We start from the raw sequence: 54,266 nt of genomic DNA, 5'->3' as shown, positions 1-54,266 counted from the left end.
GGCCGTCTACCGCAACTGGCTGGGCCTGATGAAGGGCGACCTGGCCGAGCGCGTGCGCAAGGGTGGCCAGACCCTCACCCGCACCCTGAACCCCGACCGCACCTACCACGGCCGCGATGGCGCGCCACTGACCCTGCCGGGGCGCTCGCTGCTGTTCGTGCGCAACGTCGGCCACTTGATGAGCACCCCGACCATTCTCGACGAGCAAGGTCAGGAGATTCCCGAAGGCATCCTCGATGCGGTGGTCACCAGCCTGGCCGCCCTCCACGACCTGCGCCGGCGCGGCAACTCGCGCAACGGCAGCGTCTACATCGTCAAGCCGAAGATGCACGGCCCGGCCGAAGTCGCCTTTGCCGATACGTTGTTCGGCCGTGTCGAAGACCTGCTCGGCCTGGCCCGCCACACCTTGAAGATGGGCATCATGGACGAGGAACGGCGCACCAGCGTCAACCTCAAGACGTGCATCGCCGAGGCGGCCAGCCGCGTGGTGTTCATCAACACCGGGTTCCTCGACCGCACGGGCGACGAGATGCACTCGGCCATGGAAGCCGGCGCCATGCTGCGCAAGGGCGACATGAAGTCCACCCCGTGGATCCAGGCCTACGAACGCAACAACGTGCTGGTGGGGCTGGACTGCGGCCTGCGCGGCCGTGCACAGATCGGCAAGGGCATGTGGGCCATGCCGGACCTGATGGCGGCCATGCTCGAACAGAAGATCGCCCACCCCAAGGCCGGCGCCACTACCGCCTGGGTGCCCTCGCCCACCGCCGCCACCCTGCATGCCCTGCACTACCACCAGGTAGACGTGCGCCAGGTGCAGCGGGAGCTCGAACGCATCGACCTGCACAGCCAGCGCGAAAGCCTGCTGCGTGACCTGCTCAGCGTGCCGGTCAGCCCCACGCGCGACTGGAGCACCGCCGAGATCCAGGCGGAACTGGACAATAACTGCCAGGGCATCCTCGGCTACGTGGTGCGCTGGGTCGAACAGGGGGTCGGTTGCTCCAAGGTGCCGGACATCCACGACGTCGGCCTGATGGAAGACCGCGCCACCCTGCGCATCTCCGCCCAGCACATCGCCAACTGGCTGCACCACGGCGTGGTCAGCGCCGACCAGGTTCGCGCGACGCTGGAGCGCATGGCGCGGGTGGTCGACGAGCAGAACGCCGGCGACCCCGCGTACCGGTCGATGGCATCGGATTTCGAGAGCTCGTATGCCTTCCGCGCAGCCAGCGACCTGGTGTTCAAGGGGCGTGAGCAGCCCAGCGGGTATACCGAGCCGCTGCTGCATGCCTGGCGGCTGCGTTTCAAGCAGGCGCGCTGAATCTGTACCGGGCTGCCTTGCAGCCCATCGCCGGCAAGCCGGCTCTCAGGGCCAAGTCGATCACCAATGGTGTGACTTGCAAGGCCCTGTGGGAGCGGGCTTGCCCACGAACAGGCCCGAACAGACACCACCTGACCACTGACCCACCCGGAGACCTCATCCCCGTCGACACGCCCACCCCCTGACAAGCTACCAACAATAAGAAGAGGCTTTTGACATGCAAACCTGGCAACAGATGTACACCCCGCTCGGCAGCCTAGGCCTGTCGGCGCTGGTCGCGCTGATCCCGATCATCTTTTTCTTCGTCGCCCTCGCCGTCTTTCGCATGAAAGGCTACCTGGCCGGCACCCTCACCCTGGTGCTGTCGATCCTCGTCGCCACCCTGGCCTACGGCATGCCCCTGGACATGGCCTTCGCCGCCGCCGGCTACGGCTTCGCCTACGGCCTGTGGCCGATCGCCTGGATCATCGTCGCGGCGGTGTTCCTCTACAAGCTCACGGTCAAGAGCGGCCAGTTCGAGGTGATCCGCAGTTCGGTACTGTCGATCACCGACGACCAGCGCCTGCAGGTGCTGCTGATCGGCTTCTCCTTCGGCGCCTTCCTCGAAGGCGCGGCAGGTTTCGGTGCGCCTGTGGCAATCACCGGTGCCCTGCTCGTGGGCCTGGGCTTCAACCCGCTGTATGCCGCCGGCCTGTGCCTGATCGCCAACACCGCCCCGGTGGCCTTCGGTGCCCTGGGCGTGCCGATCATCGTCGCCGGGCAGGTGACCGGCATCGACGCCTTCAAGATCGGCGCCATGGCCGGGCGCCAGTTGCCTCTGTTGTCGGTCATCGTGCCGTTCTGGCTGGTGGCGATCATGGATGGCTGGCGCGGCGTCAAGGAGACCTGGCCCGCCGCCCTGGTGGCCGGTAGCAGTTTCGCCATCACCCAGTACCTGACCTCCAACTACATCGGCCCGGAGTTGCCGGACATCACGTCGGCGCTGGTCAGCATCGTGTCGCTGACGTTGTTCCTCAAGGTCTGGCAACCGACCCGCGCTGCGGATCGCGAGGTCGTCGGCATGTCTGGCGGCGCCGCCGTGATGGGCGGCTTCTCCGGCGCCCGCAGCGCCACGCCCTCGCCCTACGCCTTCGGGCAGATCCTCAAGGCCTGGTCGCCGTTCCTGATCCTCACCGTGCTGGTGACCATCTGGACGCTCAAGCCGTTCAAGGCCCTGTTCGCTCCGGGCGGAGCGTTGGAGCAACTGGTACTGGTGCTCGCCATCCCGCACCTGGACCAGTTGGTGATGAAGGCCGCGCCCATCGTCGCCGAGCCCACTCCCATGGCGGCGGTGTACAAGTTCGACCTGGTGTCGGCGGGCGGTAGCGCGATCCTGCTGTCGGCGCTGTTGTCGATGTTCGTCCTGCGCATCGACTGGAAGACAGGCCTTGCCAGCTTCAAGGAGACCCTGGTCGAACTGAAGCTGCCGATCCTGTCCATCGGCATGGTGCTGGCCTTCGCCTTCGTCACCAACTACTCGGGCATGTCCACCACCCTGGCGCTGGTGCTGGCCGGCACTGGCGCGGCGTTCCCGTTCTTCTCGCCGTTCCTCGGCTGGCTGGGCGTGTTCCTGACTGGCTCCGACACCTCGTCCAACGCGCTGTTCGGCTCGCTGCAGGCCACCACCGCGCACCAGATCGGCGTCAGCGACACCCTGCTGGTGGCTGCCAATACCAGTGGCGGCGTGACCGGCAAGATGATCTCGCCACAGTCGATCGCCGTGGCCTGCGCCGCCACCAGCATCGTTGGCAAGGAGTCGGACCTGTTCCGCTTTACCCTCAAGCACAGCCTGATCTTCGCCGCCATCATCGGTTTGATCACGTTGTCGCAGGCGTATGTGTTCACCGGTATGTTGGTGCATTGATACCCATTGGGCGCAGGGAGAGAGCAGCGGGCTGCTCTCTCCCTGCTGCCAGCGCACCTTCACCTGGCCGCTTGATGAACGCTTGTCCCTTTATGGGGACATGGGCGGCAAAACATCGCGATTAGGATTGCCTTCGATTTCAGTGGTCTCTGCCCACAAACACAAGAACATCGGAGAGCATTCAGCATGCACTGCCCATCGGTCGAGCCACGACGCTCGCTTTATTTCGATTACCAGGTCTATCCCGCCTTTACCGCGGCCGTGGGTGCCGTCTCCCGCCATCGTGAGGCGGTCGTGGTGGTCGGCGCCGGCCCCATTGGCCTGACGGCGGCATTGGAGCTTGCGCGATATGGCATCCCCAGCGTGGTGCTGGAGGCCGAGCAGCAGGTCAGCGAGGGCAGCCGTGCCATCGTCTTCACGCGTCGTTCGCTGGAGATCCTGCAGCAGGTGGGTGTCGCTGATCGAGTCACCCAGGCCGGGCTTGCCTGGCGCTTCGGCAATTCGTTCTACCGCAACCAGCTGGTGTACCGCATGGAAGTGCCCCACGATGACGACGACCGCTTCCCGCCCATGACCAACCTGCAGCAGCCATGCCTGGAGCATGAACTGGTACAGGCCGCCCAGGCCAACCCGCTGATCGAGCTGCGCTGGGGCAACAAGGTTGTCGAGGTACGCCAGCACGATGATCACGCATGCCTGGAGGTGGATACGCCAGCCGGCCTGTACTCACTGGAAAGCAGCTGGGTCATCGCGGCCGACGGTGCACGCTCGGCCCTGCGTAGCCTCCTTGGCCTGAAACTGGAAGGGGCAGCCTATGAAGGCCGCTTCGTGATTGCCGATATCCGTATCAAGATCGACCTGCCCACCGAACGGCTGGCCTACTTCGACCCACCCTGGAACCCGGGGAACACGGTATTGATGCACCGTGAGCCGGACGATATCTGGCGTATCGACTACCAGTTGCCGGCTGACGAAACGCCCGAGCAGGCGCTGTCGCCCGAGTCGTTGCGCGCGCGTATCGACGCGCAGCTGGCCTTGGTGGGTGTGCAGGATCGTCGCTGGGCGTTGGACTGGAGCTCGGTGTATTCGGCACGTGCGTTGACACTGCCCGAGTACATCCAAGGGCGGGTTGTGTTCGCGGGAGATGCCGCCCACTTGCTGCCGATTTTCGGCGTGCGCGGGGCGAATACCGGGTTTCAGGACGTCAGCGACCTGTGCTGGAAACTGGCCCTGCAGATCAAAGGCCTGGCTGGCCCTGAACTGTTGCCCTCCTATAGCCATGAACGGGTGGGCGCGGCTCGCGAGATCATCCAGGAGGCGGGAAAGAGCACGCGCTTCATGACACCACCCAGCACGGCGCAGCGCTTGCTGCGCGATGCGGTGCTGTCCTTGTCGCTGAGCCAGGCGTTCGTTCGGCCGCTGTACCACTGGCGCACCTCCAGGCCGCATGACTATTGCGACTCGCCGCTCAATTGCCGGGACGACGATGACCACCTGTTCACCCAGGGGCCACGGGTAGGCGCTACGCTGCTGAACCTGCGCCTGGGCGACGACGACTTCCTCTTCGATCACCTTGGGGCGGCGTTTCATCTGCTCTGGTTCAGCGATGCCGCAGAACTGCCACAGGACGTTCAGGCCCAGGTTTCGAGCTTGCAGGCGCAAGGAGTACCGCTTCGGGTGATCGCCGTGGGTGCCCAGGTCAAGGGCGCGGACTTGTCCCTGGATGATCGCAGTGGCCGCCTGCGCCAACGCTATGGGGCACCGCTGGGCGGTGCCTACCTGGCCCGTCCGGACCAACACGTATGCGCGCGTTGGCAAACCCTGAGCGCAGCTGCGCTGGCGGCCGGCATCCATAGCGCCCTGGGCAATCACTGAGGAGAGCATCATGTCGACCCTGACCATCGCCGATCTGGAAACCCTCTACGACCACCTGGCCGACAGCCTGGACCGCACGCCCGAAGGCAAGCGGGAGCTGATGTTGGTCAAACTGGCCCTGCTGGCGGCCGAAGCGCTGGGCGATGCCGAGCGTTTCGCCCAACTGGTCGAGATCGCCTCGCGCGATCTTTAGCTGGCCTGTCCCCGTCGCCCGGCGCCCGCCGGGCAATGGACTTCCCAATAATAACAATCAGGTGGTCCCCATGACCCACGCTGTCGCCGAGGCCGCGCCTGCCTGCGCATCCAGTGACTATCACCGTGTCGGGCGCAAAGTTGCCCGTCGGTTGATCCCCTTCTTGTTCCTGTGCTTCGTGCTGTCGTTCCTGGACCGGATCAACATCGGCTTCGCCGGCCTGACGATGATGGCCGACCTGCAGTTGAGCAGTACCCAGTTCGGCCTCGCCACGACGCTGTTCTATGTCGCCTATATCGCCTGCGGTATCCCCAGTAACCTGGCCTTGGCCCGTATTGGCGCCCGACGCTGGATCGGTTGCTTGATGATTGCCTGGGGGCTGGCCTCGACCGCGACGTTGTTCGCCACTGGCCCACTGTCCCTGTACCTGCTGCGGATCGTGGTGGGCATTACCGAAGCCGGATTCCTGCCCGGCGTGCTGCTGTACCTCACCCTGTGGTTCCCGAGCGCCTACCGCGCCAGGGCCAATGCGCTGTTCATGATCGCCATGCCGTTCACGGCGGGTTTCAGCTCGGCATTGTCGGGGCTGATCCTCGGGCTCGACGGCACCTGGGGTTTGAAAGGATGGCAATGGCTGTTCCTGCTCGAGGGGTTGCCCTCGGTGCTGGTCGGGTTCGTGGTGTTCCGTTACCTGGATGACAGCCCGCGCCAGGCCAACTGGCTCGATGCCAAGGAGCAAGCATTGCTGCTCGCTGCGCTGGACGCCGAGCGCAAGGGCCCCGGCAAGCCGGCAGCAGCGCCACGCAGCGTGCTGATGGAGCTGGCCTCGCCGCGCATCCTGTTGTTCGGCATGGTGTATTTCTGCCTGGTCAACACGCTGGCGATGATTGCGGTATGGACACCCTTGATCGTCAAGAGCTTCAACAGTACCGGGAGCCACCAGGCGATCGGCCTGCTTGCCGCCGTCCCCCAGGTCGTGACCATCGTCTCGATGGTCGTCTGGGGACTGCATTCGGATCGCACCGCCGAACGCCGCTGGCATTTGGTGCTGCCCATGTTGCTGGCGGCGATCGGCTGGTTGCTGGCGCTGCCCGGCGGTGGCGCGACGCTGCAGTTGACCGGTGTATGCCTGGCCGCGGCCGGCTCCTACACGGCGATGTCGATTTTCTGGACCACGCCCGACCAGTGCTTGAGCATCGAAGCCCGGGCGCTGGGCATTGCCCTGATCAATGCCCTCGGCAACCTGGGCTCGGCCCTGAACCCACTGCTGGTGGGCTGGCTCAAGGACCTGACCCAAGGCTTCACGGCCGGGTTCATCTACGCAGGCGTGCTCATGCTGGTCGGGGCGCTGTTGGCCTTGTGTCTGCCGCTGTCGGCTAACCGAACCACCGCCTGATAGACTGGCGTACAGTGCTCGAAGTCGACGCCCTAGTGAGGAAACGGATATGCAATTCTGGCCGCTGCGCACGATCGAGCCGGAGCGCTGCCTGAACATCGGGCAGGCAGCCGCCTTGCTGGGCCGGGTTGGAGAGAACCATCGACGGCAACTGGCCGGCGACCTGCTGCAGTTGATTGGCAGCGGCATTCCCCTGGCGCAGTGCACAGTGTTCGCCTACGCGCCACGCCGCAACCCCCAGGTGTTCACCTTCGCCGACCGGGCCCGCGAAGTGTCGCTGTTGCAGATTTCCAGCCGTTATGCCGAGCGCTTCTACAGCCAGGACGGCAACCAGCACGCCATGGCCTGCAGCAATGGCGGCGAGCGAATCGTGGTGCAGCGCCAACGTATCGACGACATCGGCCATGCTGAATACCGGCGCATCTGCTACGAGCAACCGAAGATCGCCGAGCGGCTCGCACTGCTGGCCAGCTGTGACAAGGGGCGCTGGCTGTCGGTGAACTTCTACCGAGGGCGTGAACACGGCAGCTTTTCTGCCCAGGAGCTGGACTTCATGGAGGCCTCGGCGCCGCTGTTGATGCAGATCGTGCGGATGCATTACCTGGCTTACCTGCAAGCCAATGAACTGCCGCTGTTGCTGACCGAGCGGCTGGCTGGCCTGTATCCGGAGTTGACGTTGCGTGACCGGGAGCTGCTGCGCTTGCTGCTGAGCGGTATCGACAACGATGAAATCGCTGTGAGCCTGGGGGTACGCCCTTCCAGTGCGGCCACCTATATCAAGCGTCTTTATCGCAAGCTGGGCACCAGTGGGTTGCGGGAGCTGATTGGGTTGGCGACTCAGGCAGGGCGTTGGCGGTGATGCTTTGCGGGTCCAAAGGGTGAGGTAGTGGGAGCGGTTTTGAGTTTAAAAGAGTTCGACCGGCAAACTCACAATCAACCGGTTCTCAGTAAAATCGCTTACCCCAAAATCCCGCCCCACCTCAGCGTTGACCCAACGAACGCTGAGCCCCTGAAGGCTGCGAAACTGAAAGGTATACGTCAGCCCCACATCACGCGCCCACTCCCGCCCCTTGGAGGTCTCGGCGCTATGGATATGGTCGCCGTGGGCGTAGCGCACCAACAGCGTCAACCCCGGTATGCCCAGCGCGGCGAAGTTGTAGTCGTAACGCAGTTGCCAGGACCGCTCGTTGGCGTACACGAAGGTGTTGGCGAACATGTCGTTGGCCAAGGTGCTGCCCAGCGAGCGGTCGATCGTGACCCAACCGTCCTCCCCGTACATTCGCTGCCACCCCATGTAGAACCGGTGACCACCATGGGCGGCAGACAGCAGCAGTGAAGCCGCCTGGTTGTCCAGCGCGCCTGCCAGCGAACGGCCTGTGTCGCGGGTGTCGAACGCTCCCAGCACACCGCCGACCGTCCAACCGCCAACCGGTTGATAGTGCGTGAGGCTGTAGTAGTTCTGCCGGTAGACGTTGTCCAGCTCCGCCGTCCACAGCCCTAGCGCCGAATCCTTGCCCAGGCGGTACTCGCCGCCGGCGTAGGTGAATCGGTCAGAGGTCGCGGTTGCAACGGTACGGCCGCCGACCGAGGGGTAAAGGTCTTCGCTGTCTGCGGCGCTGCGCGGGCTGAAGGCGTGGATCTGGCCGACATGCAGGGCAAGGCGATCGATCTCCCTGGAAGTCAGCATGGCGCCTTGAAAGGTCTGCGGCAGCAACCGACCGTCATTGAAACGCAGGATGGGCACGTCTGGCATCAGTTCCCCCAGGCGCAGTTCGGTGCGCGACAGGCGCACCTTGGCGGTCAGCCCCAAACGGCCATAGCTGGCCGGCGCACGGCCATCGTCATGGTCATAGGGTAGCAGTTCGGTGCCAGTGCGGTCCGGGCTGCTGTCCAGTTTGACGCCCACCAGGCCCAGGACATCCAGGCCCACGCCCACAGCGCCCGGGGTGTAGCCGGAAGTGCCTTTGATGATGAAGCCCTGGGCCCACTCCTGGCGCTGGCTTTGCACCGCACCGGTGTCACTGTAGTCGCGGTCGAAGTAGTAATTGCGCAGCAATACCGTGGCCTTGCTGTCATCGATCAAGCCTGCATCCGCCATGGCGGACCAGGCAGACGTGCACAACAGAGCCGCCCGGGTAATCGGGTTGTTCAAGGCAAACATGACGAATTCCTTTTTTGTACTTGTTGTGGAATGCGATGGGGGGGTGCTTATTGCACCAGCAGAAGCGCCCCGGAGACGAAGGCGAAGATGAGTACGAAGCGGCGCAGGCGCGTCTCGTTGATCAGGTGGCGGGCCCAGTGGCTGGCGACCACACCCAGCGCCAAAGGCACGCACAGGGCCAGCACCGGAGAGACCTGCTCGGTGTGCAAATGCCCGCCCACAGCCAGCGCCACCAGCGAAATCACCTCCCCCACCAGGAAGCACAGGGCCACAGAGCCCCGCAAGGTAGCCACCGGCGAGTGCTGGTACACCAGGGCGAGCGGCGGGCCGCCCACACCGGTGGCGGTTTCGGTGATGCCGGTGATCACGCCGGTTGAGATCAGCGCCCGGCGCCCGGGCACAAAAGACGGCGCCAACCAGGTGGCCAGGCACGCGGCGATCGTCGACAGCCCGATCAGCAGGTTGAGCTGCGAAAGCGGCAGCAAGAGCAGGATCCAAAGACCGCCAAACGTGCCGGCAAAACGCCCCAGGGTAATCCACGAGCTGCCTCTGAAATCGATGGCGCTACGCTCGCGCCAGGCAACGGCGGCATTGAGCGGCAACATCAATATCAGCAGGCTGATGGGCAAGGACTCCGGCGCCAGCAATCCCATTACCGGTGCCACGATCAGTGCGAAGCCCATGCCCGTCGTACCCTGGATAAGCGCACCGCACGCGACGGCGACAGCAATGATGTACAGGGGGTCGAAGGGTAGATTCATCGTTCTTTCGTTCCTGTCAGTCAAGCCACGCTCGGCAAGGGGTGCACTTTATGGATGGGGGCCTGGTCGACGACGCTTCTGGCCAGCGCATCGACCCGGCGCATCAGGTCGCGTGCATCCCAGTCAGTGGGCCAGCCTTGCCACAGGCGTACCTTGCCCTGCACCACCACGGCCTGGATCTGGTCGCGGTTGGCGAGCCTGACCAGGTCCCAGGGCAGGTTCCAGGACGGCAGCAACTCGGGGACCGCCAGGTCCACCAGCAGGAAATCCGCCGCCTTACCCGACGCGATGCGCCCGGTCACCTTGCCCAGCCCCAGCACGTCAGCGGCGTTACCGGTGCCCATGTCCAGCCACAACTGGCCGCTGCCACACACCGAGTCGCCAACCGGCAACCCATGGGCAAAGCGCTGCGCAGCTTCGGCGTAATCGAGCAGGCGGAAACCGTCACCACGGGTGCCGTCGGTGCCCAGGCCAACGGGAATTCCCAGGCAGTGCATCAGGTGCGCCTGGGCAACGGCGTTGCCTTTCCAGGCGCTGGCCACCGGGTTGTAGCTCACGGCTGCGCCGCTATCGCGCAGCAGGCAGAGCTCGTTCGAGGTCAGCAGTGTCGCGTGGGCCAGCAATGCCCCCGGCCCCAACGCGCCCGCCCGGTGCAGTTGCTCGAGGGGCCTTACCCTGTAACGCTCAAGGGAACGCTCGACTGCAACCAGGTGTTCGTTGACATGGCTCTGGAACACCCTGCCCGCCTCATGGCACAGGCGGTACGCAGCGCCCAGGGTGGGGTCGGTGGCAATCTCGGGGATGGGGATTGCCAGCGACGGAGTGATCAGCGAGTCGTTGTCCCACGCGGCCAGGTGCTGCTCAGCCACCGAGAGCACCTGGTGGGCATCGAGTACACGCTCGCCTTCCAGGTCGTTGCAGGTTTTGGCCAGTACGCAGCGTATGCCCACTTCATGGACCGCCTGGGCAATTGCCTCCACCCCCTCCTTGGAGCGGGTACCGGCATCGCACACCGTGGTGAAACCGCCACGCAACGACTCGAAGGCGGCCAGTTTGCTGGTCAGGTACAGCAGGTCGGTATCCAGCGAGCCCTCAAGGGGAATCCACACGCGACGAAAGATCTCCGACGGCTCGCCAAACACCAGGCCTTTGCCGAAGCTCTGGCTGAGGTGGTGATGGGTATCGATGAAGCCCGGCATCAACAGCTGGCTTTCAAGACGCAGGACGGCATGGTCGGGATAGCGGCCTTGCAGCAGCGCCAGCGGGCCGACATCGGCGAAGTGGCCATCGACCACGCGCACGGCGTGATCTCGGCGCGGCCCTTCCGGCAGCAACAGCCAGTCGGGGGCCAGCAGTTGGCCGGGCGCGACAAGGTGCTCTGGCGAAACCGCCAGGTGATGGGTAAAGGAGCAGTTCATATAAAAACCTTAGTGTGCAGGTCAGGAGTTGATCAGCTTTGCCTTGGCGTCCGCGGCGGTGTGCGGGCGGCCAATGCAATGGAAAAGGAAGTTCATGACGGCCGCGGTCAGCGCGCCCATGGCAACGCCATTGCCGAGCAGCCCCGCGATGCCGTTGGGGAACTGGCTGTAGACGCCAGGCACAAGAATCGGTAGTAGCCCGACGGCCAGGGCGATGGACACCACATACATGTTGCCGTGGTTGCGCAGGTCCACTTTGCGCAGCATGTCGATGCCCATGGTGCCGACGATGGCAAACACAATCAGGCTGGTACCGCCGACCACGGCTTCAGGTACGCCTTCGATCAACCGTGCCAGCGGGGCAAGCAAGGCGAAGACCAGCAACAACACGCCGGAAACTGCAGTCACATAGCGTGAACGTACATGGGTGGCGCGGATGACGCCGATGTTTTCGCCGCTGGTGATGATCAGCGAAGTGCCCATGAAACCACCGAAGATCGAGGTCAGCGCATCGCCACGGATCGTCCGCACCACGTCTTTATGTACGTCCAGGGGTTTGTCTACCGCTTCACTGATGGCCACGGTCTGGCCGGTGGCCTCTACCATCGAAACCAGGCAAAAGAGCATCAGCGGGATCGAGGCGAACACATCGAAGTGCGGCACGCCGAACGGCATGAAGGTCGGCAGGCTCAACAAGGGGTAGGCACCAAGGCCTGCGCGGTCGAATGCGCCGATGGCCACTGCAAGCAAACTGCCGCCCAGCAAGCCCAGCAAGATCGACAACTGGCCCAGCGTGCCGCGCAACAGCCGCGCGCAGAGCACGGTGATGGCGATGGTGGCAAAGGCCAGCAGCAGTTGCTGGGGCGCGGCGAAATGCGCGCTGCCGGGCTGGCCGACAATCAACTGGCCCGACAGCTTGACCAGGTTGACCGCGACCAGCAGCAACATGGTGCCCACGACCACCGAAGGGAAAAACCGTAGCAGGCGCCGAAACACCGGCAACACCAGAAAGTAGAAAATGCCCGTCAGGATCACCGCGCCCGATGCCGTCGCCACACCGTTCTGCTGGGCGATCAGGATGAACAACATGATCGGTGCGCCGCCAGGCAGCATGATGAACGGCAGGCGTGCGCCACAGCCCCGCAAGCCCAGCGACTGCAACAACGTGCCCAGGCCACAGACCAGAAAGGTGGCGCTGAGCAGCTGTAGCGTCAGCTCACTGGAAAAGCCGAGGGCCGTGGCCATCAGAAACACCGACGCGATCGGCGATGCCGCCATCACCAGCACATGCTGGGCACCAAACATCAGCAACTGGCGCCAGGGCAGGCGCTCATCAACAGGGCTAACAGGGTTCTTCTCGATATCCGGCATATCCCACCTCGACCTGAGCCGCCAGCGACGGCCCATTGAATTATTGTTATTTGGATCTGGACGAGCCTTGGCAGGAAAAATGCTGTCATCTCCCCTACCAAATCGATTTGTTTGTTTACCCAAATCGATTTGGGTGAAATGTATCCCTGTCCACATCGACTGTCAACGCATCCATCACCCCGGCGCGCCTCAGTAGCTGATAGCCTTCAGGCAGCGTATAACTGCCGCCATCGCTTCAAAGAGCCCACCTGTCTATGCCCAACAGCACCTCTCGCCGCCTCACCATTGCCGATGTCGCCAACGCCGCCGGGGTGTCGCGCACCACCGTGTCCCACGCGCTGAATGATCGCGGGCAAGTCGATCCGGCGACCCGGGCACTGGTGAAGGAAGTCGCTGAACGCCTGGGTTACAGCCCCAACCTGCGTGCCCAGCGCCTGCGCACCGGCCGTGCCAACGCCATTGCCCTGCTCTCCTCCATGCCCTTTGCCGTGGCCGGTGGGTCGTCGCGCTTGGGCTTCTTGATGGAAATCGCCGCCACCGCTACAGAGGCGGCGCTGCGTCGAGGCGTGGCGCTGGTGCTGGTGCCGCCCATGGATGAGGCCCAGGACCTGCTTGATAGCCTGGATATCGACGGTGCGGTGATCATCGAACCGGTCGCCAACGACCCGAACGTTGCGCGCTTGCGCAAACGCGGCGTGAAGCTGGTGTCCATCGGGCGCCAACCCGAGGCACAGGCCTTGCCGTACATCGACATGCATGGCGAAGCCACCGGGACACTGCTGCTCGACCACCTGCACCAACAGGGCGCCCGGCACATCGGCCTGGTGATCGGGGCGCAATCCCGGCACTCCTACCTGGACATGGAGCAGGCCTACCGGGCGTACTGCACCGTCAACGGCCAGGTACCGGCGATCGTTCGGGCAGATGAAGGGGGGGGCGAAGCAGCCGGTGCGGCCGCGTGCCTTGACCTGTTGCAAGCGCATCCAGACATCGACGGCCTGTGCGTGCCGGTCGATGCCTTTGCCACCGGCGCCGTGCGGGCGTTGCGGGACAAAGGGCTCAAGATCCCCCAGGACGTGAAGGTGGTGACGCGCTACGACGGCTTGCGGGCACGCGAAAGTACACCGCCACTGACGGCGTTGGACATGCATCTTGAAGACGTGGCTGCCCTGGCCATCGAGCTGCTCTTCGAGCAAATCAATGATACTGGCGAGCGTCAGCGTATTGATGCTCCGATGGCTACGCTGGTTGCGCGTGAGTCGAGCCTAGGCTCTGTATGAAACCTTTGGAGGTCTGATTTTTCGTTTGCTCAGGCGCAGCATGGCAGGACATGGGTGCTCAAGTGCCTGGTAAACGATGCTGCAAGCCGGTAGGGATGGCATTGCTGTCACGCTCCAGTTGCTGGATCGACTTGGCCGACTGCTCGATCTCCTGGCTCAGGCGGTCTACGCTCTGCACCGCTGCGTCAATCTGCTGCTGACCTTCGCGGACCTGCTGCTGGCTAATGATGCCGCTCAACCGGTAGCCGCTTTCAGGCCTCACCGCGCAGAGGGGCCGTCATCCTTTGACCTACACGCAAAAGTCATTGTCCTGCCCGCCGCTTTTTCTCGCCCTTGCCCCCGCCCAGAATCCGGGCCTGACATCACTTCCCGATCAGGAGATTCCGGATGAACCACTTCAAGCCCCTGCTGCTCGCCGCCGCCCTGGCCACCAGCGCCCAAGCCACCCTGGCCGCCGACTGGCAGGATTCACCCTACGGCAAGCAGGACGAAATCGGCGCCGCCAACCTGCTCACCCCCGAGGTGGTCAAGCAGGCCGTCGGCCTGGTCAAGACCGGCAAAACCTACCCCCTCGCCGTGCCGGTGAGCAAGGACCTGCCGGCCTTCCGCCACCGCAGCTTCCACCTCTACAACATCCAGCCCGGCGAACAGGCCGGCCGGACCCTGGGCAAGAACAAGTTCAGCTTCAACGACGAGCTGGTCAACGGCTGGACCGGCGTCGGCACCCAGCTCAACGGCATCGGCCACATCGGTATCGACAACGTCTACTACAACGGCAACAAGGCCGCCGACTTCGTCACCGTCGAAGGCGTGACCAAGCTTGGGGTCGAGAAGGTACCGCCGATGGTCACCCGTGGCGTGGTGCTGGACATGACCACCTACTACGGCAAGGCCATCGTGCCGGGCGGCACGTCGTTCACCGTGAACGACATCAAGGCCGTGCTGAAGAAACAAGGCATCACCTTGCGCAAGGGCGATGTGGTGCTGTTCAACACCGGTTGGCTGGAGCTGATCGGCAAGGACAACCAGCAGTTCCTCGCCACCGAGCCCGGCATCGACCTGCCAGCGGCTCGATGGCTGGCCGACCAGGGCATCGTCGCCTTCGGCGGCGACACCTGGGCCTCGGAGGTCTACCCCAACCCGACGGGCGAAGAGTTCCCGGTCAACCAGTTCATGCTGGCCAAGCGCGGCATCTACAACCTGGAACTGATCGACACCCGCGCCCTGGTGCGCGACAAAGCCTTCGAGTTCCTGTTCGTGTTGGGCCAGCCGCTGTACAAGGGCTCGACCCAAGTCAACATCAACCCGGTGGCCATCCACTGATCGTACATCATTGATGCCTCTTGCCCGTGCGCCGCGATGGGCAAGTGCATCTCTATTAATGACTCCCTGCCAAAGGTTTGAAACCGGACACCCCCTGCTCGCCCCGGCCATCGGGGGCCTTTGGTATCGGCACCACCGAATTACCCCTATGGGACTGCTGCCGGTGCATGCTGCTGGTATGGTTGGGCGGACGCGGCAAGGTCGCTGCCAGCGCCGTGGGCGAGACGGTAGTTCGCCCGCCAGGGAGGCTAGCCAAGGCAGAGCTGTCCTAGTAAAACTCCGGACAGTTCCCTTGGAGGTCTCATGCAAGATCTACGTCAGTTGCGCTACTTCGTCGCCGTCGCCGAATGCGAGAACGTTGGACGCGCGGCCGAGCAGCTTCACATCTCCCAATCCCCCACTACGGAGTGACCAAGGCCGCCAACCTCGCCGTATCCCATGGCCTGGCCAAGCGCCTGGCAGGCACTGGCGTCACCGTCAACGCGGTACTGCCCGGCCCGACGCTCACCGACGGCGTTGCCACCCTGGTGGCTGAAGCAGCCAAGGTGTCCGGCCGCAGTCTTCGCGAAGAAGCGGACAACTTCGTGCGCACCGCTCGCCCGAGCTCGATCATCCAACGCGCCGCCGAGGTCGATGAAGTCGCCCACCTGGTGGTGTACCTCGCTTCCCCTTACTCCTCCGCCACCACCGGTGCGGCCCTGCGGGTCGACGGTGGTGTGGTCGACAGCCTCGCTATCTGAATTCAACTGGAGAACCCATCATGGCCAACGCCTACGCATCCCTGAAAACCCACCACAGCCCTGATCACGTCTGGGCCCTGATCGGCGGCTTCGACAGCCTGCCCGACTGGCTGCCGTTCATCCCTGAAAGTATCTCCAGCGAAGGCGGCCGCGTGCGCTCGCTGAAAGACCCGGATGGCAACACCATCATCGAGCGCCTGATGGCCTTCGATGAACAACAGCGCAGCTACAGTTACTCGATCCTCACCAGCCCGTTCCCGGTGACCGGCTATCTGTCGACCCTGCGGGTCAAAGCCGACGGCCAGGGCAGCCTGGTGGAATGGCTCGGCGAGTTCACCCCGGTTGGCGTGAGCGACGATGAAGCCATCGCACTGTTCACCGGCATCTACGACGGTGGTCTGCAAGCCCTGGCCAAGACCCTGGGCTGAAATGAACACAAGGGGCCGCCGCACAGCGGCCCCTCGTCATTGTTGCCCCTCGATCAACACGCCTTTGCGCCAGTGCAGCTGTTTCCCTCCGCTACACCTCGCTACCCTTCCCCTTCTTCTCTCAAGAGGATTCCCCATGTCCACCACGCATCGCGCCTGGGGTTGGACCCCGGGCGCCGGCCTGGACGGCCTTGAGCTCATCGACAAACCCCTCCCCCCACCCGGCCCCGGCCATGTGCTGGTGGCTAACCGCGCCATCGCCCTGAACCCGGTGGACTGGAAGATCTGCGAATGGGGCCATGCCGATTGGCGCCAGGGCACCGTGCCCGGCGTCGATGGTGCCGGCACCGTTGCCGCCGTCGGTGAAGGGGTCGACCTGCCCCTGGGCACCCGTGTCGCCTATCACCAGTCCCTGTCCCGCGATGGCAGCTTTGCCGAGTACTGCCTGCTCGATGCAAGCCTGGTGATGCACATCCCCGCCAACCTCGATGACGCCGCCGCAGCAGCGGTCCCGTGCCCAGCCCTCACCGCCTGGCAGGCCCTGGCCAAGGTAGCCGACGGCGCCTCCCGTGACGTGCTGGTAGTGGGCGCCGGTGGCGCGGTGGGCTTCTACCTTGTTCAGCTCGCCGTGCAGCGCGGTTTGCGCGTATGGGCCACCGCTGGCGAGAAACACCACGACCGCCTCAAGCAACTGGGGGTGGTCGGGGTGTTCGACTACCGCGCCAGTGACTGGCAAGCACGCCTACAAGCCGCCCTGGGTGAGCGCCCGCTGCATGCATTGTTCGACACCGTCAGTGGAGAGCATGCGGCGAGCCTGGCTTGCCTGCTCGGCTACAACGGCCACCTGGTGTGCATCCAGGACCGCCAGGAAGCCGCCCCCCTGCCCGCCTTCAGCACAGCGATCTCGTTGCATGAAGTAGCGCTCAACAGCATCCATGCCCATGGTCTGCGGCTCGATCGCCAGGCGTTGAAGGTCGAAGGGGAGCGTTTGCTGCAAATGGTCGCCGAGGGCCGGCTGGTAATGCCGCAGCGCCTGGACTTTGCCTTCGATGCGCTGCCGAAGGCATTGCGCCAACTCAAGGAAGGCCGCGCATCGGGCAAGTGGGTGACGCGGCTGGGGTGATCCAGCCGCCTCGCCCAGGCGTGCAAGGTCAGAAAGTACCCGGGTAGGCACCGCCGTCGATCAGCAGGTTCTGCCCGGTGATGTAGCCACCGTGAACGCTGCACAGGAAGGCGCAGTACGCCCCGAACTCCTTGGCATCGCCGAACCGCGCCGCCGGAATCGCCTGGCGGCGTGCCTGGGTGATCGCCTGCAGGTCGCCACTGGCCTGGCTCGCTGCCTGCAGAGTCTTTTGCAGACGGGCAGTGTCGAAGGCGCCTGGCAGCAAGTTGTTCAGGGTCACGTTGCGCCCGGCCAGACGCTGCTGACGGGCGAGACCTGCGATGAAACCGGTCAGGCCGCTGCGCGCGCCATTGGACAGGCCCAGGATATCGATCGGCGCTTTCACCGCGCCCGAGGTGATGTTCACCACCCGGCCAAAGCCGCGCTCGGCCATGCCATCGACCACGGCCTTGATCAGCTCGATGGGCGTGAGCATGTTGGCGTCCAGGGCCTTGAGCCAGTCTTCCCGACTCCAGTTACGGAAATCACCTGGCGGTGGACCACCGGCGTTGTTGACCAGGATATCGACCTGCGGGCAGGCGCTGAGCAGGGCCTCGCGTACCGCAGGCTCGGCCACGTCGCCTGCGACCGTGCATACTTCGATGCCCGAGAAGCGGCTGCGCAGTTCGACGGCCGTCTGCTCCAGGGTGGTGGCGGTGCGGGCGTTGATCACCAGGTTGACGCCCTCGCCGCCCAGGGCCTCGGCGCAGCCTTTGCCCAACCCTTGGCTGGCGGCGCAGACGATGGCCCAGCGGCCTTTGATACCTAGATCCATGTTGGCTCCTCGTCGATTGATGCGTTGGACATTATCACGCGTTGAAGCGCACTGGCCCCTGTGAAAGCAGCGGTTCGGTTGCCCCCACAGGATGCCTGCACGGGCCATTGGCGGGAAAACCCCACGGGTTGTTTGGTGCTTTCAATAGCACCGTTACCTCTGGAGCGGGTTTACCCGCGAAGACGATGCGCTGCATCTGCATCAACGATGCTGTAAATCTGGTTACCGGCCAGCGCGCTGAGGAGACGCCTGGCTCTGGCCCTTTCGTCATGCGCGCCGAGGGCCACCACCTTTCCCTGAACATCGAGACAGGAAAAGCCGTCCGGCGCTACTGCGTAGAGGTAACCGGCCACTACATGGCGCCGAAGAAAGCCGGCGGCATGAAGCGCGTGAACAAAACGGTCTCGGTGGTCGCCAACTACTGCCCGTTCTGCGGCAAAAAGTGCACAGCAGACGATGAAGAGACAACCAGAGCCACATCAGCCTGACGTTAACTGCCCATCTGTGCCCGCCCATACAGGAAAGCATGGCGCAGAGCCCACGTTGCCCATGTCGATTTACAGGCGCAGTCATAGAAGGTTCTGCGGTGTGGGTGGGCAGAAAATCACCAACTCACTGTCGCAGATAGGCGAACATGTGTTGTACGTAATCGGCCTTCCCGAGCGGCACACCGTTGTGACGCAGAATGTTGTATGCCGTGACTAGATGAAAGTAGAACTGCGGTGTAACCCAATTGACTGCGTACTCACTGCCAGTCATATCAAAAGTGATGCTATTTGGTAGCTCAATCGCGATTTGGAGCTCTGCTGCTGCATCTACCGTCGCTACATCAGCAGTGTCGAGAATTCGTAAAGTTCGCTCGATCAGCGCCTTCGCCGATGCCATATCCTCTGGCGGCGAGAGCGACTCCAGCGGCTGCCGTGTAAGCCGCTGAACCGCCTCCTGCGCCTGGACACACGCATACTGAACTTGCCTAGCGAGATTGTGCATGTCTGGTGCTAGCCGAGACTCAAGCAAGATTACCGGATCATAGCCACGATCACGGGCGCAGGTCTCTCCCTTAGATAGAAGAGCCGATAAGGATCGTAACATCTGGGCAAAACAGGGGATGGTGATTGCGTAGATCGACATATATTTTCCCTGAGTAATCATTCGACATGGGCACAAGCAATCAACCTTTTTCACTGTCACCCAGTGTGCTGAATCCTAGCAGATAACTGCAGCTTACCCGCCAACAGCATTTTTTACTGCCCCCAAGTTCTTTGACATAGAGAGATTTGAGCCGGAGACCGACGCCAGGTGTTTTACGGGGCGCTGGACTTCATCGCCAGCGCAGAGCGCCCTGCCCCATAGACAGTTCAGGGGGAGACAGTGCGGTGTTGATGGATGCGCGAGCTTAGTGCACCGCGAGGCCGAAAGGCGGCAGCCGCAGGCTGTGCGGCAAAGCCGGGTTAGCTCCGGCCTCACCCCCCTTCCCTTGACGGTCAGGAAAGACTGACCCGATCCATCCCCCCGACATTGCAATGGTGATCGCCATGCATCGCGAGCCCGCAACGCTCATCAGTGCGGCGGCCGTTTTGTCGAGATCTGCGTCGGACATCACCACCATGTGATTCTTCGTGCTGCTGAGCGCTTGCCATTGGCAGCGTCCACGGCACAGATATGCAGTGCGATGAGCGCGGTGCTGACGAAACTGACGGCCATCAGGGTGGGCAAGGACCGAATCGACTTGTCTCCCTGCCCCCATTGGCCACGCCTGCGAACGAGCCAGCCTCGGCCCACGCTGTCTCCCGTGCAATTGCCCGGATCACCTTTTCGAACCCGCTCAGCTTGGCCATATGCCCCCTTGCTGATGGCGTGATGGCCTCAAAGGGGACTTATCACGAACAACCCGAAACGTCACTTACTGCCGAATGCCAAGGGTTTCTGCTGGTCGACGTGAGTAATGCCCTTATAAGATGTCTCTCTGGTTATTGGCATTTTCAAAATCCCAGAGGTAACACTGGGCCCTGACCCGTGAACACCTACTTTGACTTATCAAACTCAAGTAGAGGAACGTTATGGCTGATGAAATAGACGATGATCGTCCTGTTTACCGGGCAGCCTGCCATTGCGGGGCGGTACAGTTCTCATTGCGCTTGACCGATGGCACGCGTACAGCACGTAGATGTAACTGCTCCCTCTGCCGTATGCGTGGTGCCGTGGCGGTATCAGCTAACCTGGGCGACATCACTATTACCCAAGGGGAAGAGGCGCTCACTCTTTATCAGTTCAACACACGCGAAGCGAAGCACTACTTCTGCTCTAAGTGTGGCATCTACACCTTCCACCGGCGCCGTTCTGCGCCCGATCAGTACGGCGTTAATGTGGCCTGTATTGAGGGAATGAGCCCATTTGATTTCCCAGAGGTGCCTGTCAATGAGGGTCGGACTCATCCTAAAGACCGTGTAGGCGGGGGCTCCGGGGTTGCAGGATGGGTGCGATACGAAAGCAATGCAGAGTGACTGCACAGCTTGCTTGGAGACAGCACTGCGAGGCTGTGGCTCTCGCTGCAAAGAGCACGTCTATTATGCGCCTCCCGCTGGTTCAGCGGCATAAGCCATGAAGCCTAGAGGAAGCAAGCTCGAGGTTGAGACTGAGAAGCTTCTGGCTGTCCGCGAGCGTCCGCTTTCAACCAAAAGCTGCCGCTGGGTAGAAAAACCATCACCCACAAAAAAGCCCCATTTTCAGGGGCTTTGATGAGAAATGTGGCGGAAGCGTAGAGATTCGAACTCTAGGATAGTTGCCCATCGACGGTTTTCAAGACCGTTAGATAAAACTCCATACGATGCGGCTTGCGCGCAGAAATCGATTCCAAAACATAGGCGAAACGGCACGGCTACAGGCCGCATACTGCAAGGGTCGCCGTTTCAGTTTTGGAACCGATTTTCACCCCCTCCTACGGCGTTCTGCCGACCCTAATCCCCACTCAATGAAGCGTTTCAGAAGGCCCGCCCAGGGCACGCAACTGGTAGTCAGTCACGGCCTGGAAAAGCGACTCGGCCAGCAAGCGTAGGCGCTCGATCTCCTCCGGCGCCGCGCCAGCATCTTCGGCCTGGTGATACTGCCGCAGAGCATCGACCGCCTGCTGTATCAACGGCTCGCCGGCGAGGATCATTCCTTCTAGGGTGCGCTTCACCGCCTGGCTCCTGTCACTTGGTCAACGCATTATAGGCCGCCTCGCAGGCCAGGCCGGCTATTCGAGCTCTGTCATACGCCTTCGCCAGCTCTCCCGCTCGTTCATCAGCCCGTGCGAGCAGGTCGGAGAGCACCATGGCGGCGCGGGTGGCTGCTTGGCCTCGGGCGATAGCGCCGGTATCCGTGGCGGGGCAACCGACGGTGGCGGCAATCTTGGCTGCGTCATCGCGCATCCGCTGGCCAGCAGCATCGGCGCCAGCACCACCAGCATCAGCCACCTGGCTTTCCTGTCTTGCATGGGCTCTCCCCTCCTCCTGCGCCTCGGCGCGTCGTTGTTCTTCTTCCCGGGCGCTACGTTCGCCAAGCACCTCGGCCAGGCGATCACCGCTGTCGCGCTGTGCCGATGCAGTCGCGGCCTCGGCACGCTCCACTGCCCGCCCATGCTGGTACACCCCCCAGTAGGAGGCGACCACCAGCAGCAGGACGCCAACACGCAGCAACCAGGCGCTCATGCCTCCTCCAGGAACAGCTCGCGCTCGGCGGCGCGTCGGCGGACCAGGCCCGGAAGAACCTTGCCACCAGCCTTGTTCCAGCGTGGGAACTGCTCTGCAGCACCAGCGTAGTCGCCAGCATTGAGGAGTCGGCGCAGCGTCGACGATTCAAGGTTCGCCGCACCCAGGTTGTAGGTGAAGCTCACCAGAGCATCCCACTGGCTCTGGCTGAGAGGCACGCTCACCAGGCGCTGCACCTCTAGCTCGAAGCGCTGCACGTCGTCCAACAGCATGCGCTCGGCCTGCTCCTTGCTGATCGACATACCAGGCCTAACCCCTCGGGTGGTCCCGTAACCGATGGTCCAGACACCGACAGAGTCTTGGTAGGCCTGCAGGCGCAAGCCTTCGAACGACTTGATGAGGCTCAAGCCGCGTTGCGATGTACGCATGGGTTTTCTCCAGGCGAAAAAAACCGCCAGGCGGCGGTCGTGTGGGTTCGGGGCGGATCAGGCCGGCAGCGCAGGCCAGTCGATCTCTGCGGGGTAGCCTGGCTGGTCAGGCAGGCGGTTCAGGGCGACTCGGTAACGCTTCCAGGCTTTCAGCGAGTCGGCCTCGACCTCAGTGGCTTCATCGAGGTCGACGGCATCCTGGAGCGGGGCGATGGCTTCGTCAGCGGCCTTGCGCAGCCTGGCGATCTCCGCCTGCACATCCGCCAGCAGACTGGCTGCCGCCTGCTCGGCCTTCATTTCTGCCGTGACCATCTTCGACCAATCAATATTGCTCATCTGCGTTCGCCTCGCCGTCTTGCTGTGGATCGTCGTCCATCGGGTCTTCCATCGAACCATCGTCGACGGGAGCCTCCTGCTCCTGCTCGGGGATCACGGGCACCGGAGTCTCAGGGGCTGGAATGGGAGCAGCATCATGGACCGGCAACCCCACGGGGCCGTCGTCCTGCAGAATGATCGGTTCGGGGAACCTGGTCTCCTGCGGCGCGTTGGCCCCATGCGGGAGGACCAGGGTCAGGTGCAGTTCACCATCGATGCGTTCCACCGGGCCCGCGAACCAGGTTGAGTCGATTGCCTCCCCAGGGAGGGTTGCCCCGTCTGGAAGCGGGCTGAAGTCGAACTCCTGGCCATTCAGGTAAAGCACGTCGCCCTCGCGGTAGGCCAGCAGAGGTTCATCCATACGGACGGGGGAAAATTCGATGCGCATCAATACCACCTTCCTACGGCAATAGCCGCGATAGTAACCGTTGTTCCGGCGGGTCTTGAGGTTGTATCCAAGCCTCTAAGAGTTGCATAACCTGTGCCTATTGCACTCACAGTTGACCATGAGGCACTTGTACCCCACCGGAAACAGCCACAAGTGACACTAGGTGTCCCGGAGAATTCGGCAGGGAAAATCCAGTTGCGGGACCCCTGATAAAGCGTGGTATAGGCTGTGTCTATTCCTTGGTCAGTTACGGCAGTAGATAAAGTACAAACCATCGTGCCGTCAGCGAACTTCACATACTCCCCGTTGGCATTGCTACCACGCTCGATGATCGCACCAGTCGGTACGCCGCCAGATTGCGATACCGTGCCAACGATGTCGGCCAAGGCGGCAGACTTAAGGCCCAGAGCAGCACGGGCGACTTGAGGTGAAGCGGCCGCCCGGAGTGCAAGCCCGGTAGCACCGAACAGGTCTTCAGTCGTCGACTCTTTCCACGGCCCCCAGGTACTAGAGTTTCTTGTTCGCGTGAACACGCGATTGTACAGACTGGCGTCAGTGCCCTGTAACGTGATAACCATCTGGGTCGTGTAACCAGACGAGTACCCGCCGACAATCAAAGTTCCGGATGCCACAATAGGGGAGTTGACTGCGGTATTGTTGAATCTGTAAATGCCTCCGTAAGTTGCTGTGTTTAGGTCGCTGACAACACTTGCCGATTCCGTCGCAAGGCCGTTTCCGGCAAGCTTAGAATCAATCATGCTTTCGTTGGCGCGCTCTTCCCACGGGCCCCAGACTGAACCCCACATTGCTCGAGCCCACGACCTACGGTAGTTAGCCTGCACGGATGTCAATGGGTAGGCAATCTGTTTGTGGCCGGATACTGCCGAGCCGCCCGGTATGTGCTGGATAACATAGTTTACAGCGATAGGGAGACCTGACGCCGTGGCGTCATCTGACGAGATCGCCATAAAGCCGGCGATCCTGTTAGCCTCTACTGTTGCCATCGGTACAACGGTTGCCGATGTCACCCCAAGCCCCATGCCGGCCAGGACAGATGCCAACGTACTAGTCACGTACGCTTCCGAGGACACGATAACCCAGTCACCCCACGTCGGATTCGCGGGGGTCGTCGAAGCCCCGGTGCAATGGCGGAACGCTGTCCTGTTGGTACCGGGGTTGTGAAGAACCTGGGTGGCCTGGAACTGTGAAGAGTCGCTCTGCCGGATCTGCAGTTCGATAGTGTTCGAAGTGTTCCAGCCGGCGGGCATGCCGGTATTCCCTCCCAGCGTCCGGTAGACACCCGCGCCGACGTTGGAGCAATCGTTGATCGACGTGTTGGGCCAGTTGGGCTGCTGCGATACCCCTAGGCCGAACGCAGCAACTACCGAGGCAATCACCGCGTTCGCGGCTTCGACGTCCAGCACTTCTTTCCAGTCGGACCAGGTACCGCCGAACTGCTGCCGGTGGAACATCCGGTGCTTGTTCGCGGCAACGGAGGTCAGGGGGAATGCAATCTGCCCCGACGCATTGCCGTTGGACGAACCCGAGATATGGATGATCGACCAAGCGATCGATGGAATCTGAGGCGGGCCGTTGACGCCACCAGAGGCCGCAGTCGACAGCAGGTAGAATCCGCTGGCTGTCGGCGAGTTTGCGTCAGCAATCGTGACACCAACACCGCCCGTGCCGCCGATTCGCTCGTACAGTTCGGTGAAGTTCGCGTTCGTCTTCTGGAATGCCGTCCGCGCGTCATCGCCATCGATGCCACTAGGCGGCGTGCCTAGTGCGATCAATTGTTGTGCCATGTAAAGACCCGTACTTAGTTGAATGGGAAAGGCAGGTTATTTGTTCTGATAACTAGCGCTTGAGGTAGCTTATCCGTTGGGATATCAAAATAAGATTGGTAGGCGGATACCGCTCCCCAGTACATCGTTGTTCTGGCGGCATCGCAAGACAGCCAATAAATCCCACCACTGCCGCCGTAGCACCCGTCCATATGAGCTTGTTGATTACTTCTTGCTGGGAATGAACCCGAGGGAGAAAAATTATCAAATGGCCACTGCCCGAACGAACGAGAGAAGGATGTGCTTACTGCAAACTCACCAGACGCAATTGGTACAAACAACGTACACGTCATGTATGCAGGGTAGTTTGTGTTAGAGGCAAACCTTTTCGCGGCAAGCGTTCCTCCTGCGAACACTCGATCATAGTACCCTAACGGATTCTTAGCCGGCGGTAATGGGCAAGTGTACGAATAATCAACGTCCAAAGGTACCTGTAGAGAATTGAACGTCAGCGTTCCATCTTCACCGTAGCACTTTAGCCCTGCCCCGGATAGGGTGCCCCTCATTGTGTCAAAGTAGTAATACTTCGTATCAGTAGAGGCAGCGATGTAGTAAAACGTCGTCGTATTCCCGGACCTAGAAGAACCACACGAAATACCAGACCCATTAATAAACACAATAGGAGCAATAGCGCCAGTCACGGAGAATCCGTGAATTAAATCCATACCTCCAGGAGTCGAGCTCTCATCGTAACTACTTCCCTCATTAGGAGGGAGGTTGGCAGACTTGTAGCTGAGTCTTGGCCAAGTAGTAACAAGAGACATGTAGCCACTCTTTAGCAACCCGTAGGTGATCTTCTCAGTATCAAACAGCAGGCTACCGTTTTCCTTGAAGATCTTCATTCCTGCAGACATCAGTGGTACCCATAGTGAATACGGCAGTTGAGGGAGTAGAAGCCCCAGCCCGAGGCGTAGGAGTACTGCCAGGAGAGCGTTGCACTCGACGCCCCTATCGTCAGCGTCACCCCTGGACGTTTTCCGAGGTACTTGTTCTGCGCCGACAGCTCGGTGATGGCATAGAACAGTTGTTTGCCCGCCGGTGGGAGCGGAATCGAGCGCGAGCCGTTGGCCGCCCCCGTGTCGACATACCCCATCATCTGGCTGACCGAACTGGTCATGTCGAGCAGCATTTGACCGCTCGAGTCATAGACCTTCAGGCCTGCACTCATACATTCACTCCCAGATCGACCGCCAGATTGCCGTTGGCATGGAAGATACGCATGCGCTGGTTGTTCAAGGTCATACGCCCCTGCCCTGCCACCGTGCCATTCACTTCGAAGGTGTTATTTACGAAGTTGATCCGTATGCCCTGCTGGCCCGCCACATAGTTCGCGCTCCTGAGTTCGCCGGTGACGATCAAGTTGATGATGTCGGCCTGCTTGATGATCGCGCTGTTCAGGAACGCCTGCCCGTTCTCCAGCGCGAACACCGACTTGGCCACGCCGTTGATCTGGTTCAGTACCGCGAACCGGTCAGCCAGGAACAGCACCTGCGACTGCATGCCGCTCGGCGTGTTCTCGATGCCAATCCCCATGCCGGCGCTGTAGTAGCGCCCCTGCGAGTCGACGCCCAGCTTGATGCTGTACATCGCGTTGAGCTTGCCATCGGTCGTTGCCTGGGTTTGGGCAATCGTCTGGATGGAGGCCTCGTTGTCGCCCGTACGGCTGCTCAGCTGGGTGATGGACGTTGACAGGGCTTCATCAGCCGTAGCACGGGTGGTGGCCTCGGTAATGATCGAGGCTTCGTTGTCGTCGATCCTGGAGTTGGCGTTGGTGATCTGAGTCGTCAGCGCCTCATCTGCCGTCGCCCGCGCAGTGATCTCTGTCACCAGGTCCGCGCTCACACCGTCCAGGTCCGCGCTCAAATGCGTGATCTGGGAGGCAAGCGCCTCGTCCGCGGTGGCCCGCGTGATCATTTCGGTGGACAGGTCAGCGCTGACGCCATCGAGGTTGGCACTGAGGGACGTGATCCGGAGCGCCAGGGCCTCGTCTTCGGAGGCGCGGGCGTAGGCCTCCTCCTGGATCTTCGCATCGATTGCGGGACCCAGTTCGGTGGCGATGGTGTCGATCCTTTGACTGATCGCCAAGTCAGCCGAGGCGAAGGCGCTGTACGTCGTCCAGGCTGTAGCCTTGGCGCCAGAGTCACCGGCCTTCCAGTCGGTACCACCAGCCATCCTGGGGAACACCTGCGCCTCGACGCCGATGATCCTGGTGGCCATCGCGGCCAGCTCACCGTTGATCTCCTCGACGCTGGTTTCGACGCCATCGATTCGAACTGCCAAGGCCGAAACCATCTCGCCAAGAGAGGCGTAATCGCCCATGTACTCCCAGTACGTGGCATTGGTCACCGGGGTGCCCGCCGGAACGTCCTGCCTGGCCCTGTACAGCTTGCCGTCCAGCTTGACCAGGGAGCCCGCCAGATAGGCTTGATTCGCGTCCCAGTCGGGAGTGCCCGCGATATCGGCAATCTGCGACTGCAGCGAGTCGATCTGGCTTTGGAGCGCCGTGTCACCCTCGGTGATCCGGACATTGACCGAGCCTGGGCCGTTGCCAGAGATCTTCTCGATTTCGGACAGCAGCTCTTGGCCGAGCTCAGTTTCGGTGATCTTGCCGGTGATGTAGTCGAGGATCTCGCTGGCATCGGCGTTCGACTGCCCAAACACCCAGTCAGTCCAAGGGCCAATGTTACCGCTTCGGTCTACCAGGCGCGCCCGGAAATACCTCACCACCGCTGCGGCCATGCCGCTGTGCAGGTAGGTCGAGGTCGGGTACGCCTGCAGGCCAAGGGCAACCGGGTTCTGGCCGGTAGGCTCGGAGGCCATCTCGATCTCGGTGTACTCGGTATCACCCGCGCCTGCCGGGAAACCCCAGGTCAGGCGAATACCGAAAATCTCCGGGGAGGTGTTCAGGAAAGCAGGCGCCGGCGGCTGCCCTTCCTTCCCTTTCAGCTCCGTCAGCATGGAGTTGCGCCAGATCGACGTGATGTCGAAGGCGCTCACAGCCCGTACCCGAGCCAGGTAAGCCCCGGCGTAGATGCCCACCACGTCAACCGAGGTGGTGCCGACGCGCTGCAGGCGGATCCAGTTGCCGTCGTCCTTGCGCCACTCCACGTCATAGGCGACAGCGCCTTCAACCGCAGGCCAGGCGATGGTCATGGTGCTGACCGCGATGCCCTGGGAGATTGCATATTCCGACGTCAGTGTGACGCTCGCCGGCGGTGCCACGGTGGTGACCGGGATCACGCTGATCGGCCGGCTTTCCAGTTTGGCGCCGGTGTCGATGGCGGGGAACTTGCTGGGGTTGAACTCGAGGGCCGTGATCTCGTACTGCCCTTCCTGGGTGCGCGAAGTCTTCAACACGCGGAACAGCTGGATAGCCAGGTCCTCGTAGTCGATCGCCCACTGCAGCTGCGGCTCAGGCTGGACGCTGTAGGCGGTGGTCACGGTCACCGCACGGCCGTTCACCGATTGGACCGTGCGCGCCTGGGCAGTGCCGTTCGGCAGGTTCAGGATCAAGCGGTCGCCCGCCTTGATCGGCGTGTCACGGTCCAGGGTCACCACCCGGCCGGCGGCCGCCGAGATCCGGCCACCGTTGGGCCTGCCGGCCACCAGCTCATCAGCCACGGGGATGACGTACCCCGGGAGCGGAATGCGTCCCTCCATGCCTGTCCGGAAGGTGACGGTGCGGTCCTGGTCATTGCTCAGCAGCGCCCACTTGCCGCGGCGCTGGGCCTCGGAGGCGCGGGTGCAGCCGATGGCCGAGATCTCGATCGGTCGGTCCCGGTACCGGCGCTGCAGCGCCAGGTCGGTCACCGGGATAACGTCGGTGTCGTAGTTGTTGGCCGGGTTGTCGTAGCTGACCAGGGCCCGGCTGTAGTGGGTGTTGCGCTCGGCACCGCCATACACGAAGTCGCCGTCGATGACGTTCGAGCGCGTGAAGACGTAGTCGATGTCCTGGGCGCGCGGCATGTCGGCCTGCATGAACAGCGAGCCATGCGCCCAATAGACCATGCCCCGGTAGATGGCCGAGAGATCCCGCAGCAGCATCCAGGCCTCGGCCCTGCCCTGTAGGTTCATGTCGCACAGGTAACGCGGCTCCTGGCCGCCCAGGCCATCCGGCACCAGTTGGTCGCAGTACTGGGCGATGCGGTACATCTCCCACTTGTCGACCATCCACGACTTGATGCGCTTGCCCAGGCCGAAGCGATCCTCGACGCACAGGCCATAGGTCACGAACGCCGGGTTGTTGGTCCAGGCCTGCTTGAAGGTGCCGTCCCACACGCCGGTGTAAGTCCGGGTGATCGGGTCGTAGTTGCTCGGCACCGGCCAGCGGCGCGCCTTGCACCGCACCGTGACCTCGGGGATGTTCTGGAACTGCTGGGCGTCGAACTCGATGTACAGCAACGCGGTGTTCGGGTAGCGCAGCTTCTCGTCGATGATCTCGGTGTAGCCCGCAATAGTCATCGTGTCGGCGACCGTGCCGCTGTTCTGGTTCGGCGTGATCCGGCGCACGCGGAACATCCAGCCCGAGGTGGCGGTCGGCAGGTCCACGCTGACAGAGCGCTGGTAGCCGTTGGTGGTCTTGCCGTCCACGGCGCCGCGGTGCGCCTCGGCATAGGCCCCACCATCGGTGGCGATGTCGACGGCATATTCGATGCGGTAACCGTTGGTATTGCCGCTGCTGTCCTGGCTGGCCAGGCGCGGCCAGGTGAAACGAAGGCGCAGGCGCGAAAGCTGGATGTTGCTCAGGGCACGGGTGAACGGCGTATCACTGCGCAGCTCGACGTTGACCGTGGTCTCGTTCTCGATCGCCGGGATACCCTTGATGTACTGCTGATCGATGCTGCCTGGGCGCCATTCCCACTTCACACCCGGGAAGTTCACGTTGCCGCTGGCATCCATGATCGGCGTGTTGTCGAGGTAGATATCGCGGTCCGTCGGCGTGCCATCGAATTCGCCCTCGCCAACGGCCAGGAGAATGCTGGCGATGTTGGTGGACTGCAGGGTGTCCGGCGACTCCACCGGCGTCTTTGGCTTGCTGCTGCCGCCTTTCGCGCCAGCAATGTCGAGCTGCTGTGCTGCGCCCATGCTTTCCTCCGGGCATAAAAAAACCGCCGGGAGGCGGCTTGTTCGCTGATGCGTTGCTATTTCTTGTCTTCGGCGCGGATCGACGCAGAGATGACCGCCCCGCCCCATCGGCGCTCACCGATGCAGATCGGGACCGGGTTGCCGCTGGCCGTGGTGTTCTTGGCGCTACCGAAGGCGTAGGACGGCAGGTTTTCCGGGGCGGCGCTCTGGGATAGGCCCTTGGCCTGGGGACTGAGCATCTGGATGACGCCGCCCGCCATCAAAGACGCACCAAGCGCCTGGCCCCAGCCCTGCATACCAGGGACAACAAAAGATGCCGCGAAAATCACCGCTCCGACAATGGTCTGAAGCAGGCCTCCGCGCTTGCTTCCAGACACAACTGGAACGATCCTGATCTCCTTGGTACCGCTGCGATCAAACTCTTCCTCGCCAACGTTTCTCCCATTGCGGAAGATCGCAAACCTCATGCCCAACCTGTCCAGGCGCTTGATCTCATCCTCAAAGCCGGGAAGCGTAGCTTTTAGGGCCTTGAAAACTTCCCGCGTTCTTCCTGTATCCAATGAGCGGCGATGCTCTCTACCAAACTTCTGCGCCAATGACCCTGACAGCTTGATCAGGGTCATTGGCTGATAATGTGCCGCCGTTGTCATCGTGCGTTCCTCCGGGCATAAAAAACACCCTGCGAAAGCGTAGCCCTCGCAGGGTGTCGGGGTGACCATCTCATTAACCGCCCGAAGGCGGCATCTAGTTCGAGTATCTTAAAGGCAGGACTTGACCGCTTGCTCAATAGCAGAGCGGCCCACGCCGGGCATCCAAGCTAACCGCTGATAGAACTCAACCGAACTGCCCGCCCCCTTTCTGGATACTTCAAGCAGCTCATCGGTCAGGTTCATGGCACCAATCACTATTCGGTACCCATCCTGGGTTTCCGACATCGATGCTTCGGAGCGAGCATCCTGCCACCTAGGATAAACACAGAGCGCATACTGGCGCGGCGACTTCTCCGTTGTTGCCTTAATAGTAGGGATATTGGCTTTCAGGTCGCTAGGCGACACACACCCCGCCAGCAACGCCAGCCCCACCACCCCGATCAGAATTCGCATGTGATCCCCCCTTGAAAAGGCGGAATGTATCACTTGGCATCCCGGTGACGCAGCACCAGGCGCGTTCGGTCGAACCAGGGGCCGCCGAACACGATGATTTCTGATGGCCTGCCGTACAAGTGATGCAGCAGAAATGGGCCAGGGCCGAACACCTGGGCTTGCTCGCCGGGCAGTTGGGCATCGCTCCCCAGGTAAATGCCGGCGTGGTTCGGGTGCGCGGTGCGCCCCACAGCCATGACGATCATGTCGCCGCGCCGGGGCTGGCTGACCTGGTAGAAGCCAGCGGCCTCATAGGCCTGCTCGTAAAGGCTCGGGCCGTCGGCCTGTTCCCACCAGCCGTCCTCTCGGGCGTAGGCCGGGAACTCCAGCCCCCACTCGCGCTGGTACCAGTCCGCACAGACCTGCCAGCAATCCCAGGCACCGTGCACGAATGGTCGTGCCAGCAGCGGTGTCTCGCCAGCGGGAGTAATGGTGCGCAGGTCACCCTCCGGCCAGGACAGGATGTGCCAGGGCAAACCCGTGGCCTCGCACATGGCCAGGTCGCGCGGCGAAGGCCGGCTGGTGGCGTCCGGGTGCGAGTGCACGATGCCGATCACTTCACCCTGGTCCTCGGCTGCGGCGTACTGCTCGGGTGAGATCCGGAACTCTTCCGCTGGGTCGCTGGCCGTGTTGTCACACGGGATGTACCACTGGGTCCGGCCAGCGGCGACGATCAACCCGCAGCACTCGCGCGGGTATTCGGCCGCGGCGTGCTTCTGCACGGCGGCCAGGATGTGTTTACGCATGGTCAGCTCCGCGCGATAAGAGAGACGGCGGGGAACCCACCGAAGGGCAACGGGTTGCCTTCGCCGAAGCGTGGGATGCAGCCGGTACCCAGGCACCCATCGCACTCGTCCAGCTCGGGGTTGTCGGTCAGGTTGCCATCCTTGTCCCGGTATGGCCCGGTGTAGCCACAGTTCGGCCCCCGGTAGCCTCCAGTCATGGCCCAGTGGCACAACTGGGTCATCTGCCGACCAATCGACTCGCCCCCCACATCGCCAGGGCTGGCAAGCTCCCAGGCCACGGTGGTGCCGTTTTCAGAGACCTTCTGGTCGATGTACCAGACCTCAATGCTCTCCTCGGTCGGGTCGGCCTCGGGGTTGCCCCCTGGAAAGTTCGCCGCATCGAGGTACTGGCCCAGCGTGTGCCGGATCGTCAGCTTGAACTCGAGCAGGTCATCGAAGGCCAGGCACAGCGCCGTGATCCGCCCGTTGACGTTACCGACCGAGATGGTGGGCCGAACCGCCGTGCCGTCCGAGTTGGCCTCGATGCCCTCGATCTGCATGGGCCAGGCGCCGTATTCGTGGCCCTGCCACCAGATGGACTTGGCCGGCAGCTGATCGGCATCAGCGCCAGCGGCAGCCAGTTCCTCCGGCGTATGCGGTATGGCGTGCCCATGGAATCGGAGAACATCGGCGCCGAAGTCGCTGCCGTCCAGCTCGAACAGCATGATCTCAGCGCCAGGCTCCAGCTTCTGGAGCTGTGTGATAAGGCTCATGGGTGATACGCCCGCTCGAAGGTCATTGAAAGAACGCCGATGCCCCCGGGCCTCCACTGCTCACGGAATGTCGAGCAGCGGTACAGACCGAGGACGCCAGCGGGTGTGGTCCACAGGAACGACCGATAGCCACCATGGGCGCGGATGAAGCTCAAGATCGGCTGTAGCTCCTCCTTGAGGCCACCGAAGGTCAGCGAATGGGTCTCGTCCTCAGCGTTCAGACCATCGCCGCTCACCTGGGCATAGCCGTCCCCGAACTGGGACCGGCGAACCCGAAGCGTGCTGTCCGTGCTGACTTCGTCGTCCGGCACCCAGATAAAGGTCTCGATGGCCATCAGCCCCTCCCGTTGCTGTTGCGATAGCTCGTCCCGCCAGGCCGCCAGGAAGCGGCAATAGCCCGCTCGGCCGTCAGCTGCATCTGTTGCTGCAGGTTCTGCTGCAACGCGGCGCTGTCCAGCTGCATCCCTTCAGCACCCCGGTCCTCGACGGTGAAGTACATCGGCGCATCCACCTGCACCACCGTGCCGCCGGCAGGCGATCCGCCAACCACTTGCACACCCAGGGAGCCGTCGGAGCCTCGCGCCAGCGGCATGATCGCTTCAGGCCCAGCCTCACCAACCACACCCAATCCACCATTGGCCATGCCAAAAGCTGTTGGCCTGTTCAGTACGCTGTTCGTGAAGGCGCCCCCCTTGGCGAAGAACTGCACACCACCACTCCATGCACCGCCCTGTGCTTGGGGGAAGTAGGTGTTGGAATAGCCCGCCTGCGATGCCCCCAGGTTTGACGACACCGCTCCCGCCGACCCAGCCTCCAGGCCATTCCCTCCGCCGCCGAAGTAGCTGCCCACTGCGGATACCCCAAGCCCTACCAGGCCGCTGAGCAAGGAGCTCGCAGCCTGTTGGCTGGCGATCCTGGCCATGTCCGCGATAACGCTGGTGGCGAAGTCCTTAAAACTCGCCTTGCCAGTCATGGCGAAATTGGCGATGGCGTTGCTGGCCGTGTTGAAGCCGGCGGTCAACATGTCATCCGTCGCGCCCGCTACATCGGCAGCATCGGCACGGATGTTGTCCCAGGCGCGGCGTGCGCCGTTGCGATAGTCCGCCTGCGCCTGCAGCCGGGCGTCGAAGCCGTCGACCTCCATCTGGATCTCGCGTGCCTGGTAGTCGGCCAGGTCGGCAAGACGTTGCTCGTAGGCCGACTGGGTGAGCTTCCGGGAGGCATCCTCCTGCTGCTCCTCCAGCTGGCGGCGCGCCTGGGCGTACTTCTCGCGAACAGCGTTGAGGCGGTCGGCCTGCTCCCGTTCGTTGTCGCCCATACCGACACCGGCGACATCTGCGTTGATTGCGTCCTGCCGCGCCTGCAGCACCACCTCCATGGCCTTGCGGTAAGCCTCGGCGCTATTGCGCCTGATTTCCGCCAGCTTCCGCTCCTCCTCGGTGCGCTTCTGGATGGTGCCGTCGGCATAGGCCGCATTCAGGTTCTTGATGCCGAGCTCCATCTCGGCGGCGGTGATCTTGCCGGCGGCCTGGGCCTTGCGCAGCCCCTTCACACCCTCGGCCAGGTCCTCCAGGCGCTTCTTCTCGGGCAGCGCGCGATCGATGATCGCATCGAGTGCCTTGATCTCATCCTTGAGCGCCTTGGTGCGGTCCTTGCTGCTGTCAGTGGCCGCCTTGTTGGCCTTCTTCTGCGCCTCGATCGCATTCGCCGCCGACAGGATCGCCTGGCGGTCGGTCTCAGTGAGGTCAGCGTTTTCAGCAATGTAGCGATTGGCGATCTTGATCGCGTCGCCGTTGTCCTGCAGGCCGGCCAACTGCTTCTGCAACGTGTCCAGGTACGTCTGCCCGGCCGTGCTCATTCCGGCCTTGGCGGCATTATTCGCGTCGGTGGCGACCGTGTTCTCCTGCGTGACACTGGTCAGAACGCGCAGGGTCTCGGCGATCAGGTTCGAACGCTGATCGGCATCGCTGACAGCGCCGGCCTGGGTGAGCCACTGCTGCACGGTACCGGCCGGCAGTTGCAGGCGCTCGCCGACCTCTCGCAGGATCGGCGCCAAGTCGGCACCGGACGCGCGGGCCTCGTTCAACCGGTCGATCACCGATTGGTATTCGCGAAGCTGCTTCCCATACTGCCCCCCCGAATCCCGGGCGGGCGCCGTGACGGTTGCGGAACGGATGGACTGAGCCAGATCGCCATAGGCGTCCTTGACCTTGTCCGTCGCGTTGATCTGCTCCTGCTGCCACTTCACCAGCGATGCTTCACGCTGGTCGCGGTTGAGCTTCTGGAACTCCTCGCGCAGCTGGGCAACGGGCTTGTGCAGGTCGTCGAGGCTGACCCCGGCCTGGTCCGCGTTGTCACTCAGCAGCAGGAAGCTGGCCGCGGTGGTGCCGGCCAGCAGCGCGAGCCCCATTGGTCCGCCCAGTGCCGCCAGCAGGCCGCCGGTAGCGGCGCGCGTCAGGTTGGTCTGGGCGATGGCCAGTGCATCGGTGGAAGCCTTGAGGGCTGCCTGCTTGGGGATCAGTTGCGTTTGCACCAGGGACAGGCGCTGCATGCCGGTGGCAGCCGCCACGGATGCCTGAGCCTGCTGCAATTGCGCCTGGGCGTAGATGCGCTGCGCGTCGGCAGCACGCAACGCGGCCTGGGCATTCTGGATCTCTGCGGCCCGCTGGGCGAGCGCAGCCTTCAGCGCCAGGCCGGACTTGGCGACGTAGTTGGTCAGCGCCGCCACGCCAGCGCCACCCATGGCCGCCGCAACCAGGTTGATGTTGTCTGCGACCGCAATCAGCGCGCTGGAAAGCCCAGCGACCGCGCCGGTACGCTCCTCCATGTTGCCCAGGTAGGAGCTGATGGCGTTGCCGATGTTCACCATCGCGTCCTGGACGCTGGTGGACATGTCGGCCGCTGCCTTGCGGTTAACCTCAACGGTGCGCAACAGGCCGGTGTTGATGGCCTCGAGCGACAGCTTGCCCTGGACGCCCAGCTTGCGGATCTCTTCCGCGCTCTTACCGGTCGCGCCGGCAATCGCATCGACGATGGTCGGCATGGCCGACTGGATCGACACCCAGCCGTCCGCATCGACCTTGCCGGTTTGCAACGCCTTCGAATAGGCATCCAGAGCCGAGCCGGCCTTGTCGGCCGCTGCAGCGTTGGTCACCAGCAGGAAGCTGAAGCTGTCGGTGATGTCGAGCGTCTGCTGGGTGTTGAAGCCCAGGCTGCGCATCACGTCGGCCGTACGGATGTACAGCTCTTGGGCCTCGGCCAGGGGCCGGTAGGTCTCCTGCGCGGTTTGCAGCAGGCGCTCCTGCACCACCTGGTACTCGCCAGCGCTACCAGCGGCGGCCTTCATCCGGTCGGCCATCTGCCCGTAGGCATCGACCTGCTTGATGATGCCGCCGATCAGGCCGGCACCGGCAACAGCCGCGAAGGCGCCGCGGATAAGCGCCCCGGCCTGCTGGGCGGCGCCGCCGGCGCTGTCGAATGCCGAGTCGACCTGGGCCAGGTTGCGGTCGATCGACTGGGTGGTGCGCGCGACCACCTGGTCCGCACTGGCCAGCTCACGACGCAACTGCTGCGTGGTGGCCTCGATCTGGACCAGCATGCCCTGGACTTGTTGGTCGGCCATGTGAAACTCCAAGCACAAATAAGCCGCCCCAAGGCGGCGGTCTGCCTACTATTCGCGGCGGCCTCGCAGGAAGGCCTTCAGGCGATCCGCCACGCTTCCGCGCTTCTGCGGTGCAGCCTGCGGCTTCGCCTTACCGACGTTCATCCAATCCAGGCGGGCGTCGAGGGCGAGCATGATCTGCGGTATCGGGGTGCGCCATGCGGTGTCAGGCGGCCAGCCAAGCCAGCCGGTGGCCACGCCGAACAGGTAGTCGACGTAGCTGCCATTCCTCACGGCGCTGTGCTGACCGCCTCGGGCTTTCCCCGGCCGGCCACGCTCGGCGGCACCGGGTTCAGCAGGAAGGTGATGTACTCCGTCAGCTTGCCCGACACCTTGGCCACGCCGGTCTGGAAGACCTCATTGGCGACCGTGGGGTGTTGCTCGCCTGGCAGCCCGGCGCCGGCGACGATAATGTCGGCGCAAGCACCGATCGCCATCAGGCGCATGGCATCCAGTGCGGCGCGCAGGCCGCCGAACCGGGCTTCGATCAGCAAGGCCGCCTCGAGGGTCGGCTTCAAGGTGTAGCTGCGCGCACCGACCACCAGGGTAACGGTGCCATGCAATGCTTCGCTCATGGGGGGTCTCGCAGTAGGTGACGGGGCTCAGCCCCGTCTATCACGGGGTGGCCGGGCCGGCAGGAATCTCGATGATGTCGGTGTTGATGGCCAGGGTCATGTTGCGGCGCACGACGTTGTCGGCAGAGCCGGCCGCCACGGTGTTGTTCATCACCTTCACGCCGAAGTAGAAGGTGGTGGGCAGGATGGCCGGGGATGCATCCGGGTCGCCATCGTTGAGGGTGACCTTGATGTTGTAGTTGCCCTTGGTGCGGTCCTTGTGCGCAGCTGCCACGGCCTTCTGGCCGAGGTCGCCATTGTCCAGACCAACCGTCAGGGTCATGTTGCCGGCGTCGGCGGTGCCCTTGTACTTGCGCACCCGGCCATCACTCAGCGCGGTGAAGTTCACCGGGTTGAAGGTATCGCCGAACTCGCCCAAGTCCTCGATCTCGCCGACATCGACGTAGGTGTCGGCCTCATACTCGGTTTCGGTGTCCGCGCCGGTCTTGCCGCCGATGGCGAGGCGGCAGCCGGCGGCTGTGTTGAGGTTGTCTTCGGCCATGGGGGTTCCTCCAAAGGCTCATTGGATAAAAGCCGCGGCGCGGCCGGTGTTGGATTCAGTGGGTGGTGATCACGCGAACGGTGATCGAGCCCTGATAGGTGACGCCGTCAGCATCGCGCTGGGCGTCGGCTTGTTCGACACGGACGGACACGGCGCGCCCGACCGCCAGCGGCAGCCGCCGCTCGTCCAGGGCGGCGATGATCTCGCCGTTGATGCGCTTGACCTCGGCCTGACCGATGGCATCGGACCAGACCGACAGGTAGATCAGCCGCGTCTCGCGCTTGCGCCCAGCGATGGGGCTGGCGTTCGTCGAAACCTCGCGGTCAATCGACACGTAGGGCATGTCAGCATTCATCGGGGCGCCGTCGTAAATCGGACAACTGACTTCAGCCTCAAGCCTGGCGAAGATCGCCTCTTGCAGCGCCAGCGACGGATCAGCCATTGCCTACCCCCTGGCTCGCCTTGCGCAGCGTCAGACGGATCGCCGCCTCGATATCGGCCATCACGTATTCCCTGTTCACGTCTATCGACGGTCTCAGCCACGGGTGAGCGGGCCTGGCTGGGATATCCGGGTATTTGCCGAAGAAGTGCTGCCCATCGGACTTGTTCTTGGTGTCACGCTGGCGAAGCGCGTTCCGACGCCCGCGCAGCTGTGACTTGTCGCGGTTGTTGGTGTGCACCCCACCGACGGCATTGCGGTCGGCTCGCTGGTACATGGTGCCGGAGTAGCCCTTGGTGCCGTACTCGATGAAGCGCAAGTAGAAAAATCGGCGGTTGTCGCGCTTTCCCCGGATTCCGACTTGAGCATCCAGACCGCTGGGCGAGACATAGACCTTCAGAGCTGCCGCAGCTGCTCCGGTGTCTTTCGGGATCAGCTGCTGCTGGGTGGCCAAGATTCTGCCCGCCGCCTTCTCCATGGCAGGCTTCAGTTCGTTGTCCATGGTCTTGTTGATGTTGCGGAGCGTCCGGCGCAGCCGGATATCGCCCCGGATGCTCGAGCGGCGGGCCATGGCTCACTCCTTGGCCTGGGAGGCCTTAGCCGGCTTCGCAACAGATTCATCGACCTTGACGGCGTAGCCACGGGCGATCAGCCCCTCGGCATACGCCTTCTCCACCTCGAACACCTCGCCCTTCTCGCGCTCGCCGGAGGCACCGGAGAGCACGCCTAGGGCCTGGATCTTCATCTTCATGGTTCACCTCATGGGTTGGGGACCGATGAGCACAACAGCCTCATCATGGTCCTGTCGTTGTCGAGCAGTACGGCCTCGACCTGGTAGGTCACGCCGCGCTCGGTGAGTCGCCATTCAACTGCGATGTCCGTCCGCGGGCGGATGCGGATCTCGGCGGTGATCGTCGCCTTCAGTTGCTCGGCAACTGGAGCGACACGGCCGGTCGGCATGGTGATTTCCGCCCAGACCTTGCCGGCACCGACCCACGTCTTGGTCGCGCCGCCAGAGGCATTGCGGGTCAGCTCAGGGCGGGATGCGTCGCAGCGATGACGCAGGGGGCCGGCTTTCATCAGAAGCGCTTCCTGTACCAGAGCAGCCTTTCGACTGCGAGCGGCATGGCCGTGGCAATCGTGCCAACGGCCACAGCCTCGCGGTTGGCGTACCAGTGCCCGACCAACAGCAGGATGGCCTGCTCAACGTCGCGGGTCAGACCCATCTCGTCAGGCTCGACCGGCTCGGCGTCAACGAGCTTGCGGTCGCAGTGCTGCTCGACGTGGGCCTTGGCCGCCTCGATGTAGCCGCCAATCAAGGCGTCCTCTTCATCACCGTCGACCCGCAGGTGCAGCTTCACGGTGGCCAGGTCGAACATTTACTTGGCCTCTTTGGAAGCCGTCGGCTTGGTTTCCTTGGGCTTGGCCACCTTCGGCTTGCCGTCGTCACCCACCTCTACGGCCAGGCCCTTGCCGATCAGGGTATGGGCGTACTCGTCATCAGCATCGTCAAACACCGCACCGGCCTTGACCTGGTTCGAGTCAGCGCGCAACAGCGCACCATTGCCGACGAAGCCCCACAGAATCTTGATCTTCATGCTGCCTCCAGGAGCGAAAAGGCCGGCGGGGTGCCGGCCTTCGTTGGGGTTGGGTTACCCGGCAACCGGGAACCGGCCTTTGACCAGCGCCTCCTTGCGGCGCACGCCGAGGCCCAGGCGTTCTTCGACCAGCAGCGCGCGCTCGTTCTTGATGAACTGATCGTTGATCAGGCCCATCTTGAACAAGAACGACATGCGGTCGAACAGCGTGGTGGAGCGCGCAAAGTTCGCAGTCAGGAACTCGCCGCCGTTCTCCGCATCGCCTTCGTCCATGCTGTCGGAGGTGATCACCGGGCGGCCCCACAGGATCGGCGTGACCAGGCCCTGCAGGTTGGCGAACAGGTAGCGGTTCTCGCCATCCTTCTGCAGCTCGATGTTCATCCAGTCGAGCTCGGTCATCACCACGCCATCGGCGGACATCTTCGATTGCTTGCGCACCTGGTAGATGGAGCGGCGCACCAGGTCAATCGACGTGTCGCCAGCCTTGCTCAGGCCAGTGTCGTAGGCGGTAGCCTGGGTCATCAGGCCGTTCAGGTTCTCGCCGGTACCGTCGCCTTTGAGGATTTGCGCCTCCTCCTCGAGCTTGAGGTCGTAGCGCAGCAGCTGTTGCAGGTAGGCGAACAGCTGCGGCACGTCGTCCAGCGCTTCGTCGGTGACCGGCATCCAGACCGCAATCTTCTTGACGCGGTCGGTCTCGGTGGTGAAGGTCACGTTGCTGGTCGGCTTGAGGCCGCCCTCTGCCACCGGCGCCGCGCCACGGGTGTGCACGTTCTCGCGGAAGTAGGTGTAGCTCTGGCCGGAAACGGGGATCGCGGTCAGAAGGTCGCGAATGCGCAGTTCCTGGCGGATACCCGGCTGAATGACCGGATCGTAGTTCGGCACGACGATGCCGGCGCTGGTGACCTTCATTTCCTTCATGCTGGCCATGTCGGACTTGGTCACTTCGAGCTGGGCCAGGGAGGCGTTCTTCTGGCTCAGCGCCTTGTAAGTGTCGTCACCCTTGATCAGATCGATGAAGCTCTTGCCCTCACCAGGCTGGCCGCGCAGCTTGACGCCTTTCTGCTCGAGGTCGACGACCTGATCGATGACCTTCTGCAGCTCGCCCTTCTGGTCTTCGATCTGCTTTTTCAGGTCGGTGGTGACTTGGTTGCCCTTCTGGACCTCATCCATGGCCGCGTCGTACTTCTTTTGCAGCCCGTCGAAGCCGGCCTTCAGTTGCAGCTCCAGGGAATCCTTCAGTTCTTTCACTTCGCTCATGGCGATACTCCAAAATGGTGGGTGAACAGGGTGGAAATTTCTTTCAGCTCATCCACGATCGCCGTGGCCTCGCTCCCGCCGTCACGGCGTAGCGCGGTGTAGCCGAGCGAAGCGACCGCAGCCGCTTCCTTCTGCGAGAGACCCATGCGTTCGCGCAGGGCCTTCTCGAAAAGCCTGATGTCCGACTTGACGCTGAGGACTTGGGCATCGGGATTCATGCCGAACGGAACGAAGGAGGCCTCCCATAGCTCCGCCTCCTTGATGACGCGCACGCGGCGCCCGGCGCGCTCCTCGAAATCTGCCTTGATGATGTTGAACCCGATCGACATGCTGTCGAGGACGTCAGCCTTCATCAGTTCGTAGGCGTCGCGGGCATAGCTGACGTTGAGGTTGACCTGGCCTTTTAGCAGGAGGCCGTGGTCGTCCTGGGTGTAGTCAGCAGCACCTACCAAGCGGGTCAGGTCGTGATACAGGGCCAGCTTCAGCTGGCCTTTCCGGGTGGCCTTCACCCGGGTGAAGGCCCCTGGCACGATCACGTCGTCGCCCAGGTCCACGTTGTTGAATACCGCGGCGTAGCCCTCAAAATTGCCGGCTTCGTCAACGGCCTTGAGTTCGAACGGGCATTCAAGGTTCGCCATTTTTTTGCATCTCCCACCGGGTGACCCGGGCGTAGTCGCCGCCCAGCGGCGGGTAGTTTTCCTTTTCGCGCACCTCGTCGATCGACAGCCACCCGGAACCGCCCGATCCGCCCAGTGCGGCCTGGAAGTAGGCTGCCCGGCCAGCACTGTCGGCGCGCAGAAGGCCCTCGACAACGAACTCCACAAAGCGGTCGCCAGAGCTGAACAGCTTGTTGTTGAACTCGTCTTCGACGGTGTCGATGTAGGGCTTGAGGCCGAAGGTGATGAAGCCAGTCAGTTGCTGCTCCAAGTTGGAGCCCATGATCGAGGTCTTGCCGGCGCGGTTGGCCAGCCACAGCGGAACGCCGTAGATGCCCGCCAGGGCCTCCTCCTGGAACTGCTGCGACTCGATGAACTGGGCGTCCTTCTGGCTGATGCCGGCAGGAACGATCTTGGGGTTGCCCTGCAGGATCGCCATCTTGCCGATGTCGTCGGCATCGGCCTTGCGCACATCGGGAAACTTCTCCATGACTTGGGCCTGCTGCGCCTTGGTCAGGAACTCCTCATAGATGACATAGCCGCCGGTAAAGCCACCCTTGCGCATGAAGCGGGCCGACCACTGCTGACCAGCCTTGGCCAGGCCCATGGTCTCGGCCTGGTGCTCGATCGGCGACAGCCCGACAATGCCGTCCAAGCTGAACAGCTTGAAGTGCAGCATGTGCTCTGGGGACACCGGGAACGGGTCCCCTTCCTTGGGGGTGACCAGGTAGATCAGCTCCTCGTCGGTGTCGATCTTTACGGTCCTGCCATCCAGCGGCACCAGGCCGATCGGATCGCCATGGACGTTGCGCTCGATCAGGGCGAACGCATTGCCGCGCAACGCCATGTTCACGACCACGAACTTGAGGAAGTTCAACATGGTCATGTACGGGTTTGGCTTGCGCAGCAGCTTGAGCATCCGGTCATTACCGGTGATCAACGCCCTACCACCCTGCTTATCCTCATACAGCTTCAGCGGCAAGCCGCTCAGTGACTCGGAAAGGATCTTGATGCAGGACCAGACCATGCTGATGGACAAGGCCGTTTTGGCGGAGATCCGAACACCCGCCTTGGTGCGCTTGCCGCCAACCTCCAGGTCAACCTCGACATGGTCGCCCGTGGTCTGGTCGGTGTAGCCGAAGAAGCCCCAGGTCATGGGGTTGTACCATTTGAATGCCATGGTCAGCCTACTAGTCCAAAGAAGCCGTGGTTGAGGTAGTCGTCCATGCCGCCGCGCGCCTCTGGGTTGAGGGACATCAGCGAAACGGCGTTGAAGGTGGCCATGAGTGGGTCAATCTTCGCGGTACCGGACGCCTGCTTGGTGATCAAGAAAGCGTTGGCCGATGGCACGCCCTTGGCGTTACCGCAGGCCCAGGCCATCAGTGGCTGTCCGCAGTGCAGCAATGTGCCCTCGGCAAGCCGACGCTCGGTGGTCTTGATCGCGCCGGTGAGTTTCCAGCCCTGCGAGATGCCAACGATCTGTTCCTCGTCGATGCCGACATCCGCCAGAGCATCCAGCACTGCGCCGATGCCGGCCGGGTCGAGGCCGACCTTGTCCAACAGACCGGCCTCATTGATTCGGGCCACGATGGCGGCCAGCTGATCAACGTCGTCGCCGATCTTGTCGACGATGGTGAGGTCGCCAGTTGCCTGCAGGTCGAGCAAGCGCGGCGCCTCGGACTTGCGGCGCTCCAACACGGACGGGTGGGCCCAGGCATGCGCCCAGTGCAGCCAGGTGCGTGATTCACGAACCCGGCCGATGACCGACAGGCCGAGCAAGTCATCCAGGCCGCCGCCGTCACCGCCGACGACGATGACCTCACATTGCTCGAGCAGATCATCCAAGGTCATGCCGGGCTTGGCCTGGGGCTCCCAGAACGCGGCACCGACCCAACTGTCGGACATCAGGGCCAGGCCGATCTCGATATTGAGGTGCTTGGCCTGGAAGCCACGCATCTCCGCCTCGCCGTCGATTTCCGCCTGCATGTGCAGGCGTTCGAGCGTTGGACGGTCTACCGAGTAGCCAATGTTCGGGTTTACCAGGTGGAAGTTTTCGGGCTTCCGGGCCTCACCGCTGTCGATCATCTCCTTCGAGAACTCGTAGATGATCGGCAGGAAGCGGTTGTCGTCGATGCGGCCGTCACGCACACCGCGGGCATAGGTCAGCTTCGACTTGAACACGCCGGCCGGAGGCTCGTTCGACTGAGTCGTCAGCCAGATGATGAAGCCCTCCGGCCTGGACAACAGGCCGCCGGTGGCTTCACGGATCATGTCCGCCGCTTTCGGGTTCTTGCCGAACAACCAGGCCTCATCGATCAGAACGCCGACCGCCTTCTTGCCGCCGACCACGTCGCTATCAGCCGCCACGACCTTGAGCGTTGCCCCCGTTTCGCGGTGGGTGATCAACCTCAAGTGCGGCTGCACATGCAGCAAGGCCTTCAGCTCCTCATCGTTGTTGACCATGTCCTTGGCCGGGATGAACGAGTTGTCCGCGATCTCCTTGGTCGGCGCGAGGATGATGAACTCGGCCGAGAGGCGCCAGTTGCGGATCAGCGCCGTCAGCATGATCCCAGCCGCAATGGTCGATTTACTGTTCTTCTTCGGGATGCAGAGCATCACCTCCCGAATCAGCCGCTCGCCGGTCTCACTGTTGTAGCTACCGAACACGGCACCAGCGAACGCCAGCACCCACGGCGCGCAGGAAGCCTCTATGGTCGGGCTTCCCGGCGCATCAACGATCTTCAGCCCCTTGAAGACCTCAAGGCTGGCCTCCGCTTCCTCGGGGAACAGCGGCGGCGGGATGATCGATTCGCCGGCAGCCAGGCGCCGCCACCAGTCCGGGCAGGCAGTTGTCCATTGCATGAGTTACCCCTTCACGACGGAGAGCGGCGGTTTGCCCTGGGCGTACCGCCCTTTGCCTGCCTGCTTGGCGGCTTCGGCCTTCTGCTCTTTCTTGCCCTGATCGGCGACCTTCCCGTGCACGTAGGGCATGAGGGTCTTGGCCGCTTCCAGGCGCATGCGCAGGTCGGCACCGTCTGCGTTCATCAGCTCGGTGAGGAACACGCGGGGGTCGTCCGTCGTCGCGAAAGTGACCTCGCTGCTCGCCTCTGGCGCCGCTGGGTCATCTTTAACTTTTCGACCTGGTTTAACTTTGGTGCTGGACTCGGCTTTTTCGTGAAGCCGACGCCCGACCTCGGCCAGGACATCGGCGTCCTTGGCCAGCTTGGAGCCCGCTTGTGACGCGGTCTTCTCCGAATACCCGGCAGCGATCGCCGCCTCGCGGTTCGTGGCTCCCGACAGCAAAGCGTCAACAAACCGCCGCTTCTTGTCGGTTAAAGCCATCGTTAACTTTTCCTGAAACGGGAAAAAATGTGCGCGTGGGGTCGGTGGCGGTCTAGCTACGGCGGAATCCCAATATTTTTGGTACCCCCCTCCACATGACCCATTTTTTCGATCTAGAGCCTTCGCCGTGCTTTTTTTCTTAGAAAAATAAGATTTTTATGGCGCTATAAGATCCCAGCAGCCTCTTCAGCCTGCTTCACCGAGTCGTGGCAGGGCTTGCACAGCGACTGCCAGTTGTCCTGGTCCCAGAACAGATCCTTGTCGCCGCGATGCGGCACGATGTGGTCGACAATGAACGCAGCAGTGGTTCGCCCTTGCCGAGCGCAGTAGACACACAGTGGGTTGTCTCGCAGGTACTGCTCTCGCGCCTTCTGCCACTTGTAGTCGTAGCCTCGCTGGGAGCTGGTCATGCCGCTCCGCCAGCTGCCGGGCGTGACCACCTTGACCCGTGAGCCTGCGTTCTCCTTGATCCGCGAGCCGAGCGTCTTGAGCCTGGCCATCGTTACCGGCTCCTTGGTCGGTTGAGTGCGCGGCGGCCACACCGAGCCAGCACCATGTCCTGAACCTGGTGAATGGCCATACAGAACTCGTGCTGCTCAAGCGGGTGCTCGATGGGCAGCTTGAGGTACTCGTTCCAAGCGTCCGCGAGCAGTTGAACAACCTTGGCCTCCTGATCTGTCAACTCGGCCTTCATTGCTCAACCCGCCGCATGCCGACTTGATGGGCGATATCGGCAGCGCGCTCACGCACCTCCAGCACCTGGCCATCGAACGTACGGACGATGGCGAAGGTGCCGTGCCACTGGGAACTGGCGCCTGCCTCTTGCACATGGGCAATCGCATCCGGGGCCAGGTAGTGCTTGAGGTGGTTGGTATCGGTCAGCGTGATCATGTGGTCACCCTTGCGCCTTGCGAGACAGGAAAAGGTCGGAGTAGCTGCGCAGCTTCTCCACACCCATGAACCCAACGGCGCCGCCGGCGAAGGTGGCCATACCCTGTGGCAAGCCCATCCATTCGAGCAGCGGCACCAGGGCCAGCGTGATGAGTCCGCACAAGGCGCCCTCGAGGAGCATTTGCCGCCGAGTGCCGCCGCCATACACCACCCGAAGGACGGCGATTGCGACGGACAGCCCGGCAGCGTACAGCTGCGGTTGATGGGCAATCACCCAGGCCAGCGCGGCGGCCCAAAGGCCGGGATCTTTCTCAGGCATATGGGCCATCTCGATTCCTCCCGTTGCGGGGAGCACAAATGAAGAAACCCTGGCGGCCAGTCGGCTATACCAGGGTGGCGACCGGGCGGTCGTTTAGCTCAAAGGGGAAACAGCGGCAACCAGCAAGGCCTGACCAGTCAACAGCTCTGCGCGAGCCTGGCCGATCACACCAATGTCTGCGGTGGAATGACCGCACACTTGTTCGATGAGATCCTTGATGTGGGTCTTGAGCTCTCGAACTCGCTTCACCACGGACTCGTCGAACTCGGCGCAGACCTTGGTCACCACATCCGTGACTTCGCCGTAGTAGATCCCTGCACCAGATGGGTGGGCCTCCTTCATCATGAAACCATCACCATCGACATAGACAGCTGCGTAAACGAAATTGCCATCGTAGAAGAACAGCGGCAGCGCGTTAGTCAGCCCCGCAATCACCATGCCGCAGAGCTTCTTTTCGCGCTCGGTGTCCAGCAGCTGCTTGGTGATGTCGAGGAATCGACTGGCATCAGTCTTCGAAAGCCAGCGCAACGCTGACTCCAGCTTACCGGCGTCCCCAGCCACTACCGCGTCGACCACCGCTTGCTCGTAACGCTTGGCTTGCTCGCACATATTGTTCTCCGGAAAACGAAAAAGCCCCGGCGGATGCCGAGGCTCTATGGTGTTCGGTGATGCTTCCGAGTTTGCTCTCGCGCACCTACCGCAAAGTAACACGAAAGATACGGATCAGGACCGGGGATGTCAAGCGGCCTCACGCCGAATATCGAGGGCTCCATCGATCCAGGCCACGCCGGCCTTCCACAACTGACGGGTCTTCTCTTCCCCAAACCCTAGTTTCTTCCCGACCTGCATCAATGATGTGTCGCGTGCGGTGTAGTACTTGATGATGACCTGGCCGCACTCGGGATAGCGCTTGCGCAGGCGCCCTACTAAGCGATCGATGAATAGCGCATCGTCATCGGTGATCATCGGATCGAGGATAGTGTTCTCGCGAGAAGCACAGCACGACACTCCCGACCCCAACACAACCCAACGCCCCCAATGCTCCAGCAAATCCTCAGCGGTTCTTTCCAAATGGCTCATGTCCTTCCCCCTCAATCCCCGGTGTAGTTGGTGCCACCGGCGCCGAGCCGGTTGCCTTCCTGATAGAGTGCCTCCGGGCCAGTCGCCCGGGGCTTCTTCAACTGCTCGATCTGCTGCTGCGCGACCTGGAGCCTCATGCTGAGCTGGGTCACCAGCTCATCCAGGGCCAGGGCCTCGCCAGTTGCGGCTGCCACCCAGCCCGAGGCGTTGCAGTGGTCGCACGGCAGTTCGTGAAACACCCCCTGAGTGACCGCTCTCCCACGGCACACAGGGCACTGAGCCAGCTCGATCACCGCCTTCTTGAAGGCTGGGCCGTGGCTCTTTTTCATGCGTTGGAATCCTCGCCTATGGTTGTTTCCTGAATCAGCGCGCAACCCTTGTGCGGCGCGGCCTGCGGGCCGTTACCCGAATCGGCGTTTCTACCCTCCTTCCACCCGTGGATGCGGGCAAAGCCCTTGCTGTCGAGAAACGCATGCCACTGCTCCAGGGCCGCACGCTTGCGCTGCTCGACGGTGGTCTGAATGTAGGCCTGAACGTTGTGGCCCATGGCGTGGTTGATCAGCAGCTCACCGATCAGGAAGTCAATGCCCTGCTCGGCCCAGCAGCCCCGCGCCAGCTTGCGCAGGTCATGGCTGGTCCACTGGCCCTTGCCCAGGCGGGTGAAGGCGGTCGAGGCCTGCTTCTCGCTGAGGCACTTGCCGCCCTTGGCCGGGAACAGGTACTGACCGCTGTAGCCACGGGCCTGCTGCTCGGCGCGGTACCAACTGAGCAAGGCACACACCTGCGCGGTCAGCGGCAGCGAATGCGCGGCGCGGGTCTTGGTGTGCTCGGCCGGCAAGTACCAGGTACGGGTCGCCAGGGTGACGTGCGGCCACTGCGCCCGGCGGGTCTCCCCGACCCGGTTGCCATGGCACAGCATCAGCAGGGCCAGCATGGCGTCGGCGGGCCGGTCGTGGATGGCCTCGGCCAGGTCGTCGAGCAGCTGCTTGATCTGCGTTTCCCGCAGGCGCGCGGCCTTGGCCTTGATCTTGGTCCGGGAGAAGTCGCTGAACCTGATCCCGGCCATGGGGTTGTGGGCGATCAGGCCCAGGCCGTGGGCCTTCTTGAAGGCGTCGGCCAGCAGGCCAAACACCAGGCGCACGAACTCGAGCGACAGCTGCTCCTGCAGCGGCCACACCAGCTCGCGGTCCAGCGTGCTGCGACTCACCTCGGCAATGGCCAGGCCGCCCAGGCGCGGCATCAGGTGGCGGGTGATCGCCGACTTGGCCGTCGCCTTGCGCTTGGCCGACAGGCTGCGGTTGCGCGCCAGGCGATCGGCGAACCAGGCCAGCAGCTCGCCCACCTGCTCCCACCCCGACACCGCCGCGGCGCCCTCGGCGGCCAGGCGCTGGCGGATCTCCGGCAACGCGGCCAACACCACCTTGGCGGACTGGTCCGGGTAGGCGCCGATCCGGTGCCAGCGCTTGCGCACCACCAGGTACCAACTGCCGCGCGGGCGCGCCTCGGTGAAGCGAAAGCGCAGGCCCGGGTAACGCGGATCACGCAGCAGCACAGCGGACAGGTCATCGCTGCGGCGGCGCAGCTCGGCGTCGGAGAACGCGACCACCCGCGTCATGCCGCCACCGTCGCCGGCAACAGCAGGTAGGCGCGCAGTTGCTCCATCGCGTCGAAGTGCCCACGGCACACGATGGCCAGGTAGCCCTGCTCGTTGAGGCGGCGCAGGTAGTCGCGCTGGCTCGGCGACACGGCGGCCGGCTCGACGGTCGCCTTGAACTCGATGTACAGGCCGAAGTAACCACCGCGGGCCATCGGCAGCACCAGGTCGGGAATGCCGGCCTTCACCCCTTGGGCCTTGAGCTTGGCGGCCACGGCCTTCAGGCGATGGCCACCGTTGGGGACGTGGTAGATCAGCGCGTAGGCCTCTGGGAAGCGCAGTTCGATCTCCCGCATCAGCGCAGCCTGCTCCTGGCCCTCGCGGTCGATCGGCTTGGCGCGGCCGGGTTCCATCAGCGGGAACTTGCACATGGGTTGCCTCCTTGAAGGTCGATGACGGTGAAGGCGCCGGGCCACATCCGGGCGCCGTGCGCCTGGGCCACGGTCTCCTCGCGGTACAACGCCACGGGCTCCCGCGCGCCAAAGGAAAGGTCGAGCAGGTCGCTGCGGCAGTAGAGCGCGTAGCGGTACTCAGCTGGGTTTGGGGTTAGCAGCGTGCTCATACAGCGATCTCCTTTCGGCGATAGCGGTCCGACAGCGGACGGTCGCTGGCGGGCTGCGCCTTCACGGGTGGCTGCCAGCTGGCGGACAGGTTCTCGAAGCGGTTGTACTGGCCCAGGAAGGCAGCGCGGACGGTGCCGGTCTCGATGTCGCGGCCCTTGCCAACGATGATCTCGGCTACGCCCTTGTATTCGCTGTTTTCGTGGTAGACCTCGTCGCGGTATACGAACAGGATCACGTCGGCGTCCTGCTCGATGGCACCCGATTCGCGCAGGTCGGACGGCACCGGGCGTTTGCTCGGACGCTCCTCGCACTTGCGGGAAAGCTGGCTCAGCAGCACGACCGGAATGCCCAGCTCGCGGGCCAGCAGCTTGCAACCGCGGCTGATGCTGCTGACTTCCTCGGTGCGGTTGCCGCCCTCGCCTTCCATCAACTGCAGGTAATCGATCACCAGCAGGTCCAGGCCGTAACGCATCTTGTGGCGGCGGGCCAGAGAGCGGATGCGCCCCACGGTGCCGCCCGAGCGGTCAGCGATGAACAGGTTGGCCTGCTGCACATTTCGTGCGCCGAGGCCAAGCTCGGTCGAGTGGGACTGGCACGCGGAGCCGTTCTTGATCAGATTGAGCGGGACTCGCCCTTCCGAAGCCACAGCGCGGTCGATCAGCTGGTTCTTGCTCATCTCCAGGCTGACCACTAGGGCCGATTTCTTCTGGCGCACTGCGGCATCAAGGGCAAACCCCATGGCCAGGGTTGTTTTGCCCATGCCTGGGCGACCGGCGACGATGATCAACTGCTCCGGCTGGAGGCCGCCCAGCTTCGCATCCAGGTCAGCCAGGCCCGTGGACAGGCCAATCAAGGTCTCACCTCGGCAATGGCGATCATGCCGCTCCTGCCAAACCTCCACCTGGTCCGCCATCAGGTCAGCAGCCTTCACCACCTCATCGGCATCACTGCCCGAATCGATAGCCATGGCGGCGGCCTGCACCGCGGCGATCTTGTATTGGATATCGCCGCTGCCCTGGACAATCTCCAGGGTCTTGTCACTCAGGTCGTACAGGGCGCGCTCAATAGCCCGCTCCCGAACGATGCCCGCGTAGGTGCCGGCGTTGGCCACGCTGGGCGTGTTGGCGACCAGGGCAGCGCAGTGACCCAGCGCCTTGTCGCCGTTGTCGAGAATGCCGATGTGATCCGCAACGGTCAGAAAGTCCACAGCCTTGCCAGCAGCGCGCAGCGCCATGATCCCGCGGAACACCTCGGCGTTCTCGGCGAAGTAGAACGACTCCGGCGACAGGTCGTCGGACAGGATGTCGATCAGCTCCGGGCGCTGGAGCATGGCACCCAGCAGGCCATGCTCGGCCTCGGCGTTGTAGGGCTCACGCATTGTAGTTGCCCTCCACCACCTTGACGAAGTTGGACGGGGCGATCAGCCAGTCGAAGGTGGCGCGGAAAGGCTTGGAGCCGTTGCGGCCTGGAACTTGGCCCATCAGGAACTGGGAGGACTTCACCTGGCAGAAGTAATCAGCCCAGAAGCCTAGGTCACGGTGGACCTCGCTTTCACGCCAACGAGCCTGCAGGGCACGCTTGCGACCGTCGTTCAGGATGGCCACCGCTGGAAGTTCAGGCAGCGCCTTGTGATACAGGTCGACAATGTCCTGGTACGGGCAGGACTCCATCGCTGGCTTTTGCCGAGCTGGTTTCGCTTGGGCTGGTTGACGCTCGGCGTCGACGACTACTCCGTCAGGAGTAGTATTTGTATTTCTTTCTTTATTGTGTGGCAGGAACGCCACATTGGACGTGTTGGAAACGCCACACTGTGGCACTTCTTTTGGCTTGTTCGGATGGGTGTTTTTCTTGTCGATCTTCCACTCGCCGACCGGGGCAAAACCGATTGGGCTGCGACTACCTCCTTCGCGATAGATAACGCCCTGGCGGATCAGCTCGCAGATCGCACGGGACACGTCTTCGCGGCGAATGCCGGACATCTCAGCAATGTACGACGCCGCAATGCAGGCGCTCTCAAGGTTGTAACCAGCGGTTTGGCGATGGATTGCCAGGGCGACACGAAGCTCGCGGCCTGACAGCTCGGCCCCGATCAGGGCCTCGTACAGGTCGTTGTCCATTCGGGTGAATCCGCTTTTCGATTGGATGGGGGTGACGATGCTCATGCGCCACCTCCGCACAGCGATGCCCGCAGATGCTCGACGCACTCGCGACGAAGCGCGGCTTTCGAGGTGGCTGCGTACTGGAAGCGAATCATTCGCGCGGCATGGAGTGCGGCGGACTGGTGGTAGGCTTTCTGGTGCGAAACGGCCAAAGGCGCGGTATTGCTAGCATCCATTGCCAAGTGCATAATGGACCTCGTTTGTTGCTGTTGAAGAAGCCGGGCTGCCACCCGGTTTTTTTTATGCCTGCGATTCAGGTACTGGATGGATCAGCAGGTGTTTTGGTCATCTACTGGCGCAAGGCCAGTCAGGTGAAAATGTCTTCACGGTCATGCAGCTGCATCAGCCTTCCCGGCTTTAAGCGCTCCGTTCGTGATTCGCTCAATCTGGTACTGGCGCAGCTCAGGCACATCCGCCCATTGGCGGACCGCCTCATAGGTCACCCCCAGCGCCTTGGCGAGCGCCGATATCGACCCGAAATGTTTGATTGCCTGGCTTTTGGTCATGGCGACCTCCTTTGCTCGTTTTGATATTCAAGCATGCTTGTATTTGCAAAACAAGCATGCTTGACAAGCAACCTTGTAGATTGCGCACATGAAAACCACAGACCGAATAACCAAGCTCGTCCTGTCCCGCCGTCCCGAACTGGGTGTCCGTAACGTCAAACGGGACATCGCGAACACGTGTGGAATCAGCTATGAGGCTGTTCGTCAGTGGTTTGCGGGGGATACCGAGAACATCAAAAACGAGAATCTCATAGCCCTTGCGGACGGTTACGACACGACTGTGGATTGGCTACTTGCCGGCAAAGGGGAGCCACCAAGGCGCAAAGATGCGCCAACGCCCAAGGCGGACGAAAAACACTCGCGATCGGCTGCGGATCTTGTTCAGCAGATGCTTGCCAAGCACGGAAAAAGCCTGACCGAGGAAGCCCGCCAGAAGATCGCAAGCGCAGTCGAGGAGACGGCGGCCGCAGTGTCGATGAGCAACGTTGTGACCGTTGATTTTTCTCGACCAGGAGTGGTCGGCGATGAGGTCTGCATCGCTCGCTACGACCTTCGCGGAGCCATGGGCGGCGGCCAGGTGGCCCCCGACTATCCCGAAATGCTTCAGGACATCCGAGTCAGCCCAAAACACCTGCGCGAACTGGGAGTGGAGTTCACCGAGCATTACCACCTGAAGCTGGTCACTGGCTGGGGGCAGTCGATGGAGCCCACGATAAAGCACCGAGACCCGCTGATCGTCGACGTGAGCATCCGAGAGTTCGTTGGTGACGGGATCTATCTGTTCTCCTGGGGCGACCATCTGTACATCAAGCGACTACAGATCGCGGACGAAGATCACTTCGAGATGATCTCGGATAATCCAAAGCACAAGGATCGAATGATCCGTCGGGAAGAAACCTACATCCAGGCCCGCGTGCTGCTGGTGTGGAATGCTCACTTGGTGTGATCGTGACTCTCGCCAAGCTGGTCCAAGAGCCACCTTGACCCCCTACCGAAAACTGGCGGAGGGAGAATCGATTTTTGTTCAAGGACTATTGCAATGATTGACAGAGTTAAATTCGAGGTAGATCTCGACAGACTGCAGACCTATCTGAATACGCACACGAAAACCGAAAAATGCCCATTTTGTGAGTGTGAGGACTGGTCCATTCCTGTTACAGGAAGAATCTCACTGAACGGCCTCCCATGGGGAAATGCCAAAGGCGATTTGTACATGACCGGCTTACCGGTCTTAACGCTGACCTGCAACAACTGCGCATTCATTCGAATGATTTCACTGCATTCCGATGCCGTAGTGGAAGCCATCGGGAAAAAAGATAGTGCTGTTTAAGTCATCAGGCCAAGAGCCTCCAATGGAGCCATTCGCCGGAACCCCTGGAATGATGGCCGGGCCGGCTGCCAATGAGGTTGACTGGGCGCACCTGGCTGGCCTTGAAGGAGGGCGGCCCGGGAAGATTCGTTTCAGTCGTTTCCTGCCAGCAAGAGCCCATGGTCAGGGTCAGACTCATAGTGACAGCCACCCTATGGCAGGCGATACTGTAGCGATGAACGATATCACGCGTGAAGAATTCAACGCCAAGCTCGAGACCATCGAAGCGAAGATGGATGCTCGTGTGCAGGCCGTTACCTCAAAGATCGATGGATTCCTCGCGTCACAGGATGAAAGGGACAAACGGCTCGACCTACTGCTCGCTCAGATCAGCAAGGACAGTGGCGAAGCCAAGACAAGCATTAGCTCGATGAAAACGACGCTTATCGTGACGGCAGTATCCACGGTCTTGGCAATTGTTATAGGGGTCGCGTCTTTTAATACCGCTCTGACATCGAACATGATGTCGGCCTTCCAGCTTGGCGCTAATCACAGCGACCAGGATCGCCAACAGACGTCAAACCCACCATCTGCAACGAAAGATCCCTTATCGGCTCCAGAGGCAAAAAACCCTACGCCCCCTCCACCAAACACCCCGCATAACAAAGCCCGCCAATGAGCGGGCTTTTTATTGTTCGTCAGAAAGGCGGATCCTCGTCGCTAACCTCAGTTTCCTCGCCACCCTCCTCCCGCTCAATCACCTGGTTGTCATCGTCCGGCTTCTCCCATTGCAGGATCACCGATCCGTCATCACAGAAGGTCATGTCTAGACCGTCGGTTTCAGACAGTATCTCCATGATCGCATCCCAATCCTGATCACGGTCCGTGTCCAGACGGTGGATCAATACCTTCCTTCCCAGCTGCGCGAGCGGGGAGTTGATCATTGCCGAAACCCTCAGGCCCAGTCGCTCAAGGCTCGTCAATTCCACAACCCGAACTGCTCTTTCCTGCGCCGACATCCGCAATCTCCTACTTACTGGATATCCATACAGTACGAAAAATTAACACAAGCGTGCTTGCATTTGAAAAACAAGCATGCTTTTATTATTGCAAGTTCGCTTGCATATGCATCGAGCCAGGCTGCCTAGGCAGCCGCCGCT

The 54,266-nt window shown here is 62.5% G+C and carries 64 protein-coding genes and 2 pseudogenes (1 of these 66 only partly in view); 17 read left to right on the top strand and 49 right to left on the bottom strand.

Annotated features, from left to right (window positions below; genetic code table 11):
• The 6 genes from ACDI39_RS00635 to ACDI39_RS00610 all read left to right on the top strand — a co-directional run.
• Positions 1-1,321: the 3' portion of a malate synthase G gene (locus tag ACDI39_RS00635; RefSeq protein ID WP_486537245.1), read on the top strand. The gene continues 857 nt to the left of window position 1, outside the view; 1,321 of the gene's 2,178 nt are visible here — the last part of the coding sequence; the start codon falls outside the window, past its left edge; it ends in the stop codon at positions 1,319-1,321.
• 217 nt (positions 1,322-1,538) lie between these two features.
• A complete protein-coding gene (locus tag ACDI39_RS00630) occupies positions 1,539-3,224 on the top strand; it encodes a lactate permease LctP family transporter (protein ID WP_253091548.1) in 1,686 nt (561 codons plus the stop codon).
• Positions 3,225-3,410: 186 nt separating this feature from the next.
• Positions 3,411-5,099: an FAD-dependent monooxygenase gene (locus tag ACDI39_RS00625; RefSeq protein ID WP_486537244.1), complete on the top strand. Its 1,689-nt coding sequence runs from the start codon at positions 3,411-3,413 to the stop codon at positions 5,097-5,099.
• A gap of 10 nt (positions 5,100-5,109) precedes the next feature.
• Complete coding sequence (locus tag ACDI39_RS00620) at positions 5,110-5,292, top strand: DUF2783 domain-containing protein (protein WP_225789228.1); 183 nt, start codon at positions 5,110-5,112, stop codon at positions 5,290-5,292.
• Between the two features lie 70 nt (positions 5,293-5,362).
• On the top strand, positions 5,363-6,688 hold the full coding sequence (locus ACDI39_RS00615; RefSeq protein WP_225789227.1) for an MFS transporter: 1,326 nt from the start codon (positions 5,363-5,365) through the stop codon (positions 6,686-6,688).
• A gap of 49 nt (positions 6,689-6,737) precedes the next feature.
• The gene (locus ACDI39_RS00610) at positions 6,738-7,547 is read left to right on the top strand and encodes a LuxR C-terminal-related transcriptional regulator (RefSeq protein WP_225789226.1); all 810 of its coding nucleotides are present in this window, start codon (positions 6,738-6,740) and stop codon (positions 7,545-7,547) included.
• A gap of 45 nt (positions 7,548-7,592) precedes the next feature.
• Here ACDI39_RS00610 and ACDI39_RS00605 read toward each other — a convergent pair whose 3' ends face one another.
• The 4 genes from ACDI39_RS00605 to ACDI39_RS00590 are packed head-to-tail and all read right to left on the bottom strand — an operon-like array spanning position 7,593 to position 12,522.
• The gene (locus ACDI39_RS00605; protein ID WP_253091550.1) at positions 7,593-8,849 is read right to left on the bottom strand and encodes an OprD family porin; all 1,257 of its coding nucleotides are present in this window, start codon (positions 8,847-8,849) and stop codon (positions 7,593-7,595) included.
• 47 nt (positions 8,850-8,896) lie between these two features.
• A complete protein-coding gene (locus ACDI39_RS00600) occupies positions 8,897-9,610 on the bottom strand; it encodes a sulfite exporter TauE/SafE family protein (RefSeq protein WP_253080609.1) in 714 nt (237 codons plus the stop codon).
• 20 nt (positions 9,611-9,630) lie between these two features.
• Positions 9,631-11,028, bottom strand: coding sequence for an amidohydrolase family protein (locus tag ACDI39_RS00595; protein WP_486537243.1), 1,398 nt, complete (start codon positions 11,026-11,028; stop codon positions 9,631-9,633).
• Between the two features lie 21 nt (positions 11,029-11,049).
• Positions 11,050-12,522: a uracil-xanthine permease family protein gene (locus tag ACDI39_RS00590; RefSeq protein ID WP_253080608.1), complete on the bottom strand. Its 1,473-nt coding sequence runs from the start codon at positions 12,520-12,522 to the stop codon at positions 11,050-11,052.
• Positions 12,523-12,653: 131 nt separating this feature from the next.
• Here ACDI39_RS00590 and ACDI39_RS00585 point away from each other — a divergent pair, with 131 nt between their 5' ends.
• Positions 12,654-13,679: a substrate-binding domain-containing protein gene (locus ACDI39_RS00585; protein WP_253091553.1), complete on the top strand. Its 1,026-nt coding sequence runs from the start codon at positions 12,654-12,656 to the stop codon at positions 13,677-13,679.
• Positions 13,680-13,737: 58 nt separating this feature from the next.
• Here the strand turns inward: ACDI39_RS00585 and ACDI39_RS00580 are convergent, their stop codons facing one another.
• A complete protein-coding gene (locus ACDI39_RS00580) occupies positions 13,738-13,917 on the bottom strand; it encodes a hypothetical protein (RefSeq protein ID WP_253091559.1) in 180 nt (59 codons plus the stop codon).
• A gap of 149 nt (positions 13,918-14,066) precedes the next feature.
• Between ACDI39_RS00580 and ACDI39_RS00575 the strand changes: the two genes are divergently transcribed.
• The 5 genes and pseudogenes from ACDI39_RS00575 (at position 14,067) to ACDI39_RS00555 (ending at position 17,293) form a co-directional block, all read left to right on the top strand.
• On the top strand, positions 14,067-15,002 hold the full coding sequence (locus tag ACDI39_RS00575; protein WP_253080607.1) for a cyclase family protein: 936 nt from the start codon (positions 14,067-14,069) through the stop codon (positions 15,000-15,002).
• A 303-nt stretch (positions 15,003-15,305) separates the two neighbouring features.
• Positions 15,306-15,401, top strand: a pseudogene (locus ACDI39_RS00570) (LysR family transcriptional regulator); the annotation flags it as partial.
• Positions 15,401-15,742, top strand: a pseudogene (locus tag ACDI39_RS00565) (SDR family oxidoreductase); the annotation flags it as partial. The pseudogenes ACDI39_RS00570 and ACDI39_RS00565, both read left to right, overlap by 1 nt.
• 20 nt (positions 15,743-15,762) lie before the next feature.
• Positions 15,763-16,170, top strand: a complete 408-nt coding sequence (locus ACDI39_RS00560) for an SRPBCC family protein (RefSeq protein ID WP_225789219.1) — start codon at positions 15,763-15,765, stop codon at positions 16,168-16,170.
• Between the two features lie 136 nt (positions 16,171-16,306).
• The gene (locus tag ACDI39_RS00555) at positions 16,307-17,293 is read left to right on the top strand and encodes a zinc-binding dehydrogenase (RefSeq protein WP_225789218.1); all 987 of its coding nucleotides are present in this window, start codon (positions 16,307-16,309) and stop codon (positions 17,291-17,293) included.
• A 28-nt stretch (positions 17,294-17,321) separates the two neighbouring features.
• Here the strand turns inward: ACDI39_RS00555 and ACDI39_RS00550 are convergent, their stop codons facing one another.
• On the bottom strand, positions 17,322-18,107 hold the full coding sequence (locus ACDI39_RS00550; protein WP_253080606.1) for an SDR family oxidoreductase: 786 nt from the start codon (positions 18,105-18,107) through the stop codon (positions 17,322-17,324).
• A 185-nt stretch (positions 18,108-18,292) separates the two neighbouring features.
• Here ACDI39_RS00550 and ACDI39_RS00545 point away from each other — a divergent pair, with 185 nt between their 5' ends.
• The gene (locus tag ACDI39_RS00545) at positions 18,293-18,595 is read left to right on the top strand and encodes a hypothetical protein (protein WP_225789216.1); all 303 of its coding nucleotides are present in this window, start codon (positions 18,293-18,295) and stop codon (positions 18,593-18,595) included.
• Between the two features lie 124 nt (positions 18,596-18,719).
• Here ACDI39_RS00545 and ACDI39_RS00540 read toward each other — a convergent pair whose 3' ends face one another.
• Complete coding sequence (locus tag ACDI39_RS00540) at positions 18,720-19,238, bottom strand: DUF1993 domain-containing protein (RefSeq protein ID WP_225789215.1); 519 nt, start codon at positions 19,236-19,238, stop codon at positions 18,720-18,722.
• Positions 19,239-20,167: 929 nt separating this feature from the next.
• Here ACDI39_RS00540 and ACDI39_RS00535 point away from each other — a divergent pair.
• The gene (locus ACDI39_RS00535; protein WP_253080604.1) at positions 20,168-20,611 is read left to right on the top strand and encodes a GFA family protein; all 444 of its coding nucleotides are present in this window, start codon (positions 20,168-20,170) and stop codon (positions 20,609-20,611) included.
• Between the two features lie 464 nt (positions 20,612-21,075).
• On the opposite strand, the gene ACDI39_RS00530 is transcribed toward ACDI39_RS00535, so the two are convergent.
• The 41 genes from ACDI39_RS00530 to ACDI39_RS00330 form a co-directional block, all read right to left on the bottom strand.
• Positions 21,076-21,264 carry a hypothetical protein gene (locus ACDI39_RS00530; protein ID WP_253091113.1) on the bottom strand — a complete coding sequence of 63 codons (189 nt, stop codon included), beginning with the start codon at positions 21,262-21,264 and terminating at the stop codon, positions 21,076-21,078.
• Between the two features lie 34 nt (positions 21,265-21,298).
• Positions 21,299-21,796 (bottom strand): DUF2514 domain-containing protein, encoded by a 498-nt coding sequence (locus ACDI39_RS00525; RefSeq protein ID WP_253091109.1) that lies wholly within the window; start codon positions 21,794-21,796, stop codon positions 21,299-21,301.
• A complete protein-coding gene (locus ACDI39_RS00520) occupies positions 21,793-22,224 on the bottom strand; it encodes a lysozyme (protein ID WP_486537242.1) in 432 nt (143 codons plus the stop codon). Before ACDI39_RS00520 ends, ACDI39_RS00525 begins: the two co-directional genes overlap by 4 nt.
• A gap of 57 nt (positions 22,225-22,281) precedes the next feature.
• Positions 22,282-22,560: a tail fiber assembly protein gene (locus ACDI39_RS00515; protein ID WP_253168296.1), complete on the bottom strand. Its 279-nt coding sequence runs from the start codon at positions 22,558-22,560 to the stop codon at positions 22,282-22,284.
• Positions 22,547-22,987: a hypothetical protein gene (locus tag ACDI39_RS00510; RefSeq protein WP_486537241.1), complete on the bottom strand. Its 441-nt coding sequence runs from the start codon at positions 22,985-22,987 to the stop codon at positions 22,547-22,549. The genes ACDI39_RS00515 and ACDI39_RS00510 overlap by 14 nt, the downstream gene beginning before the upstream one ends.
• On the bottom strand, positions 22,987-24,792 hold the full coding sequence (locus ACDI39_RS00505; protein ID WP_486537240.1) for a pyocin knob domain-containing protein: 1,806 nt from the start codon (positions 24,790-24,792) through the stop codon (positions 22,987-22,989). The genes ACDI39_RS00510 and ACDI39_RS00505 overlap by 1 nt, the downstream gene beginning before the upstream one ends.
• Before the next feature lie 14 nt (positions 24,793-24,806).
• On the bottom strand, positions 24,807-25,673 hold the full coding sequence (locus ACDI39_RS00500; protein WP_486537239.1) for a hypothetical protein: 867 nt from the start codon (positions 25,671-25,673) through the stop codon (positions 24,807-24,809).
• 11 nt (positions 25,674-25,684) lie between these two features.
• Complete coding sequence (locus tag ACDI39_RS00495; protein WP_253080800.1) at positions 25,685-25,999, bottom strand: hypothetical protein; 315 nt, start codon at positions 25,997-25,999, stop codon at positions 25,685-25,687.
• Positions 25,996-29,916: a TipJ family phage tail tip protein gene (locus ACDI39_RS00490; protein ID WP_486537238.1), complete on the bottom strand. Its 3,921-nt coding sequence runs from the start codon at positions 29,914-29,916 to the stop codon at positions 25,996-25,998. The genes ACDI39_RS00495 and ACDI39_RS00490 overlap by 4 nt, the downstream gene beginning before the upstream one ends.
• A 56-nt stretch (positions 29,917-29,972) precedes the next feature.
• Entirely contained in the window at positions 29,973-30,566 is a 594-nt protein-coding gene (locus ACDI39_RS00485; protein ID WP_486537237.1) for a tail assembly protein, read from the bottom strand.
• 108 nt (positions 30,567-30,674) lie between these two features.
• Positions 30,675-31,019, bottom strand: a complete 345-nt coding sequence (locus ACDI39_RS00480) for a hypothetical protein (RefSeq protein ID WP_486537236.1) — start codon at positions 31,017-31,019, stop codon at positions 30,675-30,677.
• Positions 31,020-31,048: 29 nt separating this feature from the next.
• Positions 31,049-31,804, bottom strand: a complete 756-nt coding sequence (locus tag ACDI39_RS00475) for a C40 family peptidase (protein WP_486537235.1) — start codon at positions 31,802-31,804, stop codon at positions 31,049-31,051.
• 2 nt (positions 31,805-31,806) lie between these two features.
• Positions 31,807-32,556 (bottom strand): phage minor tail protein L, encoded by a 750-nt coding sequence (locus ACDI39_RS00470; RefSeq protein WP_253168282.1) that lies wholly within the window; start codon positions 32,554-32,556, stop codon positions 31,807-31,809.
• Entirely contained in the window at positions 32,553-32,891 is a 339-nt protein-coding gene (locus ACDI39_RS00465; RefSeq protein WP_253168281.1) for a phage tail protein, read from the bottom strand. Before ACDI39_RS00465 ends, ACDI39_RS00470 begins: the two co-directional genes overlap by 4 nt.
• On the bottom strand, positions 32,891-36,178 hold the full coding sequence (locus tag ACDI39_RS00460; RefSeq protein ID WP_486537234.1) for a phage tail tape measure protein: 3,288 nt from the start codon (positions 36,176-36,178) through the stop codon (positions 32,891-32,893). The genes ACDI39_RS00465 and ACDI39_RS00460 overlap by 1 nt, the downstream gene beginning before the upstream one ends.
• A gap of 48 nt (positions 36,179-36,226) precedes the next feature.
• Positions 36,227-36,451, bottom strand: a complete 225-nt coding sequence (locus ACDI39_RS00455) for a hypothetical protein (RefSeq protein WP_368815893.1) — start codon at positions 36,449-36,451, stop codon at positions 36,227-36,229.
• The gene (locus tag ACDI39_RS00450) at positions 36,448-36,792 is read right to left on the bottom strand and encodes a hypothetical protein (RefSeq protein ID WP_253168278.1); all 345 of its coding nucleotides are present in this window, start codon (positions 36,790-36,792) and stop codon (positions 36,448-36,450) included. The genes ACDI39_RS00455 and ACDI39_RS00450 overlap by 4 nt, the downstream gene beginning before the upstream one ends.
• A 40-nt stretch (positions 36,793-36,832) precedes the next feature.
• On the bottom strand, positions 36,833-37,333 hold the full coding sequence (locus ACDI39_RS00445) for a phage tail protein (RefSeq protein WP_253168277.1): 501 nt from the start codon (positions 37,331-37,333) through the stop codon (positions 36,833-36,835).
• A gap of 55 nt (positions 37,334-37,388) precedes the next feature.
• Entirely contained in the window at positions 37,389-37,775 is a 387-nt protein-coding gene (locus tag ACDI39_RS00440) for a DUF3168 domain-containing protein (RefSeq protein WP_368815892.1), read from the bottom strand.
• Complete coding sequence (locus ACDI39_RS00435) at positions 37,768-38,343, bottom strand: HK97 gp10 family phage protein (protein WP_368815891.1); 576 nt, start codon at positions 38,341-38,343, stop codon at positions 37,768-37,770. The genes ACDI39_RS00440 and ACDI39_RS00435 overlap by 8 nt, the downstream gene beginning before the upstream one ends.
• 3 nt (positions 38,344-38,346) lie before the next feature.
• Positions 38,347-38,523, bottom strand: coding sequence for a hypothetical protein (locus ACDI39_RS00430; RefSeq protein WP_368815931.1), 177 nt, complete (start codon positions 38,521-38,523; stop codon positions 38,347-38,349).
• 8 nt (positions 38,524-38,531) lie between these two features.
• Positions 38,532-38,852: a phage head closure protein gene (locus tag ACDI39_RS00425; RefSeq protein WP_368815890.1), complete on the bottom strand. Its 321-nt coding sequence runs from the start codon at positions 38,850-38,852 to the stop codon at positions 38,532-38,534.
• Positions 38,852-39,151: a head-tail connector protein gene (locus tag ACDI39_RS00420; RefSeq protein ID WP_368815889.1), complete on the bottom strand. Its 300-nt coding sequence runs from the start codon at positions 39,149-39,151 to the stop codon at positions 38,852-38,854. Before ACDI39_RS00420 ends, ACDI39_RS00425 begins: the two co-directional genes overlap by 1 nt.
• Positions 39,152-39,370 (bottom strand): hypothetical protein, encoded by a 219-nt coding sequence (locus tag ACDI39_RS00415; RefSeq protein WP_368815888.1) that lies wholly within the window; start codon positions 39,368-39,370, stop codon positions 39,152-39,154. It abuts the gene before it with no gap.
• A gap of 54 nt (positions 39,371-39,424) precedes the next feature.
• Entirely contained in the window at positions 39,425-40,627 is a 1,203-nt protein-coding gene (locus ACDI39_RS00410) for a phage major capsid protein (RefSeq protein ID WP_486537233.1), read from the bottom strand.
• The gene (locus ACDI39_RS00405) at positions 40,624-41,265 is read right to left on the bottom strand and encodes an HK97 family phage prohead protease (RefSeq protein ID WP_486537232.1); all 642 of its coding nucleotides are present in this window, start codon (positions 41,263-41,265) and stop codon (positions 40,624-40,626) included. Before ACDI39_RS00405 ends, ACDI39_RS00410 begins: the two co-directional genes overlap by 4 nt.
• Positions 41,252-42,463, bottom strand: a complete 1,212-nt coding sequence (locus tag ACDI39_RS00400) for a phage portal protein (RefSeq protein ID WP_486537231.1) — start codon at positions 42,461-42,463, stop codon at positions 41,252-41,254. Before ACDI39_RS00400 ends, ACDI39_RS00405 begins: the two co-directional genes overlap by 14 nt.
• A 2-nt stretch (positions 42,464-42,465) precedes the next feature.
• The gene (locus tag ACDI39_RS00395) at positions 42,466-44,145 is read right to left on the bottom strand and encodes a terminase large subunit (RefSeq protein WP_486537230.1); all 1,680 of its coding nucleotides are present in this window, start codon (positions 44,143-44,145) and stop codon (positions 42,466-42,468) included.
• A gap of 3 nt (positions 44,146-44,148) precedes the next feature.
• Positions 44,149-44,625, bottom strand: coding sequence for a terminase small subunit (locus ACDI39_RS00390; RefSeq protein ID WP_253168262.1), 477 nt, complete (start codon positions 44,623-44,625; stop codon positions 44,149-44,151).
• A 164-nt stretch (positions 44,626-44,789) separates the two neighbouring features.
• Positions 44,790-45,125, bottom strand: coding sequence for an HNH endonuclease (locus tag ACDI39_RS00385; protein WP_486537229.1), 336 nt, complete (start codon positions 45,123-45,125; stop codon positions 44,790-44,792).
• Between the two features lie 190 nt (positions 45,126-45,315).
• Entirely contained in the window at positions 45,316-45,516 is a 201-nt protein-coding gene (locus ACDI39_RS00380) for a hypothetical protein (protein ID WP_486537228.1), read from the bottom strand.
• Positions 45,517-45,520: 4 nt separating this feature from the next.
• Positions 45,521-45,844: a phage holin, lambda family gene (locus ACDI39_RS00375; protein WP_486537227.1), complete on the bottom strand. Its 324-nt coding sequence runs from the start codon at positions 45,842-45,844 to the stop codon at positions 45,521-45,523.
• Positions 45,845-45,928: 84 nt separating this feature from the next.
• Positions 45,929-46,444: a hypothetical protein gene (locus tag ACDI39_RS00370; protein WP_486537226.1), complete on the bottom strand. Its 516-nt coding sequence runs from the start codon at positions 46,442-46,444 to the stop codon at positions 45,929-45,931.
• Positions 46,445-46,573: 129 nt separating this feature from the next.
• A complete protein-coding gene (locus ACDI39_RS00365) occupies positions 46,574-46,915 on the bottom strand; it encodes an antiterminator Q family protein (protein WP_486537225.1) in 342 nt (113 codons plus the stop codon).
• Between the two features lie 11 nt (positions 46,916-46,926).
• Positions 46,927-47,244: a hypothetical protein gene (locus tag ACDI39_RS00360; protein ID WP_486537224.1), complete on the bottom strand. Its 318-nt coding sequence runs from the start codon at positions 47,242-47,244 to the stop codon at positions 46,927-46,929.
• Positions 47,241-48,530: a tyrosine-type recombinase/integrase gene (locus tag ACDI39_RS00355; RefSeq protein ID WP_486537223.1), complete on the bottom strand. Its 1,290-nt coding sequence runs from the start codon at positions 48,528-48,530 to the stop codon at positions 47,241-47,243. The genes ACDI39_RS00360 and ACDI39_RS00355 overlap by 4 nt, the downstream gene beginning before the upstream one ends.
• Complete coding sequence (locus ACDI39_RS00350) at positions 48,527-48,940, bottom strand: VRR-NUC domain-containing protein (RefSeq protein WP_486537222.1); 414 nt, start codon at positions 48,938-48,940, stop codon at positions 48,527-48,529. Before ACDI39_RS00350 ends, ACDI39_RS00355 begins: the two co-directional genes overlap by 4 nt.
• Positions 48,922-49,131: a hypothetical protein gene (locus tag ACDI39_RS00345; RefSeq protein WP_486537221.1), complete on the bottom strand. Its 210-nt coding sequence runs from the start codon at positions 49,129-49,131 to the stop codon at positions 48,922-48,924. Before ACDI39_RS00345 ends, ACDI39_RS00350 begins: the two co-directional genes overlap by 19 nt.
• Positions 49,128-50,510, bottom strand: coding sequence for a replicative DNA helicase (dnaB, locus tag ACDI39_RS00340; protein WP_486537220.1), 1,383 nt, complete (start codon positions 50,508-50,510; stop codon positions 49,128-49,130). The genes ACDI39_RS00345 and dnaB overlap by 4 nt, the downstream gene beginning before the upstream one ends.
• A complete protein-coding gene (locus ACDI39_RS00335; protein ID WP_486537219.1) occupies positions 50,503-51,294 on the bottom strand; it encodes a replication protein in 792 nt (263 codons plus the stop codon). Before ACDI39_RS00335 ends, dnaB begins: the two co-directional genes overlap by 8 nt.
• Before the next feature lie 326 nt (positions 51,295-51,620).
• Positions 51,621-51,797: a Cro/CI family transcriptional regulator gene (locus ACDI39_RS00330; RefSeq protein WP_486537218.1), complete on the bottom strand. Its 177-nt coding sequence runs from the start codon at positions 51,795-51,797 to the stop codon at positions 51,621-51,623.
• Positions 51,798-51,885: 88 nt separating this feature from the next.
• Here ACDI39_RS00330 and ACDI39_RS00325 point away from each other — a divergent pair, with 88 nt between their 5' ends.
• The 3 genes from ACDI39_RS00325 to ACDI39_RS00315 all read left to right on the top strand — a co-directional run bounded on the left by ACDI39_RS00325 (position 51,886) and on the right by ACDI39_RS00315 (position 53,785).
• Positions 51,886-52,743 (top strand): S24 family peptidase, encoded by an 858-nt coding sequence (locus tag ACDI39_RS00325; protein ID WP_486537217.1) that lies wholly within the window; start codon positions 51,886-51,888, stop codon positions 52,741-52,743.
• A gap of 93 nt (positions 52,744-52,836) precedes the next feature.
• On the top strand, positions 52,837-53,127 hold the full coding sequence (locus ACDI39_RS00320) for a hypothetical protein (protein ID WP_486537216.1): 291 nt from the start codon (positions 52,837-52,839) through the stop codon (positions 53,125-53,127).
• Between the two features lie 22 nt (positions 53,128-53,149).
• Complete coding sequence (locus tag ACDI39_RS00315) at positions 53,150-53,785, top strand: hypothetical protein (protein WP_486537215.1); 636 nt, start codon at positions 53,150-53,152, stop codon at positions 53,783-53,785.
• 19 nt (positions 53,786-53,804) lie between these two features.
• Here the strand turns inward: ACDI39_RS00315 and ACDI39_RS00310 are convergent, their stop codons facing one another.
• Positions 53,805-54,125, bottom strand: coding sequence for a DUF1654 domain-containing protein (locus ACDI39_RS00310; protein ID WP_486537214.1), 321 nt, complete (start codon positions 54,123-54,125; stop codon positions 53,805-53,807).
• Positions 54,126-54,266: the final 141 nt, after the last annotated feature.

It is taken from the genome of Pseudomonas sp. Tun-23181 (genome assembly GCF_057415455.1).
Note: the sequence above shows the minus strand (reverse complement) of the source record. Positions and strands in the feature narration are given on the sequence as shown.

Coding starts and splice junctions, on each gene's coding strand:
- ACDI39_RS00550 (WP_253080606.1), bottom strand. CDS start 18,107: ATGGATCTAGGTATCAAAGGCCGCTGGGCCATCGTCTGCGCCGCCAGC.
- ACDI39_RS00525 (WP_253091109.1), bottom strand. CDS start 21,796: ATGAGCGCCTGGTTGCTGCGTGTTGGCGTCCTGCTGCTGGTGGTCGCC.
- ACDI39_RS00390 (WP_253168262.1), bottom strand. CDS start 44,625: ATGGCTTTAACCGACAAGAAGCGGCGGTTTGTTGACGCTTTGCTGTCG.
- ACDI39_RS00630 (WP_253091548.1), top strand. CDS start 1,539: ATGCAAACCTGGCAACAGATGTACACCCCGCTCGGCAGCCTAGGCCTG.
- ACDI39_RS00615 (WP_225789227.1), top strand. CDS start 5,363: ATGACCCACGCTGTCGCCGAGGCCGCGCCTGCCTGCGCATCCAGTGAC.
- ACDI39_RS00465 (WP_253168281.1), bottom strand. CDS start 32,891: ATGGCCATCGAGACCTTTATCTGGGTGCCGGACGACGAAGTCAGCACG.
- ACDI39_RS00310 (WP_486537214.1), bottom strand. CDS start 54,125: ATGTCGGCGCAGGAAAGAGCAGTTCGGGTTGTGGAATTGACGAGCCTT.
- ACDI39_RS00490 (WP_486537238.1), bottom strand. CDS start 29,916: ATGGGCGCAGCACAGCAGCTCGACATTGCTGGCGCGAAAGGCGGCAGC.
- ACDI39_RS00520 (WP_486537242.1), bottom strand. CDS start 22,224: ATGCGTACATCGCAACGCGGCTTGAGCCTCATCAAGTCGTTCGAAGGC.
- ACDI39_RS00470 (WP_253168282.1), bottom strand. CDS start 32,556: ATGAGCCTTATCACACAGCTCCAGAAGCTGGAGCCTGGCGCTGAGATC.
- ACDI39_RS00610 (WP_225789226.1), top strand. CDS start 6,738: ATGCAATTCTGGCCGCTGCGCACGATCGAGCCGGAGCGCTGCCTGAAC.
- ACDI39_RS00440 (WP_368815892.1), bottom strand. CDS start 37,775: ATGGCTGATCCGTCGCTGGCGCTGCAAGAGGCGATCTTCGCCAGGCTT.
- ACDI39_RS00555 (WP_225789218.1), top strand. CDS start 16,307: ATGTCCACCACGCATCGCGCCTGGGGTTGGACCCCGGGCGCCGGCCTG.
- ACDI39_RS00540 (WP_225789215.1), bottom strand. CDS start 19,238: ATGTCGATCTACGCAATCACCATCCCCTGTTTTGCCCAGATGTTACGA.
- ACDI39_RS00330 (WP_486537218.1), bottom strand. CDS start 51,797: ATGACCAAAAGCCAGGCAATCAAACATTTCGGGTCGATATCGGCGCTC.
- ACDI39_RS00425 (WP_368815890.1), bottom strand. CDS start 38,852: ATGAAAGCCGGCCCCCTGCGTCATCGCTGCGACGCATCCCGCCCTGAG.
- ACDI39_RS00495 (WP_253080800.1), bottom strand. CDS start 25,999: ATGAGTGCAGGCCTGAAGGTCTATGACTCGAGCGGTCAAATGCTGCTC.
- ACDI39_RS00430 (WP_368815931.1), bottom strand. CDS start 38,523: ATGAAGATGAAGATCCAGGCCCTAGGCGTGCTCTCCGGTGCCTCCGGC.
- ACDI39_RS00415 (WP_368815888.1), bottom strand. CDS start 39,370: ATGAAGATCAAGATTCTGTGGGGCTTCGTCGGCAATGGTGCGCTGTTG.
- ACDI39_RS00335 (WP_486537219.1), bottom strand. CDS start 51,294: ATGAGCATCGTCACCCCCATCCAATCGAAAAGCGGATTCACCCGAATG.
- ACDI39_RS00500 (WP_486537239.1), bottom strand. CDS start 25,673: ATGAAGATCTTCAAGGAAAACGGTAGCCTGCTGTTTGATACTGAGAAG.
- ACDI39_RS00510 (WP_486537241.1), bottom strand. CDS start 22,987: ATGCGCATCGAATTTTCCCCCGTCCGTATGGATGAACCTCTGCTGGCC.
- ACDI39_RS00320 (WP_486537216.1), top strand. CDS start 52,837: ATGATTGACAGAGTTAAATTCGAGGTAGATCTCGACAGACTGCAGACC.
- ACDI39_RS00515 (WP_253168296.1), bottom strand. CDS start 22,560: ATGAGCAATATTGATTGGTCGAAGATGGTCACGGCAGAAATGAAGGCC.
- dnaB (WP_486537220.1), bottom strand. CDS start 50,510: ATGCGTGAGCCCTACAACGCCGAGGCCGAGCATGGCCTGCTGGGTGCC.
- ACDI39_RS00485 (WP_486537237.1), bottom strand. CDS start 30,566: ATGACAACGGCGGCACATTATCAGCCAATGACCCTGATCAAGCTGTCA.
- ACDI39_RS00460 (WP_486537234.1), bottom strand. CDS start 36,178: ATGGCCGACCAACAAGTCCAGGGCATGCTGGTCCAGATCGAGGCCACC.
- ACDI39_RS00620 (WP_225789228.1), top strand. CDS start 5,110: ATGTCGACCCTGACCATCGCCGATCTGGAAACCCTCTACGACCACCTG.
- ACDI39_RS00605 (WP_253091550.1), bottom strand. CDS start 8,849: ATGTTTGCCTTGAACAACCCGATTACCCGGGCGGCTCTGTTGTGCACG.
- ACDI39_RS00595 (WP_486537243.1), bottom strand. CDS start 11,028: ATGAACTGCTCCTTTACCCATCACCTGGCGGTTTCGCCAGAGCACCTT.
- ACDI39_RS00560 (WP_225789219.1), top strand. CDS start 15,763: ATGGCCAACGCCTACGCATCCCTGAAAACCCACCACAGCCCTGATCAC.
- ACDI39_RS00315 (WP_486537215.1), top strand. CDS start 53,150: ATGGAGCCATTCGCCGGAACCCCTGGAATGATGGCCGGGCCGGCTGCC.
- ACDI39_RS00370 (WP_486537226.1), bottom strand. CDS start 46,444: ATGTGCGAGCAAGCCAAGCGTTACGAGCAAGCGGTGGTCGACGCGGTA.
- ACDI39_RS00360 (WP_486537224.1), bottom strand. CDS start 47,244: ATGAAAAAGAGCCACGGCCCAGCCTTCAAGAAGGCGGTGATCGAGCTG.
- ACDI39_RS00625 (WP_486537244.1), top strand. CDS start 3,411: ATGCACTGCCCATCGGTCGAGCCACGACGCTCGCTTTATTTCGATTAC.
- ACDI39_RS00450 (WP_253168278.1), bottom strand. CDS start 36,792: ATGAGCGAAGCATTGCATGGCACCGTTACCCTGGTGGTCGGTGCGCGC.
- ACDI39_RS00365 (WP_486537225.1), bottom strand. CDS start 46,915: ATGAGCCATTTGGAAAGAACCGCTGAGGATTTGCTGGAGCATTGGGGG.
- ACDI39_RS00545 (WP_225789216.1), top strand. CDS start 18,293: ATGCGCTGCATCTGCATCAACGATGCTGTAAATCTGGTTACCGGCCAG.
- ACDI39_RS00375 (WP_486537227.1), bottom strand. CDS start 45,844: ATGGCCCATATGCCTGAGAAAGATCCCGGCCTTTGGGCCGCCGCGCTG.
- ACDI39_RS00325 (WP_486537217.1), top strand. CDS start 51,886: ATGAAAACCACAGACCGAATAACCAAGCTCGTCCTGTCCCGCCGTCCC.
- ACDI39_RS00475 (WP_486537235.1), bottom strand. CDS start 31,804: ATGCGTAAACACATCCTGGCCGCCGTGCAGAAGCACGCCGCGGCCGAA.
- ACDI39_RS00400 (WP_486537231.1), bottom strand. CDS start 42,463: ATGGCATTCAAATGGTACAACCCCATGACCTGGGGCTTCTTCGGCTAC.
- ACDI39_RS00575 (WP_253080607.1), top strand. CDS start 14,067: ATGAACCACTTCAAGCCCCTGCTGCTCGCCGCCGCCCTGGCCACCAGC.
- ACDI39_RS00420 (WP_368815889.1), bottom strand. CDS start 39,151: ATGTTCGACCTGGCCACCGTGAAGCTGCACCTGCGGGTCGACGGTGAT.
- ACDI39_RS00385 (WP_486537229.1), bottom strand. CDS start 45,125: ATGGCCAGGCTCAAGACGCTCGGCTCGCGGATCAAGGAGAACGCAGGC.
- ACDI39_RS00445 (WP_253168277.1), bottom strand. CDS start 37,333: ATGGCCGAAGACAACCTCAACACAGCCGCCGGCTGCCGCCTCGCCATC.
- ACDI39_RS00355 (WP_486537223.1), bottom strand. CDS start 48,530: ATGACGCGGGTGGTCGCGTTCTCCGACGCCGAGCTGCGCCGCCGCAGC.
- ACDI39_RS00435 (WP_368815891.1), bottom strand. CDS start 38,343: ATGGCCCGCCGCTCGAGCATCCGGGGCGATATCCGGCTGCGCCGGACG.
- ACDI39_RS00410 (WP_486537233.1), bottom strand. CDS start 40,627: ATGAGCGAAGTGAAAGAACTGAAGGATTCCCTGGAGCTGCAACTGAAG.
- ACDI39_RS00505 (WP_486537240.1), bottom strand. CDS start 24,792: ATGGCACAACAATTGATCGCACTAGGCACGCCGCCTAGTGGCATCGAT.
- ACDI39_RS00585 (WP_253091553.1), top strand. CDS start 12,654: ATGCCCAACAGCACCTCTCGCCGCCTCACCATTGCCGATGTCGCCAAC.
- ACDI39_RS00530 (WP_253091113.1), bottom strand. CDS start 21,264: ATGATCCTCGCCGGCGAGCCGTTGATACAGCAGGCGGTCGATGCTCTG.
- ACDI39_RS00350 (WP_486537222.1), bottom strand. CDS start 48,940: ATGTGCAAGTTCCCGCTGATGGAACCCGGCCGCGCCAAGCCGATCGAC.
- ACDI39_RS00535 (WP_253080604.1), top strand. CDS start 20,168: ATGGCTGATGAAATAGACGATGATCGTCCTGTTTACCGGGCAGCCTGC.
- ACDI39_RS00395 (WP_486537230.1), bottom strand. CDS start 44,145: ATGCAATGGACAACTGCCTGCCCGGACTGGTGGCGGCGCCTGGCTGCC.
- ACDI39_RS00380 (WP_486537228.1), bottom strand. CDS start 45,516: ATGATCACGCTGACCGATACCAACCACCTCAAGCACTACCTGGCCCCG.
- ACDI39_RS00405 (WP_486537232.1), bottom strand. CDS start 41,265: ATGGCGAACCTTGAATGCCCGTTCGAACTCAAGGCCGTTGACGAAGCC.
- ACDI39_RS00600 (WP_253080609.1), bottom strand. CDS start 9,610: ATGAATCTACCCTTCGACCCCCTGTACATCATTGCTGTCGCCGTCGCG.
- ACDI39_RS00345 (WP_486537221.1), bottom strand. CDS start 49,131: ATGAGCACGCTGCTAACCCCAAACCCAGCTGAGTACCGCTACGCGCTC.
- ACDI39_RS00480 (WP_486537236.1), bottom strand. CDS start 31,019: ATGCGAATTCTGATCGGGGTGGTGGGGCTGGCGTTGCTGGCGGGGTGT.